Source organism: Pseudomonas sp. R25(2017) (genome assembly GCF_002112565.1).
GTDB classification, from domain to species: domain Bacteria; phylum Pseudomonadota; class Gammaproteobacteria; order Pseudomonadales; family Pseudomonadaceae; genus Aquipseudomonas; species Aquipseudomonas ekonensis.
In genome coordinates this window covers 109,503-167,173 of sequence record NZ_NEHZ01000016.1, presented here as the reverse complement: position 1 = coordinate 167,173, position 57,671 = coordinate 109,503, and the positions used below count along the sequence as shown (strand labels likewise).

Here is a 57,671-nt window from a genome sequence, read left to right as displayed (position 1 = left end):
CGGCTGGTCCAGGCCGCCCACGGTCTGGGCTTTGCCGTCGAGCCACCGGCCGATGCCGGCCTCGCGCCGTTGCTGGCGGTGCACGGCGCGCCCTATCTGGCCTTCCTGCAGGAAGCCCATGCGCGCTGGAAAGAGATCCCCGAAGACTGGGGCGACGAAGTGATGTCGAACATCTTCGTGCGTGAGCCCAACGCCTTGCGCGGCGTCCTCGCCCAAGCCGCGCGCTACCTGGCCGACGGCAGTTGCCCGGTCGGCGAACAGACGTGGCGCTCGGCCTACTGGTCGGCGCAGTGCGCGGTGGCCGGTGCCCAGGCGCTGATCGATGGCGAACCGGCGGCCTACGCCCTGTGCCGTCCGCCGGGGCACCATGCCCGTGCCGAAGCGGCGGGGGGCTTCTGCTACGTGAACAACGCGGCGGTGGCGGCGCAGGTGCTGCGCGGCGCCTTCGGCAAGGTCGCGGTGCTCGACACCGACATGCACCACGGCCAGGGCATCCAGGAAATCTTCTACGACCGCGATGACGTGCTTTACGTCTCGGTGCACGGCGACCCGACCAACTTCTACCCGGGCGTGGCCGGGTTCGCCGACGAGCGCGGCACCGGTGCGGGGGAGGGCTTCAACCTCAACCTGCCGATGGCCCACGGGGCGAGCGAGGCGGACTTCCTCGCTCAACTGGATATTGCGCTGGCGGCGGTGCGCGGGTTCGGGGCGCAGGTGCTGGTGCTGTCGCTGGGGTTCGACATCTATGAGCTCGACCCCCAGAGCAAGGTGGCGGTGACCCGTGAAGGGTTCGCCGCGCTGGGCGAGCGCATCCGCAGCCTGGGCTTGCCGTGCCTGATCGTGCAGGAGGGCGGGTATCACCTGGAGAGCCTGGAGGACAATGCGCGGGCGTTCTTTGTGAATGCCCAGGTGTGGCAGCGCTGAGTTTGTCGTTGCCTCACCGACGTCATCGCCAGCAGGCTAGCTCCCACAGTTTTTGTGTGTTGCACATCACCGGTGGGAGCCAGCCTGCTGGCGATGGCGTCAGTGAGGACGCCACAGGACAAACCACCTGCTCTCTCTGCGGACTTGGGTGAAACCCGGAGTGTTCATTCAATGCCGCAACCCAGGCGCCATAAGGCTATTGCCATCGTCCTGACGTTAACGTAAACATTGGCGTCAGGACGCTTGAAAAAGCGCAAAGCGGACCGCTCCGGAGCGCTTGATGACTCTAATAAAAAACACCGGCCCCAAGCCCCACCCCGAAGCCCGCCTGGCCCGGGAACGCCTGCACTTGGAGGGGCAAGTCCCCGACGGCGTGCTGCGTGCCGAGATCGACGCCTCGTGGCGGCGCAGCCTGAGCCACGGCGTGCACTTCAACGCCAAGCATGAGCTGGCGCTGGCCTCCGGCGCGAGCCTGGAGGTGCTGCTGGCGGGCAACCGTTTGCTGATCGACGCCGCGACGCCGGCCATCGACTACCTGGCCGAGCGCCAAGGCAAGGAAGGCCTGATCATCCTCGCCAACGCCGACGCCACCATCCTGGCGGTCGAAGGGCGCGCCGACCGGCTCAAGGGCAGCGGCCTGCAGGACATCACCCTCGGCGCCTGCTGGAGCGAAGCGGCGCGCGGCACCAATGCTCTGGGCACGGCGCTGGTGGAGGCCCGGCCGACCCTGATCGACTGCGGCGAGCATTACCTGGACCGCCTCACCGATTTCTCCTGCACCTCGGTGCCGATCCGCTGTCCTCAAGGCGACATCCTCGGCGTCCTCGACCTGACCCGCGAAGGCCCGCTCGGCCGCGTGCACGACAGCACCGCGCTGCTGAGCCTGGCGGTCAGCCAGATCGAGAGCCGGGTGTTCCGCAACAGCTTTCCCGATCAGATCGTGCTGGCGTTCCACAGCCGTCGGCAGTACCTCGAATCGCCGTGGCAAGGGTTGCTGGCGGTCAGTCTCGGCGGGCAGATCCTGGCGGTCAGCGCCCAGGCCTGCCAATTGCTGGGGGCCGAGCGCGGGGCGCTGGTGGGGCGGCGCTGCGAAGAGTTTCTCGGCGTCGATGGCGTGCAACTGCTGAGCCGCCTGCAACAGGGCGGGGTCGGCAGCGTGCAGACCGCCAAGGGCGAATTCTTCTACAGAACCCTGCGTGCCCCGGCCCGTTCGGTCAACCTCGGCGGCCCGCCGCGCAGCGTGGCGAAAGCCGCCAAGCCGCAACCGGACCTGGACGCCCTGTCCGGCGGCAACGCCCGCTACGCCCGCGCCCTGCGCATGGCCCGCCAAGGCCTGGCCAATGAATTGCCGGTGCTGTTGCTGGGCGAAACCGGCACCGGCAAGGAAGTGGTCGCCCGTGCCCTGCACATGGCCGGCAGCCGTTGCGACAAGCCGTTCGTCGCGGTCAATTGCGCGGCCATCCCCGAAGGGCTGATCGAATCGGAACTGTTCGGCTACCGCGAAGGCGCGTTCACCGGTTCGCGCCGGGGCGGCATGGTCGGGCGCCTGCAGCAGGCCCACGGCGGCACGCTGTTCCTCGACGAGATCGGCGACATGCCGCTGGCCTTGCAGGCGCGGCTGCTGAGGGTGCTGCAGGACCGCAAGGTGGCGCCGCTCGGCGCCGGAGAAGAACAGGACATCGACGTGGCGCTGATCTGCGCCACCCACCGTGACCTCAAGCGCCAGGTCGAGGACAAGCAGTTTCGCGAAGACCTGTTCTACCGGGTCAACGGCATCAGCGTGAAGCTGCCGGCCCTGCGCGAGCGCGATGATTTCAGCGCGCTGGTCGCCCGCCTGCTGGGCAAGCTCGATGCGCCGCACGCGGTGCTGCACGATGAGCTGGCCCGGCTGTTCGCCGCCTATCACTGGCCCGGCAACATCCGCCAACTGGAAATGGTGTTGCGCACCGCTTTGGCCATGCGCGAACCGGGCGAGACCGTGCTGACCCTCGATCATCTGCCCGACAGCCTGCTGGACGAACTGACGGACATCGACAAGCCCCAGGCCGGCAGCCTGCGCGAGAATGAGCTGGACCTGATCCGCCAATCCCTCGACACCCATCAGGGCAATGTCTCGGCCGCCGCCGACGCCCTGGGCATCAGCCGCGCGACCCTGTACCGCAAACTCAAGCAGTTGCGCCCGTGATGCAGCGCCTGATCGTGCGCCTGATCGACAGCCAGAACCCTGCCGCACTGCAGGCGGCGCTGCGCTGGCTGTACGGTTTCGTGCGGCCGCAGCGCTGGGCGATTGCCGGCCTGCTGGCCCTGTCGGTGTGCGCGTCGCTGCTGGTGCTGGTGCAGCCGTGGCTGGTCAAGCTGCTGATCGACGACGGCCTGCTGGCGCGCGACTTCCCGGTGCTGGTGCTGATCGCGGTGCTGATGATCGTCGCCGGGCTGCTCGGCACGGCGCTGTCGGGGATCAACCGCTACCTGCACACGCGGTTGTCCGGGCGGATCCTGTTCGCCCTGCGCGACGACCTCTACCGGCATTTGCAGACCCTGTCGCCGGGCTTCTACGGCCAGCGGCGCATCGGCGACCTGATGTCGCGGCTGGACGGCGACGTCGCGGAGATCCAGCGCTTTGCCGTGGACTCGCTGTTCTCGGCGGTGTCGAGCGTGATCGGGCTGGTGGCGGCCATTGCCATGCTGCTGACGCTGTCGTGGAAGCTCTCGCTGCTGGCGCTGGTGCTGATTCCGCTCGACGTCGTGTGGCTGCGCTGGATGCGGCGCAAGGTCGAGCGCGATGTGCGGCATTTGCGCGAGCGTTCGGCGGACATGTCGTCGTTCATGGTCGAGACCTTGCCGGTGATGAAGTTCATCCAGTCCGCCGGCCAGCAGCAACGCGAGGCGCGGCGCCTGGAAACCCTGGGGCAGGGCTACATGAACCAGCTGCTGCGCCTGCAGGTCACGGAGTTCTTCACCCAAGCGGTGCCGGGGACGCTGACCTCGCTGTCCCGGGCCTGCGCGTTCCTGATCGGCGGCTATTGGGTGGTGCAGGGCACCTGGCAATTGGGCGCGCTGATCGCGTTTTCCACCTATCTGGGCATGGCCGTCGGGCCGGTGCAGAGCCTGCTGGGGCTGTACGTGGCGATTCAGCGCATGACCGTCAGCCTCGGCCGGGTCATGGAGCTGCGCGGCGAAGCGCCGACCGTGCGTTCGCCGGACGCGCCGCAACCGCTGCCGGCCTCGGGCGAACTGCGTTTCGAGCAGGTGCACTTCAGCCACCCTGGGCGGACGGGCACTTTGCGCGGGATCGAGGCGACGATTCCTGCCGGGGTGAAGGTGGCCTTGAGCGGCGCGTCCGGTGTCGGCAAATCCACGCTGATCGATCTGTTGCAGCGCCACCACGATCCGCAGTCCGGGCGGGTGCTGCTCGGTGGGGTGGATCTGCGTGAACTGGACCTGTTCGCGTTGCGTCGGCGCATCGCCGTGGTCAGTCAGGACATTGTGCTGTTTCGCGGCAGCCTGGCGGACAACCTGGCCTACGCAGTGCCGGATGCCGGCCGCGAGGCGGTGGCCGAGGTGGCGCGGCTGGCGCAGCTCGACAGCCTGGTGGACACGTTGCCCGAAGGCCTCGACAGCCCGTTGGGCGAGCGCGGCCAGCAATTGTCCGGCGGCCAGAAACAACGGATCGCCATCGCCCGGGCACTGTTGCAGGATCCACAGATCCTGGTGCTCGACGAGGCCACCTCGGCGGTGGACGAAGCCACCGAGCGCGAGGTGATCGAGGCCATCGACCGCCTGTTTGCCGGCCGTACGCGGATCCTGATCAGCCATCGGCCTTCGACGCTGGCGGATGCCGACCTGCGCTTCGAGCTGACCGACGGCGTCCTGGTGTGCAAGACCTGCCTTGAGAACGGTGCGGCATGATGCCTGAGTTGCGGATCGGTGTGGTGGACAGCGGGCATTCGGCGCCGCAGCAGGACCGGGTGCTGGTCGGGCAGCGTTTTGTGCTGGCGGACGAGGGGCTGACGCAATCGGCGCTGCAGGGTGATCCCCTGGGCCACGGCACCGCCGTGTTCGACGCCATCAGCCGCCGCGCTCCGGAAGCGCGGATGTGCGTGGCGCAAGTGTTCGACCGGCGTGGCGTCACCAGCGCCTTGCAGATTGCCGCAGCGATCGACTGGCTGGTGGCGCAGGACGTGCGTCTGATCAACCTGAGCCTCGGCCTGCGCCAGGACCGCAGCCTGTTGCGCGAAGCCTGCGCGGCGGCAGTGGCACGTGGTGTGCTGGTGTGCGCGTCGAGCCCGGCCCAGGGCGCGGCGGTATTCCCGGCCAGCTATCCGCAGGTGCTGCGGGTGACCGGCGACGCCCGCTGCACGGACGGACAATGGTCGTGGCTCGACAGCGCGCAGGCGGATTTCGCCGCGTGCGTGCACGGCACGCATCCGGGGCAGTCCGGCGCCAGCCTCGGGTGTGCGGCGTTGAGCGGGCACATCGGCGCCTTCCTGTCGGCCCATCCCGAGGCGAGCAACGGCCAGGTGCTTGATTGGCTGCGGGCCAACGCCTGCTATCGCGGCCCTGAGCGGCGGCTCGGCCCATGACCGCACGGATCGTGATTCTCGGTGCGGGGCCGGCCGGTGCGGCGGTGGCGCTGGGGCTGCGGCGCTTGGGCCTCGCGGTGACGCTGGTCAGCGAATGGCGGCGCTTCGCGGCGCTGGAAGGCGTGTCGCAGCGGGTGCTGGAGGCCTTGCGCGGCGCGGGCCTGAATCGGGCGCTGGCGGAGGCGACGTTGCCGTCGCAACGACAGGTGATCTGGAACGGTCAGCGGCATGCACAGAACATCGAATGGCTGTTGGATCGCCCGGCCTTCGACCGGGGGTTGCGCGAAGACTTGCGCCTGGCCGGTGTCGAGGTGGTCGAAGGTCGGGTGCTGAGCGTGCAGTCTTCGGCGGATGGCCAGCGGGTCGAACTGGACGGCGGTCAGGCGCTGGCGGCGGATTTTCTGGTGGAGGCCCGCGGACGCCAGGCGCCGGCGTCCGGCAAGGGCGTGCGCGGGCCGGAGACGGTCAGCCTGCTCAATCGCTGGCAAGGGACGCCGGGCGTGACCGCCAGCGCCGTGGAAAGCCTGGAGGACGGTTGGGCCTGGATGGCGCGCCGGGCCGACGGCCAGTGTTATTGGCAGTGGACGGTGGACGTGAACAGCGCGCAATTGCCGGCCAAGGCGCAATTGCTGGAGCACTGCCGCGAGCGTCGGCGCAGGTCGCAGATGGCACGGACGTTCTTCGCTGACGACGCCGAGACCGACCTGCAGCTGCATGCCCGCAGCAGCACGGCGATCCTGGCGCCGCAGGTGTGCGGCGAGCGTTGGATCCGCGTCGGCGATGCGGCGATGGCGGTGGATCCGTTGTCCGGCAACGGGATTTTCCAGTCGCTGTCGTCGGCCTTGCAGGCACCGGCGGTGATCAACACGCTGCTGCGCAAGCCGGAACGGGCGGCGCTGGCGCAGCGCTTTCACCGGCAGCGGGTGGAGCAGTTGTTCCTGCGCTTCGCGCGCATCGGCCGGGATTTCTATGCCGATGAGCGACGCTGGGCGGACCGGCCGTTCTGGCAGGCGCGGCAGCAGTGGCCGGATGCTGAGGAGGCTCACGCGGCGGCGGACTTCACCGCGCTGCGGATCGAGCGGATGCCGGTGTTGCGCGACGGGTTTGTCGATGAGGCCGAGGTGGTGGTCACGCCGGATCAGCCGTTGGGGATCTGGCATGTGCACGGCGTCGAAGTGGCGCCGCTGATGCGACGGCTGCGCACCGAGCCGGCGCAGCAGGTGCTGGCCGACTTGACGGCGGAGCAGGGGCGGGCGGTGCGCGGCTGGCTGCTGGCCCAAGGGTTCAAGCCTTGAGCCGTGTGTCGGCAGGCCGGGCCTCTTCGCGGGCTTCTGCGGTGAACTCCGATCCTTCAGCTACCTGAGATCCCCGTGGGAGCCAGCAGGCTGGCTCCCACGGGGTTGTTACAGCTTGATCAACACCGACTTCAGCTCGGTGTAATGCTCGATCGCCGCGTAGCCCATTTCCCGCCCGACCCCGGACATCTTGTAGCCGCCGAACGGCAGCGCCGGATCCAGCGCGCTGTGGCAGTTGACCCACACCGAACCTGACTTGATCCGCGGAATCATCCGGTGCACCGCCGCCAAGTCGTTCGACCAGATGCTGGCGCCCAGGCCGTAGGGGCTGTCGTTGGCCATGCGCAGTGCGTCGGCTTCGTCATCGAACGGTATCGCCACCAGCACCGGGCCGAAGATTTCCTCCTGCACCAGCGGGTGCTTCTGATCGACGTCGACGATCACCGTCGGCTTGACGAAGAACCCCGGCCCGAACTGCTCGCCGCCGCAGGCGATGGTCGCGCCGCTGTCTCGGCCGGTTTCGATGTAGCGGTAGACCCGCTCCTGCTGGCGGGCGGAAATCAGCGGGCCCATCTCCACGCTCGGGTCGAGGCCGTTGCCCAGTTTCATGGCGTTGGCGATGTCGCTGATGTCGGCCACCACGTTGTCGAAATGCTTGCGCTGCACATACAGGCGCGACCCTGCGCAGCAGACCTGGCCCTGGTTGAAGAAGATCGCGCTGGCTGCGCCGGCGGCTGCGGTCTTGAGGTCGGCGTCGGCCATGACGATGGTCGGCGACTTGCCGCCCAGCTCCAGGGTGACGCGGGTCATCGAGTCCATGGCGATCTTGCCGATCTGCTTGCCCACGGCGGTGGAGCCGGTGAAGGTCAGCTTGTCCACCAGTGGGTTGTGGGTCAGGGCTGCGCCTGCGGTGATGCCGGTGCCGGTGACCACGTTGAACACGCCTTCCGGGTATCCGGCCTCCATCACCAGCTCCGCCAGTTTCAGGGCGGTCAGCGGGGTTTCGTCGGCGGGTTTGAGCACCACGGTGCAGCCGGTGGCCAGAGCCGGGCCGAGTTTCCAGCAGGCCAGCAGCAGCGGGAAGTTCCAGGCGACGATGGCGCCGACCACGCCCACCGCTTCGCGGCGGATGAAGCTGTGGAACTGGTCGCCGGGCATCAACGGCAGCGACACGTCGACGCTGGTGCCTTCGATCTTGGTCGCCCAACCGGCCATGTAGCGCAGGAAGTCGATGGCCAACTGCACATCCATCACCTGCGCGACCGCCGCGCTCTTGCCGTTGTTCAGGCATTCCAGCTGGGCCAGCAGTTCGGCGTCGCGCTGCATCAGGTCGGCGAGTTTCCACAACAGGTTCTGCCGCTCCCGGGGGCGGGTGCGGCTCCAGGCCGAATCGTCGAAGGCCTGCCGGGCGGCCAGCACGGCACGGTCGACGTCCTCCGGCGTGGCCCGGGGCACCACGCACAGCACCTCGCCGGTGGCTGGGTTGTGCAGGGGCATGGTCTGGCCGTCGGCGGCTTCGGTCCAGTCGCCGCCGATCAGCATGCGCGGCGGACGCTGGATGAAGGCCGAGGTGGCGGGAAGCAGATACGGCAGGGGCATGGCGAGAACCTCTTGTTGTTCGATGGGATCGGGAGGGGGGCTTTCGCAATGGCAGTCGCAATGGCCGTGCCAAGGGCTGTAAGCGGGCGTGGCTGTGCACTGGCGCGGAGCAGGACGGGCTAGAAGGAGGGGATTTGTCGCAAAACGCGACAGTCGGTGAGATGCCGGATACGGGGCGCCGCCGTTCAGGCTGGGCCGGAACCCGCTGGGCATGATCGGTCGAGGGCGCGATTGTGTGTCCGAGTGTTGAATCCGGCTGGTGGATTCAAGGGGCCGACGCTACCTTTCGTCTCCATGAACGTTTCGCAGGCGGCATGGGGGGCGGATTCCCGATTGCCGTCATGCGGTGAACCCTGCCACGGAGTTGGCGGGAGAATGTCTGGCAAGGATGTCGATGAACAACAAAACCATTCGATGGATGACCAACCTGCTGTTGTGCATCGGTACGGGATTCATGGTGACGGGGGCCGCGGCTTTGTTGATCGGCGACGTGGTCGAGGCTGAAGAGGTTCGTACGGGGGCCTCGATGGCTGTCGTCAGCTTCTTTGTGATCGTTGCGTCCTATGTGGTCGCGGTACTTGAGGAGGATTTATGACGGTTCTGATCTTGTCCTTGTGGTCGCTTGGCATTCTTTTGCTGATCGCCTTTGCGGTCTACAGGGATCTGCGTATGTCCCCACCGGCCAACCGGAGGCAGCGCCAAAGAGACAGGAAGCAGGCAAGCGGGGCGGTTCCGGCAGAGCAAGGGCTCGCCTGTCGCGAGCCGGGCGCACGGTACGAGGTGCATCCAGACAAGCCTGTTCGCTAGCGCCTGGTAAGGATCGAACGCGCCCGGAACGGGTGAAGGCCGATTCCGGGCAGGCACAACGAAGGACAATCAGGTGCCAGAGGGCTCTTGGCGGAATATTCAGCAGGCGACTTGGCGGGAGATCTCTTGGTAGGTGTCGCTGTCGGCGGCGATCAGCAGGCGGCGCCGGTCCTTGAGGGTCGCCAGGAACGTCACTTCGGTCTCGTGGCCGGCGAGCATGAACCCGGCGATGGCGCCGATGGGGCCCAGCAGCATGGCCCCGGCCACGCCGTAGCCGATGGCGTCCTTGAAGTTGCTGATCGACTCCTCGTTGGCGACTTCGAGGGTCTTGATCGATGAGAGCGGCAGGGTAAGGCCCGGCCATGGGTGCAACGTTGTCCTGAGCGTAAGGCTTCCGTCCCGGTACACGCCGTCACCTTGCAGAAAATCCCCCGCCAGGACCGTGATGTTTGCCATGACGCATCTCCCTGTCAGCACTGGGTGAACAACCATTTCGCGCCGGGACGGGGGGTACGTCAATCGCCGGGCGATGAACTGCCCTGTGACCGGTTGCCGCTGATCGGGCGCGCACGTACGGCCTGCCAGCCGGACGTCCGCGCCGTCAGCGGCGGTTATTGGGCGAAGACTTTGTGTCCGCCCTTCCAGGTTTCCCTCACGGTGATTTCACGGATCTTGCTGGCCGGGACTTTTTCGTCGAGCGGATCGTCGTCCAAGATCACGAAATCGGCGAAATGCCCGTCCTTCAGCGAGCCGGCCCACTGGTCGGCATGGCACTGCCAGGCCGCGTCGTAGGTGATGGCTTTCAGTGCCTGCTGCCGGGTCAGGCACTGGCCTTCGTTGAGCACCGGCTGGCGGGCGGCGTCTGTGACGAACTTGCCGTTCTCACGCTTGCCTTCCATTTTGCGGGTGACGGCCTGTTCCATGGAGCGCAGCGGGCCCAGCGGCGTGACGGTGCAGTCGCTGTGCAGCGAGATGCGCAGGCCCCGGTCCAGGGCGTCCTGGCACAGGTCGAGCATGCGCGTGGCCTTGTCTTCGAAAATGGCGTTCTCGAACGCGTAGCCCCAGTAGCCGACGTGGCCGATCAGGAAGCTTGGGGAAATGCCCACGCTCTGCAACTGATCCAGGGTGCGCGGGGTGAGCAGCGAGCAGTGTTCGATGCGGTGACGCTTGTCCAGGCCGCTCTTGCCCTTCAGCGCGGTCTTGTAGGCCTGCAGCGTGAACTCGATGGCCCGGTCGCCGTTGGCGTGGATCATCAGCGGCCAGCCGGTGGCCACGGCGTTGTTGAGGGTGGTCTGGTAGGCGTCGGGGAGAGCTTGCGGGGTCGTGTTGTCCGGGCCCGGGTCGCAGAAGTTGAAGTTGCCCACCGGCCGGTCGGTTTTGCAGCAGTACGGTGTGGCCTGATAACCGGTCAGCCCTTGGTTGGAGCCATCCGACACCAGTTTCACCGAGCCTTGGTAGAAGTGCCGGGCGGCTTCCTTGGTCACCGGCTTGTACGGCGGGATGTGGCTGAAGTCCACGCCGTTGCAGGAGGCCGCATAGCCGATGCGCAGGTTGCGCGGGTGGGTCAGGCCGTAGGCTTCCAGGATCAGTTTGGAGGTCGGGTCCACCATCGCGTCATACAGCAGCGTGATGCCGCGGCTGGACGCCGTATGGAAGTAGTCCTTCATGTACTTGAAGATGTTCACCACGTCCAGCGCCTGCACCAGCGGGATCGACAGCAGGGCGGGCGTGATGCCGGCCTCTTCCTGCAGGTTGCCCTTGGTCACCGACAGGAAATTCTCAAAGGTCTTGTAGGTGTCGCGCAGCGCCTGGCTGGCCTTGTCCTGATGGTGATACACCACGTCGCAGGCGGCGGTGTTGAGGTAGACGGTGTGCATGGAGGCGCTGATCAGCAGCAGCGGCCGGTCGGACACGATGCTGTCCAGGTTGCCGGTGGTGTCGGCGTCCTTGGCGAAATCGGCCTTGCAGTAGAACGCGGTGAGCGTGTTCAGCACGCCCGGCTGCCCGGATTCGGTGAACGGCATCAGCGCCGGGTCGACCATGCGTCCCAGGAACCAGCGCGATCGATCGGTGAAATCCGCTGTGCCGAGCCTGTCCTGGATCTTTGCCTTGAGCCAGGCCCAGTCATAGGGATCTTTGAGCTTCTGGGTTTTCTCCTCGATCGGCCCCAGGTCCTCCCAGCCTTCCATGACGCAGGACTGCACGATGTGCGCGTGCGGTTCGATGAGGCCCGGCAGCAGGGTCTTGCCGCCCAGCGAGCGGGTCTGGTAACGGATGCCCCGGGCTTTCATGCGGGCCTCCACCTCGGCCAGGCTGCCCGAGGCGACCACGTCGCCGCCGTGGATGCCCAGCGCTTCGACCCGTTGGGTCATGTTGCCGTCAATCAGGGGGTAGATGGTGCCGCCGGTGAAGACCAGCGATTCGCCGCCGGGCTCCGGCAGCAGCCCGGCGGCCTTGCCGGCGAAGGCCTTGAGGTCGACGGTGTGCTTGAGTGCGTTCCATACCGGGTTTTCGCAGCCGCAATGGGTGCAGCCGTGACCCTTTCCATGTGATCCCATGATCCATTCCTCAGGTTTTCGGTGGTGTGAGGCGTGACGCACTGGCTGTGCGAACAGCAAGCGTAGCAGGCACTTTGATATCGGGGTGTCAGTCGTCGGTCGCGGCGCCGCAGACGTGGCCGTTGTGCTTGTCTCACACTGCAACAGCTGTCGCGAAATGGGACGCGCGGGCCCGTCGCCGGCAGGGTACGGACGCTGCGGTGTGCACGTAACTGCTTGATCGCAAAGCCTGTCCGCAAGCTGGCACGCTCTGTGTATTGCTCAGCTCAGACGTTTCGCTTGCCTCCGTCCGCGCAGCGCCGCCGACGGCAGAAACCATAAGAACGACAAGCCACAACAATAAGAAAGCACCGTGCGAGGTTCGACGTTGATGAAGAGAAGACTCCGATCAGGCATGGGCGCCAGCCTGCTGGCCGTGGCCGCTTGCGTGGCCCTGCATTCGCCGCACAGCCTGGCAGCCCGCGACGCCCAGACCATCCTCAGGGAAACCTGCCAGGGCTGTCACACCCCTGAAGCCGGCGACAAACTGAGCCGCATCAGCCACCAGCGCAAGACTCCGGAAGGCTGGCTGATGAGCATCGCCCGCATGCAGACCATGCACGGCCTGCAGATCAGCGACGAGGACCGGCGCACGCTGGTCAAGTACCTGGCCGACACCCAGGGCCTGGCGCCCAGCGAAACCGACGGCGTGCGCTATGCACTGGAGCGGCGGCTCAACACCGTCGAGCAGTTCGACGAAAAGACCGCGCAGATGTGCGGCCGCTGCCACTCCGGCGCGCGCGTGGCCCTGCAACGGCGCCCGGCCCAGGAATGGGAGCGGCTGGTGAACTTCCACCTGGGCCAATGGCCGTCGCTGGAGTACCAGGCGCTGGCGCGTGACCGCGACTGGTTCGACATCGCCCGCAAAGAGATGGTGCCGCTGCTGGCCAAGCGTTATGCGCTGGACAATCCGGCGTGGCAGGCCTGGCTCAAGACCGCACCCAAGGCTGCGGCGCTGGCGGGGGACTGGAGCTTCAGCGGCCACCTGCCGGGCAAGGGCGAACTGGCCGGGGTGATGAGCGTCACCGCCGACGGCAGCGATACCTTCAAGGTCAGCGTCAAAGGTCAGTACGCCGACGGCAGCCCGTTCAACGGCGACGGCAGCGCCATCCTCTACAGCGGCTACGAATGGCGCGGCAACGTCACCGTCGACGGCGTGACCCTGCGCCAGGTGTTCGCCGCCCAGGGCTCGGCCATGCAAGGCCGGATGTTCGAGGCCGAGCACGATGAGCGGGGCCTGGATTTCGTTGCCGCCAAACAGGGCTCCCAGCGTCTGCTGGCGGTGCAGCCGGGGTATGTGAAGGCCGGCGGCGAGGCCGAAGTGACCCTGATCGGCAGCGGCCTGAACGGCAAGCCGGACTTCGGCAAGGGCGTGCAGGTGCTTGCGGTGCTTGAGCAGGACGCCGACCGGATCAAGGTCAAGGTCAAGGCGGCGGCCGATGCCCTGCCGGGCCTGCGAACGGTCAGCGTCGGCGGCCTGAAAGGCCCGAGCCTGGCGGTGTACGGCACGGTCGACTCGGTCAAGGTGGTGCCGGCGTTTTCGGTGGCGCGGATCGGCGAGGGCGGCGGTTCGACGCCGAAAGTCCAAGGCCGTTTCGACGCCGAAGCCTGGGGCAAGGGCGCCGACGGCAAGCCGTACCGCATCGGTGTGTTCCCGGCGCAATGGAAAGTCGAAGCCTTCGACGAGCGCGCCAAGGAGGACGAAGACGTCAAGTTCGCCGGCACCATGCAGGGCGACGCGGGCGTGTTCACACCGGGCGATGCCGGGCCGAACCCGGCGCGCAAGATGTCCACCAACAATGCCGGCAACCTCAAGGTGATCGCCGCCGTCGACGATGCGGGCAAGTCCCTGACCGGCGAAGGTCACCTGATCGTCACCGTGCAGCGCTGGAACAATCCACCCATTCCGTGAGACGGCCTGAACGCACGAGCTTCAGACACTTTTAGGAATGACCGCCGGCCCCGCCAAGCGGGGCCTGCACAGGAGGTTTGCAATGGGCGCCATCTTGAATCTGGTCGAACGCAACCTGCACGAAGTGCACGTCGACGCCGACCGCATGCTGTTCCATATCCCCAGCAGTTCGCTGTTCGCCAGCGATGAACTGACCGGCACCATCATCGATGCGTTGCGCGGTTCCGGCTGCTCCCCGGAAGACCTGGTCCGGCGCCTCGGCGCGCAGTTCGACGGCGAGGCGATCCACGAGACCCTGCGCGAGCTGATCTCGCTGGAGCTGGTCAGCGACGGCTCGCCGCTGACCCCGGACATCGCCGCCAAACGGGTCGAGCGCACGGCCATCAACACCGTGGTGCTCAACGTCAATACCGGCTGCAACCTGAGCTGCACCTACTGCTACAAGGAAGACCTCGACAAGCCGTCCGCCGGCAAGAAGATGGACGTGGAGACCGCCGTCGCCTCGGTGGAAATGCTGCTGCGCGAGTCGCCGGACGAAGAGCGGTACACCGTGGTGTTCTTCGGCGGCGAACCGCTGAGCAACCGCAAACTCATCGAGTACATGGTCGATTACTGCGAAAGGCGTTTCGGCGAGGCCGGCAAATCGGTGGAGTTCGTCATGACCACCAACGCCACGCTGCTCACCGAAGAGACTGTGGACTACCTCAACGCCCACCGCTTCGGCTTGTCGGTGAGCATCGACGGACCCAAGACCGTGCACGACCGCAACCGCATCACCGTGGGCGGGCAGGGCACCTACGACGTGGTGCGGCGCAAGGCGCAGATGCTGCTGTCGCGCTACGACAGCCGCCCGGTCGGCGCCCGGGTGACGCTGACCACCGGTGTCACCGACGTCGAGACCATCTGGGATCACCTGTTCAACGAGCTGGGCTTTGCCGAGGTCGGTTTCGCGCCGGTGACCTCGGGCGACATCAGCAGCTTCAACCTCTCCGGCGCCGAGCTGGTCGAGGTGTTCGCCAACATGAAGAAGCTGGGCCGGCGTTACCTGGAGGCGGCGCTGGAGCACCGCAACATCGGCTTCTCCAACCTGCACCAGTTGATCACCGACATCCATGAGGGCCACAAGAAAGCGCTGCCGTGCGGCGCCGGGCTGAAGATGCTGGCGGTCGACCACAAGGGCGAGTTGAACCTGTGCCACCGCTTCACCGGCTCGTCGCTGCCGACGTTCGGTAACGTCCATGGCGGCGTGAAACAGGTGGAACTGAACGACTTCCTGTCCCAGCGCCTGGACCGCACCGGCACCGGCTGCCAAGACTGCCGGATCCGCAACCTCTGCTCCGGCGGCTGCTACCACGAGAGCTACGCCCGCTACGGCGATCCGGCCCACCCGACCTATCACTACTGCGAACTGATGCGTGACTGGGTGGACTTCGGCATCGAGGTCTACACCCGGATCATGGCCGTCAACCCTGCGTTCATCAGCCGCTACATCACTCCGCGCAAGGCTCACTGACATGAAACATCTCAAGGCAATCAACAACAAAGCGCAGAAGCTCGATCAGGCCGCGGCCGAGAACCGCATCGAAGAGGTGGTGGCGATGAGTTCCGTCGCCGGCTGCGCCTCGACCACGGATCCGGGCTGGGAAATCGATGCGTTCGGCGGGGTGTCGTCGCTGTGCCAGCCGATGGAGGCGGACCTGTACGGCTGCTCCGACCCGTGCTGGTGGCCGGCCCAGGTGCCGGACATGATGAGCACCTACCCGGACTGGAACAAGGATGCCCAGGCGTCCAACGACAATTGGCGCAACCTCGGCACCGTCTTCCCCAAAGACAAATGATCGGTCAGACAAAGGATTCCAGCATGCACAGCATCAAAGCCTGCGGCCTGGCCGCGTTCGCCGTCCTGAGCGCCTGTTCGCTCAGCGCCCTGGCCGATGAGAACACGGCGTTGCAAGACGGTCACGAATACATGTTGACCACCAACTACCCCAACAACCTGCACGTCATCGACCTGGCCACCGACAGCCTGTTCAAGACCTGCAAGATGCCCGACGCCTTCGGCCCCGGCACCGTGCAGCTGTCGCCGGACCGCAAGACCGCGTACGTGCTGAACAACCATTACGCCGATGTCTACGGCGTGGCGCTGGACACCTGCAAACAGGTATTCCATGCCAGCATCACCCAGCAGCCGGGGGAAAAGGCGCGTTCGATGTTCGCCTTCACCGTCAGTCACGACGGCAAGGAACTGTACGCCATCGCCAACCCGACGCAGATGCTCAACGACCGCTACGAGGTCAAGCAGCCGCGCCTGGACGTGTACGCGACCGACGCCGGGATGAACGCCAAGCCGGTGCGCAGCTTCCCGGCGCCGCGGCAGCTGACGATCATGCAGAGCGGCGACGACGGCACGCTGTATGTGGCGGGGGCCGATGTGTACAAGGTCGACGTGAAGACCGGCAAGTTCGACGTGCTGATCCCCAGCCGCCATTGGAAACGCCCCAACTACAGTGCGCCGGACGTGCTCTATGTGTGGAACCAGCAGACCTACCGGCATGATTTCTCGCTGCTCTACACGGCGGCGAAGTTCAAGGACAAGAAGCAGGATCCGGCCACGGCCGACTACCTGTACGGCCTGTTCAGCGTCGACCTGAAGACCGGCAAGACCGAAACCACGGACTTCGGCCCGTTGACCGAGATCTACTTCAGCGGCATGCGCTCGCCCAAGGATCCGAACCTGATGTTCGGCGTGCTCAATCGCCTGGCCAAGTACGACATCAAGCAGAAGAAGCTGATCCAGGCGGCGAACCTGGATCACTCCTACTACTGCATTTCGTTCAACAAGGACGGCAGCAAGATCTACCTGGCCGGCACCTTCAACGACGTGGCGATCTTCGATGCCGAGACCCTGAAGCAGACCGGCAGCATCAAGCTGCCGGGCGGGGACATGGCGATCACCACGGCGCAGGTGTTTGTCCGGTAAGGGGCGGCGTCTTCGCTGACGCCATCGCCAGCAGGCGGGCTCCCACAGGGAATCGAGGTGTTCACGCATTCTCTGTGGGGGCCGCTGTTTCATTCGCGCCGCCGACCTTGTGCGAGCGGGCTTGCCCCGGGCGGCGATCCGACGATGAGGCCATCAGGGCCAGACGAGCATCAAGCGCCCGGCACCGGGCAGCCCAGGTCCCCTTCCTCGCATTTCAGGTACTGCTTGAGCGCCTCGGTCCGCGCCTTGGTCACCGAGGTGATGCAGTTGTTGTAGATCAACGGATAGACGCTCCCGCCCGTCACCCCGGACGCCGAGAACTTGCATTCGGCATCGCGGAAGCCGATCCACGCCCGTTGGGCGCCCACCAGCAGCTTCTTGCCGTCGGGGTTGTCCTTCAGGCGCGCGGTGATCTGCTGGTAGACCGCGTTCAGTTCCTTGTCCGCCGCTTTGTTTTCCTGCGCTGCGCACTGGTTCATGGTCGACTGGTCGCTGGCGTTGGCGCAATCGGCGGCCGCGTGGACGAGCGGGGTGAAAAGCAGCGGCGCAAGGGCCAGGAGCAGGCGTGGTGACATGGATTTTCTCGTTGTCTGCGTTAAGGGGACTGTGAAGTTTAGTCGCATCGGGTGCGACGTTTGATACAACTTCGCATTGGACATGTGGTCGAACAGGCCTAGTGTTCAAAACAGGAGGTGACGTATGAAACCAGTACCCAATAGCTTTGAACGCAAGATCACGCTCAAGTCGCCGCGCCCCCATGTCTGGCGCGCGCTGGTCGATGCCGAAGCGTTCGGCCAATGGTTCGGCGTGGCGCTGGAAGGCCGGCGATTCATCGCCGGCGAATGGACGCAAGGGCAGGTCACGTACCCAGGCTATGAGCACGTGCTGTGGAACGTGCTGGTGGAGCGGGTCGAGCCGCAGCAGCTGTTTTCGTTCCGCTGGCACCCCTATGCGGTGAACCCGAAGATCGACTACTCCCAAGAGCCAACCACGCTGGTCAAGTTCGAACTGCAGGACTACGAGAACGGCACGCTGCTGAAGGTGTCCGAGTCGGGCTTTGCGCACATCCCCGACGTGCGCCAGAAGGAGGCCTACTACATGGACAGCCGTGGCTGGGAAGAGCAGTTGAGCCGGTTGGAGCATTTCCTGACCGAGAGCGAACGGGCCCGCGAGCGTGAAGGTGGCTGAGCGCGACGTGTTCGGGCCGTGGCTGCAGCGCTGGGCGCTGGTGCCGGACGGCGAGCCGGTCATCACCCTCGGCAGCCGCCTGCTGCCGGTGCGTCAGGGCGATGCTCCGGCGATGCTCAAGGTCGCCGTGGACGCCGAAGAGAAATTCGGCAACCTGCTGATGACCTGGTGGGACGGCGAGGGCGCAGCGCGGGTGATCGCCCATCACGGCGACGGCCTGCTGCTGGAACGGGCCATGGGCCGCCGTTCGCTGATGCGCATGGCGCTCAACGGCGAGGACGACAAGGCCAGCCGGATCCTCTGTTCGGCGTTGGCGCGCCTGCATGCCCCGCGTCCGTCGCCGCCTCCGCCGCTGGTGGAGCTGGCGCCGTGGTTCGCCTCCCTGCGCCAGGCGGCCGAGCGCCACGGCGGGCCTTACGTGAAGAGCCTGCGCACCGCCGAAGCCCTGCTTGCCGAGCCGCAGGACGTGGTGGTGCTGCACGGCGACATGCACCACGACAACGTGCTCGATTTCGGGCCGCGGGGCTGGCTGGCCATCGATCCCAAGCGGGTGCGCGGCGAGCGTGGATACGACTACGCCAACCTGATCTGCAACCCCGAACTGCCGACGGCGGGCGATCCCGGACGCTTCCGCCGGCAGGTCGAGGTGATCGCCGAAGCGGCGGGGCTGGAACGCCGGCGGCTGCTGCAATGGGTGTTGGCGTTCGCCGGCCTGTCGGCCGCGTGGTTCCTGGAGGATGACGACCGCCAAGCCGCTGCCGGGCAGCTGCAAGTCGCGCAGTTGGCGGCTTCGGCGCTCGAAGCCTGACAGGCGTAGGGGATTTCGGAAGGGGTGCTATAGCGAATGTCTTACACGCACTGGTAGCTTTTTCGACTTTTCCAGATTGGATCCGATGCGTAATCTAGCCACATCAACTGAAGCACAGGGAGTGTTTCAGGATCATGGATGATCGACCATGAGCAAGGATCGCTGCCGACAGGGAGTCGATAATGGTCTTGGGAAAAACCCGCTTCGGCGGGTTTTTTTTCGTCTGCAGGAAAGTGCCCTTGTGGCAAGGGAGCTTGCTCCGGTTGGCGCGCGCAGCGGGCCAATAAAGCAGGCCCGCTGCGCAGTCCGACGGGCATGCGCCCCTCAGGACGCGATCAACTGCCGCAGCACGTAATGCAGGATCCCGCCGGACTTGAAGTACTCCACCTCGTTCAGGGTGTCGATGCGGCACAGCACCTCGACCTTCTCCTGACGCCCGTCCTCCCGGGTGATCACCAGCGTCAGGTTCATCCGCGGCGTCAGTTCCGCGCCGCTCAGGCCCTGGATGTCCAGGGTTTCCCGACCGGTGAGGTTCAGGCTCTTGCGGTTCTGATCCAGCTTGAACTGCAACGGCAATACGCCCATGCCCACCAGGTTGGAGCGGTGGATGCGTTCGAAGCTCTCGGCGATCACGGCCTTCACGCCCAACAGATTGGTGCCCTTGGCTGCCCAGTCACGGCTGGAGCCTGTGCCGTACTCTTGGCCGGCGATCACCACCAGCGGCGTGCCCGACGCCTGATAGCGCATCGCCGCGTCGTAGATCGCCAGTTTTTCGCCGGTGGGGATGTACAGCGTGTTGCCGCCTTCCTCGCCGCCGAGCATTTCGTTGCGGATCCGGATGTTGGCGAAGGTGCCGCGCATCATCACTTCGTGGTTGCCCCGGCGAGAGCCGTAGGAGTTGAAGTCCCGCGGCTCCACGCCCAGCTCGCGCAGGTAACGCCCGGCCGGGCTGTCGGCCTTGATGTTGCCGGCAGGGGAGATGTGGTCGGTGGTCACCGAATCGCCCAGCAGCGCTAGGATCCGCGCGCCCCGGACATCGCCGATCGCCGGCAGGGGTCCTGCGACGTCGTCGAAGAACGGCGGGTGCTGGATGTAGGTCGAGTCCGCCTGCCAGACGTAGGTCGCGGCCTGCGGGACCTGGATGGCTTGCCACTGCTCGTCGCCGGCGAACACCTCGGCGTACTCCTTGTGGAACATCGCGGTGTTGACCTGGTTCACCGCGTCGGCGATCTCCTGGCTGCTGGGCCAGATGTCGCGCAGGTACACCGGACGGCCTTGCGCGTCTTCGCCCAACGGCTCGCGGCTGATGTCGGTGCGCACGCTGCCGGCCAGGGCATAGGCGACCACCAGCGGCGGCGAGGCCAGCCAGTTGGTCTTCACCAGCGGATGCACACGGCCCTCGAAGTTGCGGTTGCCGGACAGCACCGACGCCACGGTCAGGTCGGCCTGCTGGATGGCTTTCTCGATCGGCTCCGGCAGCGGTCCCGAGTTGCCGATGCACGTGGTGCAGCCATAGCCGACCAGCGAGAAGCCGAGCTGGTCGAGGTACTTCGTCAGTCCCGCCGCCCGGTAATAGTCGGTGACCACCTTGGAGCCCGGCGCCAGCGAGCTCTTGACCCACGGCTTGCGGGTCAGGCCCTTTTCCACGGCTTTTTTCGCCAGCAGGCCGGCGGCCATCATCACGCTGGGGTTGGAGGTGTTGGTGCAGGAGGTGATCGCGGCGATCACCACCGCACCGTTTTTCAGGCGATAGGTACTGCCCTCGTACTCGTAATCGGTTTCGCCGGCCATGTCGGCGTTGCCCACCGCCACACCGCCGCCGCCCTCGCTTTCGAGGCGGCCTTCGTCTTTGCTGGCGGGCTTGAACTGCAGATCGAGGAAGTCGCTGAACGCCTGGCCGACATCGGGCAGCGCCACCCGGTCCTGCGGCCGTTTGGGACCTGCGAGGCTGGCTTCGACGCTGCCCATGTCCAACGCCAGGCTGTCGGTGAACAGCGGCTCCTGGCCGGGCAGGCGCCACAGGCCCTGGGCCTTGGTGTAGGCCTCGACCAGTTTGACCACCTCGGCGGGGCGGCCGGACAGGCGCAGGTAGTCCAGCGTGACGTCATCGACCGGGAAGAATCCGCATGTGGCGCCGTATTCCGGGGCCATGTTGGCGATGGTCGCACGGTCGGCCAGCGGCAGGTCGGCGAGGCCGTCGCCGTAGAACTCGACGAATTTGCCGACCACGCCTTTCTTGCGCAGCATCTGGGTCACGGTCAGCACCAGGTCGGTGGCGGTGATGCCTTCCTTGAGCTTGCCGGTGAGCTTGAAGCCGATGACCTCCGGGATCAGCATCGACACCGGCTGGCCGAGCATCGCCGCTTCCGCCTCGATCCCGCCGACGCCCCAGCCGAGCACGCCCAGACCGTTGATCATGGTGGTGTGGGAGTCGGTGCCGACCAGCGTGTCCGGGAAGGCATACGTGCGGCCGTCCTCGTCCCGGGTCCACACCGTGCGTCCCAGGTATTCGAGATTGACCTGGTGGCAGATCCCGGTGCCCGGCGGCACCACGCTGAAGTTGTCGAAGGCGCTCTGGCCCCAGCGCAGGAACGCATAGCGTTCGCCGTTGCGCTGCATTTCGATGTCGACGTTCTGTTCGAAGGCGCTGGCGGTGGCGAACTTGTCCACCATCACCGAGTGGTCGATCACCAGGTCCACCGGCGACAGCGGATTGATCCGCTGCGGGTCGCCGCCGGCCTTGGCCACGGCGGCGCGCATCGCCGCCAGGTCGACCACGGCGGGCACGCCGGTGAAGTCCTGCATCAGCACACGGGCAGGGCGGTACTGGATCTCGCGGTCGGAGCGGCGCTCCTTGAGCCAGGCGGCGATCGCCTTGAGGTCGGCGCCGGTGACGGTCTTGCCGTCCTCCCAGCGCAGCAGGTTCTCCAGCAGCACCTTGAGCGACATCGGCAGCCTGTCGATGTCGCCCAGGCTTTTGGCGGCCTCCGGCAGGCTGAAATAGTGATAGGTCTTGGTGTCGACCGGCAGGGTCTTGAGGGTGTTCAGGCTATCGAGGGACGGCATTGCGATCACTCCTTTGAATCCGCACGGCTACGGATTGAGGGGACGAACTGAGCTTTAAACCTAGCCCCGTTTCCGGTAGCTGGCTAATCACTCGACTCTATAGACAGAACCAAGGTTCCGAACTCGGCTATCATGCGCCGGTTTTCGTGACAGGCTTTGCTACAGGGCAAGTTTGCGCATCGACCCATTGCCAGTTGCCCAGGAGATTCAATGAACACCCTATTCATGCACTGCCGGCCAGGCTTCGAAGGCGAAGTCTGCTCCGAGATTTCCGACCTCGCCGCCCGGCTGAACGTGGCCGGCTACGCCAAGGCCAAGCCGTCCAGCGCCTGCGCCGAGTTCGTGTGCAGCGAAGCCGACGGCGCCGAGCGGCTGATGCGCGGTCAGCGCTTCGCCGAATTGATCTTCCCGCGCCAATGGGCCCGCGGTGTCTTCATCGACCTGCCGGAAACCGACCGCATCAGCGTGATCCTCGCCCATATGGCCGAATTTCCGGTGTGCGGCAGCCTGTGGCTGGAAGTGCTGGACACCAACGACGGCAAGGAGCTGTCGAACTTCTGCAAGAAATTCGAGGCCCCTCTGCGCAAGGCGCTGACCGGCGCCGGCAAGCTGGTGGACGACGCCGGCAAGCCGCGTCTGCTGCTGACCTTCAAGAGCGGCCGCGAAGTGTTCCTCGGCCTGGCCGACGCCGGCAACTCGGCGATGTGGCCGATGGGCATTCCGCGCCTGAAGTTTCCCCGGGAGGCGCCGAGCCGCTCGACCCTGAAGCTGGAGGAGGCCTGGCACCACTTCATCCCGCGTGACCAATGGGAAGAGCGCCTGCACAGCGACATGACCGGCGTCGACCTGGGTGCCGCGCCGGGCGGCTGGACCTGGCAACTGGTGAACCGGGGCATGCTGGTGACGGCCATCGACAACGGCCCGATGGCGCAAAGCCTGATGGACACCGGCCTGGTGCAGCACCTGATGGCCGACGGCTTCACCTTCAAGCCCAAGCAGCCGGTGGACTGGATGGTCTGCGACATCGTCGAAAAACCGGCCCGCAACGCAGCGATGCTCGAGGAATGGGTCGGCGAGGGCCACTGCCGGGAAGCGGTGGTCAACCTCAAGCTGCCGATGAAGCAGCGCTACGCCGAAGTCAAACGCCTGCTCGAACGCATCGCCGACGGTTTCAAGGCCCGGGGCGTCAAGGTCGACATCGGCTGCAAGCAGCTGTACCACGACCGCGAGGAAGTTACCTGCCACTTGCGCCGGCACGACACGAAAAAGTCCAAATCCCGCGGATGACGGAAATGAACACGGTGGCGAGGGCCTTTGCCGCCCGGCGGGGGGGCGCTCGCTCGCCACGCGCCCGGCAATGCGCGACAATGCCGGCCTGCTTCAGGAGTGAACCATGAGTGAAATGATCGATACCCCGGTGGACGGCACCCTCGACGCCACCGGCCTCAATTGCCCGGAACCGGTGATGATGCTGCACCAGCACATCCGCGACCTGGTGCCCGGCGGCCTGCTCAAGGTGATCGCCACGGATCCCTCGACCCGCCGCGACATCCCCAAGTTCTGCACGTTCCTCGACCACGAACTGGTGGCCCAGCACGAAGAGGCCGGCACCTACCTGTACTGGATCCGCAAGAAGCAAGGCTGAACCCGGTAGGGGCTCAAAACCCACTGTGGGAGCCAGCCTGCTGGCGATGAGGCAGTCGGTTCAACATCAAGTTGACTGACTTGCCGCCATCGCCGGCAGGCGGGCTCCCACAGTTTTTTGTTTCGGCTGAACGGGCCTCAGCCCGCCGGATGGCCGGTGCGAATGCGCTTGCGGGCGCTGCGGATCAGCCGCACCGACAGCATCAGCGCCGCGCAGCTCAGGCCGACGATCAGGCCCTGCCACAGGCCGCTCGGGCCACGGGGCTCGCCGAGCCAGTCGGTCAGGCCCAGGGCGTAACCCACCGGCAGGCCGATGCCCCAGTAGGCGAACAGGGTCAGGATCATCGTCACCCGGGTGTCCTGGTAGCCGCGCAGCGCCCCGGCGGCGGTGACCTGGATCGCGTCGGAGAACTGGAACAGCGCCGAATACACGATCAGCATCGCCGCGATGTGGATCACCGTCGGGTCGGCGGTGTAGATCGCCGCGATCGGCTCGCGCAGCAACAGCATCATGCTCGCCGAGAGGCACGCGTAGGCCAGCGCGCTGCCCATGCCGACCCCGGCGGCGAAGCGCGCCTCACGCGGCTCCCCGCGCCCCAGGGCCTGACCGACCCGCACGGTCACGGCCATCCCCAGCGAATACGGGATCATGAACACCAGCGAGCTGACGTTGAGCGCGATCTGGTGCCCGGCCACCACCGTGGCACCCAGGCTGCCGATCAGCAGGGCGATCACGGCGAAGATGCTCGACTCGGCGAACACGGCGATGCCGATCGGCAGGCCGATGGCCAGCAGGCGCTTGATTACGGCCCATTGCGGCCAGTCGAAACGGCTGAACAGTTCGCTGGATTTGTAGGCGGGCGCCCAGCGCTCGTAACCGGCCAGGCCCAGCGCCATCACCCACATCACGATCGCCGTGGCCCAACCGCAGCCGACGCCGCCCATGGCCGGCATGCCGAAATGGCCGTAGATGAACACGTAGTTCAGCGGAATGTTCAGCGCCAGGCCGCACAGGCCCAGCACCATCGCCGGGCGGGTGCGGCCCAGGCCGTCGCTGAAGCAGCGCAGCACATGGTAGAGCGCCACCGCCGGCAGGCCGCTGGCGATGCCGTGCAGGTATTGCATGCAGGGGCCGATCAGCTCCGGATCGACCTTCATCAGGTGCAGGATCGGCTCGGCGCAGACCAGCATCGCGGTCGCCATCAGCCCCACCGCCAGCGCCAGCCACAGCGCCTGGCGCACCAGCGGACCGATTTCGCCGTGGGTGCCGGCGCCGAAGCGCTGGGCGACTTTCGGGGTGGTCGCCAGCAAGGTGCCGGTCATCAGCAGGAACACCGGCACCCAGATCGAGTTGCCCAGGGCCACGGCCGCCAGGTCCCGGGGCCCGACGCGGCCGGCCATCACCGCATCGACGAAGCCCATGGCGGTGGTCGCCAGTTGCGCGATGATGATCGGCAGGGCCAGGCCGAGCAGGCTCTTGAGCTCCAGACGGATCCGGGCGGGGCGGTCGGGGGAAACGGCGGCGGGGCGTTGGGTCACGGAGTTCACAGGCAAAGCGTCCAAGGGTTGATGCGCAGGGCGGCGCATTCTACGCCGCTGACGCATCGGTCAGGAAAAATCCCGTGTTGGGGATTTGTAATCGCGGCATGGGGCGGGAGGGCTCAGGGCGCGCAATGTCCGCTGGCTCATCGCAGTGTCAGCGCCTACACTGCCGATCCGCCCAAGGAGCCCCTGCCATGCTGATTGTCGCCGACGAAAACATCCCGCTGCTCGATGCGTTCTTTGCCGGTTTCGGCGAGATCCGCCGGGTGCCGGGCCGGGCCATCGACCGCGCCACGGTCGAACAGGCCGATGTCCTGCTGGTGCGTTCGGTGACGAACGTCGACCGGGCCCTGCTCGAAGGCAGCCACGTGCGCTTTGTCGGCACGTGCACCATCGGCACCGATCATCTGGATCTCGACTACTTCGCCGAAGCCGGCATCGCCTGGTCCAGCGCCCCCGGCTGCAACGCCCGGGGCGTGGTCGACTACGTGCTCGGCAGCCTGCTGACCCTCGCCGACATCGAAGGCGCGGACCTGAGCCGGCGCACCTATGGCGTGGTGGGCGCCGGCCAAGTCGGCGGGCGTTTGGTCAAGGTGCTCAAAGGCCTGGGCTGGAGCGTGAAGGTCTGCGACCCGCCGCGCCAGGCCGCCGAAGGCGGCGATTACGTGAGCCTTGAGCAGATCATCGAGCAGTGCGACGTGATCAGCCTGCACACCCCGTTGACCCGCACCGGCGACGACGCGACCTGGCACCTGTTCGACCGCGGGCGTCTGCAGCGGCTCAAGCCCGGCGCCTGGCTGATCAACGCAGCCCGCGGCCCGGTGATCGACAACGCCGCACTGCGCGAGGTGCTGCTGGCCCGCGAAGACGTTCAAGCGGTGCTCGACGTCTGGGAGGCCGAGCCCGAGGTGGACTTGGCGCTGGCCGACCTCTGCGTGCTGGCGACGCCGCACATCGCCGGCTACAGCCTCGACGGCAAGCAGCGCGGCACCGCGCAGATCTACCAGGCCTACTGCGACGTCATCGGTCATCCGGCCAGCATCCGTCTCGAAGACTTGCTGCCGGCGCCGTGGCTGGCCCAGATGACCCTGCATGCCGACACCGACCCGGCCTGGGCCTTGGCGGCGCTGTGCCGCGGCGTGTACGACCCGCGCCGGGACGATGCAGACTTCCGGCGCAGCCTGGTGGACGATGTCGGCGCGCAGCGGGCGGCGTTCGATGCGTTGCGCAAGGGGTATCCGGTGCGGCGCGAGATCGAAGGGCTCAAGGTCAGGATCGAGGGGGAGTCCCCGGCCCTGCGGCAGATCGTGGCGGCGTTGGGGGCTGTGGCGGTCTGATGAACCGGGGCGGCTTCATCGCCAGCAGGCTGGCTCCCACCGTGTCGGTCTGCGCCGCAACCGATGTGGGGGCCAGGCCGCTGGCGATGGCGTCAGTGAGTGCGTCGCGGCCCTTGGCCGGCAGGCATAAAAAACCCGGCCATCAGGGCCGGGTCAGGAAGACGGTGGCAACATCACTTTTGTTCGGCAGGCTTGACCAATCGCTGATCCAGTTCGCGGCAGGCCTTCTGGATCATCTCTTCGGTGATCGGCACTTCGCGGCCGTCCTCATCGATGATCGAGCAACCCAGAGCTTGACCGGGCTTGGTGCGGATCACTTGAATCTTGTCGTCGCTGCTGTTTTGCAAGGACATGGCCTGTCTCCTCATCAGGTTGTGTGCCTAGGGTAAAACCGTCAGGTGACCAGGCTGTGACAACTCCCTGCGGTCTGTCCGGGACGGCATCTCCACTCAAACAGAAATGGCGGTGTGTCTCAACCGTGAGATTAGACCAATAGCGTCTAGCCTCTAGTCGTGACGGTCATAATTAACCTGACTCGTTGTGATTCGCACAGTTCCACCCCATTTCAGCGTGTAGGCTGATCCCATTCACCTGCACAAGACGTGAACCCGAATGATCCCGATGCTTTCCCCGCGACACCGCCGGGCCCTGCGCCTGGCCAACCGGTTCCTGGCGCCGTACCGCTGGCAGGCGTTCGGCGCCCTGCTGGCGCTGATCGTCACCGCCGGCATCACCCTGTCGATGGGGCAGGGCATCCGCCTGCTGGTCGATCAAGGGTTCATGACCCAGTCGCCGCACCTGCTCAACCAGTCCATCGGCCTGTTCATGCTGCTGGTGCTCGGGCTGGCCGTGGGCACGTTCGCCCGGTTCTACCTAGTGTCGTGGATCGGCGAGCGCTGCGTGGCCGACATCCGCCGGCAGGTGTTCAACCATCTGGTCTACCTGCACCCGGGCTTCTACGAAAACAACCGCAGCTCGGAGATCCAGTCCCGGCTGACCGCCGACACCACGCTGCTGCAATCGGTGATCGGCTCGTCGCTGTCGCTGTTCCTGCGCAATCTGCTGATGGTGCTGGGCGGGATCGTGCTGTTGTTCATCACCAACCCCAAGCTCACCAGCATCGTGGTGATCGCCTTGCCGCTGGTGATTGCGCCGATCCTGATCTTCGGCCGACGGGTGCGCAACCTGTCGCGCCTGAGCCAGGACCGGATCGCCGACATCGGCAGCTACGTGTCCGAGACCCTGGGCCAGATCAAGACCGTGCAGGCCTACAACCACCAGGTGCAGGACGAACAGCGCTTCGCCGCCACCGTCGAGCAGGCGTTCGACACGGCGCGCAAGCGGATCTTCCAGCGGGCGTGGCTGATCACCCTGGTGATCGTGCTGGTGCTGGGGGCCGTGGCGGTGATGCTGTGGGTGGGCGGCATGGACGTGATCGCCGGGCGCATCTCCGCCGGCGAGCTGGCGGCGTTCGTGTTCTACAGCCTGATCGTCGGCAGCGCCTTCGGCACATTGAGCGAGGTGATCGGTGAGTTGCAGCGGGCGGCCGGTGCCGCCGAACGCATCGCCGAGCTGCTGCGCTCGGAGAACATCATCCAGCCGCCGGTCCACGGCCTGGTGACGTTGCCGGAACGGGTCAAGGGTGAACTGGCCTTGCAGGATGTGCGGTTTTCCTACCCCTCGCGTCCCGACAGCTTCGCCGTCGACGGCTTGAGCCTGACGGTCAGGGCGGGGGAGACCTTGGCGCTAGTGGGGCCGTCAGGCGCCGGCAAGTCCACGGTGTATGACCTGCTGCTGCGTTTCTACGACCCTGACGCTGGCCGGATCCTGATCGATGGCGTGCCGCTCACAAGTCTGGATCCCTTGGACCTGCGCCGCTGCTTCGCGCTGGTGTCGCAGAGCCCGGCGCTGTTCTTCGGCAGCGTCGAGGACAACATCCGCTACGGCTGTCCCGACGCGACACCGGAGCAAGTCAGGGAGGCCGCCCGGATCGCCCACGCCCACGACTTCATCGAGCGGATGCCCGAGGGCTACCGCACGCACCTGGGCGACGGCGGGCTGGGCCTGTCCGGTGGCCAGCGCCAACGGCTGGCCATCGCCCGTGCATTGCTGGTGGATGCGCCGATCCTGCTGCTGGATGAAGCTACCAGCGCCCTCGACGCCCAGAGCGAACACCTGATCCAGCAGGCGCTGCCGAGCCTGATGCGCAACCGCACCACACTGGTGATCGCCCACCGGCTGGCCACAGTGAAAAACGCCGACCGGATCGCCGTGCTGGATCAGGGCAAATTGGTCGCGATCGGCACGCACCAGGAACTGATCGCCGGCAATCCGCTGTATGCGCGGTTGGCGGCGCTGCAGTTCAGCGATGGTGTTCTTGATTCGACTGCCCCGGTAACCGACTGACCCAACGGCTCGGTAGGACGCCATGAAAAATGCCCGCATCGGATGCGGGCATTTTCATTTCACAGGATTGCAGCTTCGGCTCACAGATCGTCGAAGTAGCGCTCGTGCCAATCCACCAACGGTTGTGGAGAATTGAGCTTCTGGCCGTAGATCACCGAATAAGACAGCACGTTCTGCACATACTGACGGGTTTCGTCGAATGGGATGCTTTCGACCCAGACATCGAAGCTCAGGTGGTCGGCACCGCGCAGCCACTGGCGCACGCGGCCGGGGCCGGCGTTGTAGGCGGCGGAGGCGAGCACGCGGTTGCCATTGAACTGGCTGTGCACCTGGCTGAGGTAGGCGGCGCCGAGCTGGATGTTCTTGTCCGGGTCGAGCACCTGCTGCGGCGAAGCCAGCGGGATGCTGAACTTGCGTGCGGTTTCCTTGGCGGTGCCGGGCATCAGTTGCATCAGGCCGCTGGCGCCGACGCTCGAGCGGGCGTCGTCCATGAAGGCGCTTTCCTGGCGGGTGATGGCGAACACCCAGCTCGAATGCAGGCCGCGCACCTTGGCTTCGCGCACCAGCGTGTTGCGGTGGGCCATCGGGAAACGGATGTCCAGGTCGTCCCAGTATTGGGCCTGGCTGATGGTGCGGATCGCCGGGAAGTACCATTTCAGGTCGTAGGCCAGCTTGGCCTGGGCGACCATTTCGTCGCGGCTGAAATGGCGGCTGACGTGATACCACTCGCGCCGTCCGTCGACGATCTGCCCGCGGGCGTGGAATTCCAGTGCCCGGCGCACGCCCGGGGTATTGCGCACCTTGTTGATGGTCGCCTGGCTGAGCACCAGCGGCTTGTTGACTAGCGAGTAGGGCGACTGGGAACGGTCGGCGGCGAGGAAACCGTAGAAGTCCCGCTCGCGGGCCAGGTTCTTGTACAGGGTCTGGGCTTCCGGGTTCTGCGGTTGCGCCAGTTCCAGGCTACGGGCCTGCCAGTAGCGCCAGCGGTTGGTGGTGGCCAGATCCTGCGGCAGGCGGCGGGTCAGCTGGTAGGCGTCGTTCCAGCGGGCCAGGCGCAGCAGCAGGCGCAGGCGCCACTCCGACACGGTGTTGTCGCGCAGTTCCGGATCGTACTGGGTCATCACGTCCAGGGCGCGGCTGTCGAAGCGGCGGGCGAGGGTCAGGCCGATTTCCCGGGCGATCGCGACCTTTTCGTCGCGGGAGAAATGCATGCTGCTGGCGTAGCCGTCGAGCAGGGCCATGGCCTTGTCCGGATCCTGGCGGGCGAGGCGGCGCAGGCCGAGGCTGACCACGTCGGACATCGGCTCATCGGCAGGAATGAAGCGCGAAGGCTGGTTGAGCAATTCGGGCTTCTGCGCCACGTCCACCAGCAGGCGGCCGCGCGGGGCGAGGGTGGTCAGGCCGTTGACCAGGCTGTTGGCCAGCGGGTAATTGCGGTGCTGGGCGGCGAGTTTCGCCCGTTCCCAGCGCTTCTGCTCGGTCAACTGGCCTTCGGCGGCCCACATGCCGAACAGCGCGTCGCAGGCGGCGGGCTGGGACTTGCCGGTCAGCCACAGTTTCTCGGCGTTGGCATAGCCCTCGGCCTTCTTGTTGTGGCTGATCTGGTACTGCGCGTTCAGGCAGTCCAGTTCGGTGAAATTGAGTTTCGGGTCGTAGTACTTGACGAAGGTCGCCCAGTCATCGCGTTCGGCCAGCCAGCGCAACCAGCGCAGCTTCATCCAGTTGGCCTGGGGCAGGTCGCCGTGCTCGGCGAGGAATTTCTCGATCTCGGCATTGCTCGCGGTCTTCAGCCGGGCGGTGAGTTCGTCGTAGGCCAGGTAGGGTTCCAGCGGATAATCGGCCAGGGCCTGGCTGTAGCGGAAGTACGGGCCGGTATCGCCCTTGGCCAAGGCGCGCTTGGCCTCATCGTAGTACTGGCGTTGGGTGGACAGGTCCACCGCCTGGGCGGACTGGGCGGCAGCGGCGGAAAGCAGCAAGCAGGACAAGACACTGAAAAGGCGACTGCGCATGAGACATCCGGGCACATGAAAACAGGACAAGCGCCGGCAAGGACCGGCGCTGAATTGTCTGTAGCTTAGCCTTTTGCCAGCAGGCGGCGAAAGCTTTGCCGGGCTTGAGCCGCAAGATCGCAACAAATGTTATGCAGAGTGCTTCGACGGTGAAATTGCCGGCCTGCTGGAGCCCCGATTCAGGTAGAATGCGCGCCCGGTTTTTGGAGAAGCTCATGACCCTGCTCAAATTCAGCGATGTGTCCCTTGCGTTCGGCGCCATGCCGTTGTTGGACAAGGTGTCCTGGCAGATCGCCCGTGGTGAGCGGGTCTGCATCATCGGCCGCAACGGCACCGGCAAGTCCAGCATGATGAAACTGGTCAAGGGCGACCAGAAGCCTGACGACGGCGCGGTATGGCGTGCACCCGGTCTGAAGATCGGCGAATTGCCGCAGGAATTGCCGGTGGCCGACGAACGGACAGTGTTCGACGTGGTGGCCGAAGGCCTCGACGGCGTCGGCGCGTTACTGGCCGAGTACCACCACCTGAGCCAGAACATCGTCACCGACGCCGATCTGGAAAAGCTTATGCACGTCCAGCACGACCTCGAAGCCCGTGACGGCTGGCGCCTGCAGACCCTGGTCGACAGCACCCTGAGCCGTCTGCAGCTGCCGGCTGACAAGACCCTCGCCGAGCTGTCCGGCGGCTGGCGTCGCCGTGTGCTGCTGGCGCAGGCGCTGGTGTCCGAGCCGGATCTGCTGCTGCTCGACGAACCGACCAACCACCTGGACATCGGCGCGATCGCCTGGCTCGAAGAGGCGCTGAAGGACTTCCAGGGCGCGGTGCTGTTCATCACCCACGACCGTTCCTTCCTGCAGAACCTCGCCACCCGCATCCTTGAGCTGGACCGCGGCGGGCTGATCGACTGGAACGGCGACTACGCCAGCTTCCTCGTCCACAAGGAAGCCGTGCTGGCGGCGGAAGAGACCGCCAACGCCTTGTTCGACAAGCGCCTGGCCCAGGAAGAAGTCTGGATCCGCCAAGGCATCAAGGCCCGCCGCACCCGCAACGAAGGCCGCGTACGTGCCCTGAAGGCCTTGCGGGTGGAGCGCAGCGAGCGCCGCGAACGCACCGGCAAGGCCAACATCCAGCTGGAGACCGCCGAGAAGTCCGGCAAGCAGGTGATGGTGCTGGAGAACGTCAGCTTCGCCCACCCGGGCGGCCCGTTCCTGGTCCGTGACTTCTCGATGGTGCTGCAGCGCGGCGACCGCATCGGCCTGCTGGGCGCCAACGGCACCGGCAAGACCACCTTGCTCAAACTGATGCTCGGCGGCCTGCAACCGAGCAGCGGCACGGTCGAGGAAGGCACCAAGATCGATGTGGCCTATTTCGACCAGTTGCGCCATCAGCTGGATCTGGAAAAGACCGTGATCGACAACGTCGCCGAAGGCCGCGACTTCATCGAGATCGACGGCCAGAGCCGCCATGTGCTGAGCTACCTCGGCGACTTCCTGTTCAGCCCTCAGCGTGCGCGCACTCCGGTCAAGGCCTTGTCCGGCGGCGAACGGGCGCGCCTGCTGCTGGCCAAGCTGTTCAGCAAGCCGGCCAACCTGCTGGTGCTCGACGAACCGACCAACGACCTCGACGTGGAAACCCTTGAACTGCTCGAAGAGGTGCTGCTGACCTTCAGCGGCACCGTGCTGATGGTCAGCCACGACCGGGCGTTCCTCGACAACGTCGTCACCAGCACCCTGGTGTTCGAAGGTGAGGGCAAGGTGCGCGAGTACGTCGGCGGTTACCAGGACTGGATTCGCCAGGGCGGCTCGCCGCGCCTGCTGGGCGTGACCGAGAGCAAGTCGGGCAAGGCCGACCTGAACTCGGCGGTGGTCAAGGCCGAGCCTGCGCCGGTGGCGGCCCCGGTGGCCGAGGCACCGGCCGCGAAGAAGAAACTGAGCTACAAGCTGCAGCGCGAGCTGGAAGCGCTGCCGGGCGACATCGACGCCAAGGAGCAGCAGATCGCCGCCGTGGAGGCCGAAATGGCCGAAGCCGGCTTCTACCAGCGTCCGCCGGCGGAGACAGCTGAAGTGCTGGCGTCGCTGGAGCGCCTGCAGGCGGAGCTGGACGCCCTGGTGGAGCGTTGGGCCGAACTGGAGGCCTGACCGCCCCGCAGACGGAAAAGCCCGGCGTCCAGTGATGGGCGCCGGGCTTTTCGCATCCGGGTTGGACGCTGGAGAGAAACTCAGCGCTTGATCAGGTGCACCGCCAGCACATCGCACGGCGCGCCGTGCAGCACATCGTTGGCGGTCGAACCCAACAGCAGCGCCAGGCCGTGCCGGCCATGGCTGCCGACCACGATCAGGTCGCATTCCTGCTCTTTGGCGAAATGGTGGATTTCCTGGCGCGGCTGGCCGTAGGTCAGGTGGCAGTTGGCGCTTTCCAGCTCGCTGTACTTGTGCTTGAGGCGCTCCAGGCGCTCCTTGGCCTGGTCGAACTGCTGCTGTTGCAGTTGTGACAGATCCATCGGCACGTCACCGCCGAAGGCCATAGCCATCGGCTCGACGATATGCACCAGCGACAGCTTGGCGCCGTTGCTCACCGACAGCTCGCGGGCGCGGTGGATCACGGGGTCGCATTCTTCGGTCAGGTCGACGGCGACCAGGATGTGGTGGTAGGGCATGGTGGCGCCTCCAGAGGATTCGATAGTGTTAAGTATGGCTGGTTTCAAGCGCATTGGTTCCGAACTGAAGCAATGGGCTCATCCAAAAACGGGAGTAGAGATATGACGGTCTGGCTGGTGGTGTCAATCCTGCTGGTGGTGTTGAGTCCGCTGGCATGGTTGCGCCCGTCACGTGTGCAGAGCGGCCGCATCGCCCTGCGCATGGAGGCGCGGCGCCTGGGCCTGGCCATGCAATTGGCGCCCCAGGAATGGCCGCACTGGCTGTCGCAGGAGCCGCCGAGCCCGTGCGCGCAGTACCACCGGCCGCGGCGCGGCAGCCGGCCTGCGTGCTGGGCCTACTGGCAGAAGTCTGCCGGGGTCTGGGTCAATCAGTGGCAGGAGGCCTGCGAAGACCCGGCGCTGCTCGATCATTTCCTGAAGTTGCCGGCCAATGTCTTCAAGGTCGAGGCAGATAAGCAGATGATCGCCCTGTATTGGGGCGAGAAAGGCGAGGCCAGCGTCTTGCAGGACATAGACGCCACGCTGAAAGCGCTGGCGTGATCCAGGGACGTTTCGTGCCGCAACGGTGCGAAACGTCCGGCAGACGCGCAATAAAAAGCCCGACATGATTCATCGGGCGGGGTGGCCAGGCAGGCCGGAAAATCTTCTGGGGCGTAGCGCGATCCTGTTCGTTCGCCTGGATGCGGCTGTTTTCCTGCGTCCTCCCGAGAGCGTAGCCCGTTGTGCGGGGCTCGCCGGGAATTAGGGCGACTTTTCTAATGATTGATCTTATGAATGTACTCACATGCAACCGTGAGCGGTGGCCTGTGTCCTACGGAAATGACCGTAAGGTCGCGTTTGAACCGGTATTTCGGGCGATTGACAATTGTCGGAAATTCCGTGAATGTGGCGTACCCAAATCAAACGGGCGTATGAATTGAGCGTTTGTATTGCAGACTGCTCCTACAGATTCCCGACTATCGCGTTGGCGGGTGTGCCGGGTGGATTGGCGTCAGCATCGACGAAAAAAACGTCCTGCGAGCCGGTTGCCTGCGTCCGACGTGTACTGTTCAGCTTCCATATCGTGGAGATCAGTTGATGATTTACGAAGGTAAAGCCATCACGGTTAAAGCTCTTGAAAGTGGCATCGTCGAATTGAATTTCGACCTCAAGGGTGAGTCCGTCAACAAGTTCAACCGTCTTACCCTGAACGAACTGCGTCAGGCCGTGGACACCATCAAGGCAGATGCTTCGATCAAGGGCGTGATCGTCAGCAGTGGCAAGGACGTCTTCATCGTCGGCGCCGACATCACCGAATTTGTCGACAACTTCAAGCTGCCGGATGCCGAGCTGGTTGCTGGCAATCTCGAAGCCAACAAGATCTTCAGCGATTTCGAAGACCTCAACGTGCCGACCGTGGCCGCGATCAACGGCATCGCCTTGGGAGGCGGTCTGGAAATGTGCCTGGCGGCCGATTACCGCGTCATGTCCACCAAGGCCAAGATCGGTCTGCCGGAAGTCAAGCTGGGCATCTACCCGGGCTTCGGCGGCACCGTGCGCCTGCCGCGCCTGATCGGTGCCGACAACGCCATCGAGTGGATCGCCGCCGGCAAGGAAAACCGTCCTGAAGACGCGCTGAAGGTCGGCGCCGTCGACGCGGTGGTCGCTCCCGAGAAGCTGCACGACGCCGCTGTGCAACTGATCAAGCGCGCCATCTCCGGCGAGTTCGACTTCAAGGCCAAGCGTCAGCCGAAGCTGGACAAGCTCAAGCTCAACGCCATCGAGCAGATGATGGCTTTCGAAACCGCCAAGGGTTTCGTGGCCGGTCAGGCCGGTCCGAACTACCCGGCCCCGGTCGAAGCGATCAAGACCATCCAGAAAGCCGCGAACTTCGGTCGCGACAAGGCCCTGGAAGTCGAAGCCGCCGGCTTCGTCAAACTGGCCAAGACCTCCGCTGCGCAGAGCCTGATCGGCCTGTTCCTGAACGATCAGGAACTGAAGAAAAAGGCCAAGGCCTACGATGAGATCGCCCAGGACGTGAAGCAGGCCGCCGTATTGGGCGCCGGCATCATGGGTGGCGGCATCGCCTATCAGTCGGCCTCCAAAGGCACGCCGATCCTGATGAAGGACATCAACGAGCACGGCATCGAGCAAGGCCTGGCCGAAGCGGCCAAGCTGCTGGTGAGCCGCGTCGACAAGGGTCGCATGACCGCAGCGAAGATGGCTGAAGTGCTCAACGGCATCCGTCCTACGCTGTCCTACGGCGATTTCGGCCACGTCGATCTGGTGGTCGAAGCGGTCGTCGAGAACCCGAAAGTCAAGCAAGCCGTGCTGGCCGAAGTGGAAGACCAGGTCAAGGAGGACACCATCCTGGCGTCCAATACCTCGACCATTTCCATCAGCCTGCTGGCCAAGGCCCTCAAGCGTCCGGAAAACTTCGTCGGCATGCACTTCTTCAACCCGGTGCACATGATGCCGCTGGTGGAAGTGATCCGTGGCGAGAAGTCCAGCGAGCTGGCCGTCGCCACCACCGTTGCCTACGCCAAGAAAATGGGCAAGAACCCGATCGTCGTCAACGACTGCCCGGGCTTCCTGGTCAACCGCGTGCTGTTCCCGTACTTCGGCGGTTTCGCCAAGCTGGTCAGCGCCGGTGTGGACTTCGTGCGCATCGACAAGGTCATGGAAAAGTTCGGCTGGCCGATGGGCCCGGCCTACCTGATGGACGTGGTCGGCATCGACACCGGCCACCACGGCCGTGACGTGATGGCTGACGGCTTCCCTGACCGCATGAAGGACGACCGTCGTTCGGCTGTGGACGTGCTGTACGAAGCCAAGCGCCTGGGCCAGAAGAACGGCAAGGGCTTCTACGCCTACGAGGCCGACAAGAAAGGCAAGCAGAAGAAGGTCGCCGACCCGTCGGTGCTCGAAGTGCTCAAGCCGATCGTCTACGAGCAGCGCGAAGTCACCGACGAAGACATCATCAACTGGATGATGATCCCGCTGTGCCTGGAAACCGTTCGTTGCCTGGAAGACGGCATCGTCGAAACCGCCGCCGAAGCCGATATGGGCCTGGTCTACGGCATCGGTTTCCCTCCATTCCGTGGCGGTGCGCTGCGCTACATCGATTCGATCGGTGTTGCCGAGTTCGTTGCCCTGGCCGACCAGTACGCTGACTTGGGCGCGCTGTACCACCCGACCGCGAAGCTGCGCGAAATGGCCAAGAACGGCCAGAGCTTCTTCGGTTAAGCGCCCCCAAACTAGAGTGAGAGTGAACGTATGAGCTTGAATCCTAGAGACGTCGTGATCGTCGACTTCGGTCGTACTCCGATGGGCCGCTCCAAGGGCGGCATGCACCGCAACACCCGCGCCGAAGACATGTCGGCGCACCTGATCAGCAAACTGCTGGAACGCAACACCAAGGTCGACCCGGCGGAAGTCGAGGACGTGATCTGGGGCTGCGTGAACCAGACCCTGGAGCAAGGCTGGAACATCGCGCGCATGGCGTCGCTGATGACCCAGATCCCGCACACCTCGGCCGGCCAGACCGTCAGCCGCCTGTGCGGTTCGTCGATGAGCGCCCTGCACACCGCAGCGCAAGCGATCATGACCGGCAACGGTGACGTGTTCGTGGTGGGCGGCGTCGAGCATATGGGTCACGTGAGCATGATGCACGGCGTCGATCCGAACCCGCATATGTCGCTGTACGCGGCCAAGGCGTCGGGCATGATGGGCCTGACGGCCGAAATGCTCGGCAAGATGCACGGCATCACCCGTGAACAGCAGGACGCCTTCGGCCTGCGCTCCCACCAGCTCGCCCACAAGGCGACCGTTGAGGGCAAGTTCAAGGATGAGATCATCCCGATGCAGGGCTACGACGAGAACGGTTTCCTGAAAACCTTCGACTACGACGAAACCATTCGTCCGGAAACCACCCTGGAAAGCCTGGCGACCCTGAAGCCGGCCTTCAACCCGAAGGGCGGCACCGTGACGGCGGGCACTTCGTCGCAGATCACCGACGGTGCCTCGTGCATGATCGTGATGTCGGCGCAGCGCGCACAGGACCTGGGCATCCAGCCGATGGCGGTGATCCGTTCGATGGCGGTGGCGGGCGTGGACCCGGCGATCATGGGCTACGGCCCGGTGCCGGCCACGCAGAAAGCCCTGAAGCGTGCGGGCCTGGGCATCAATGACATCGACTTCTTCGAGCTCAACGAAGCGTTCGCGGCACAGGCCCTGCCAGTGCTCAAAGACCTGAAAGTGCTCGACAAGATGAACGAGAAGGTTAACCTGCACGGCGGCGCGATCGCCCTGGGTCACCCGTTCGGTTGCTCCGGTGCACGGATTTCCGGCACCTTGCTCAACGTGATGAAGCAGAATGGCGGCACCTTCGGGGTGGCCACCATGTGCATTGGTCTTGGCCAAGGCATCTCCACCGTCTTCGAACGCGTTTAAGCGACTTGTCGACGGAAGCCGGGGCCCAGTGCCCCGGTTTTTGTTTTTGCGGTTTTTTTGTTTTTATTTTGAAAAGATTTGAGTGAGGGCCGAAGCATGCCGATACAACCTGGGCTGTACCAGCATTACAAAGGTCCGCAGTACCGCGTATTCAGTGTCGCGCGGCATTCCGAGACCGAAGAGGAAGTGGTCTTTTACCAAGCCCTGTATGGCGATTACGGCTTCTGGGTACGTCCCTTGAGCATGTTTCTGGAGTCCGTCGAGGTTGACGGCGAGCAGGTGCCACGCTTTGCTTTGGTGCAGGCCGAACCGAGCATTTTTACCGGGCCGTGAGGCGAGTGCGCGCAGAACCCTGCGCTTGACCTCACCTTGTAGCCACTATATATAGCGGTGCCGCGTCAGGCGCCAACCGCCTTTCACTTCTAGAATTCAGGAATTTTCCGATCCATGGGCAAATCGCTGGTCATTGTGGAATCCCCGGCTAAGGCCAAGACCATCAACAAGTATCTGGGCAACCAATACGTGGTGAAGTCGAGTATCGGCCATATCCGAGACCTGCCCACCAGCGGTTCGGCTAGCGCCACCAAGGAGCCTGCCGCCAAGCGCGGCAAGGCCGCCGCCGGCGAGGCCCCCGCGCTGTCGCCGAAGGAAAAGGCGCGCAAGCAGCTGGTTTCGCGCATGGGTGTGGATCCCGACCACGGCTGGAAAGCCAAGTACGAGATCCTTCCGGGCAAGGAAAAGGTCATCGAAGAGCTGCGCCGCCTCGCCAAGGACGCCGACACCATCTATCTGGCGACGGACTTGGACCGCGAAGGGGAAGCCATTGCCTGGCACCTGCGCGAAGCCATCGGCGGTGACGACAGCCGCTACAAGCGCGTGGTGTTCAACGAAATCACCAAGAAGGCGATCCAGGACGCCTTCTCGGAGCCGGGCGAGCTCGACATCGACCGCGTCAATGCCCAGCAGGCCCGCCGTTTCCTCGACCGCGTCGTCGGCTACATGGTTTCGCCGCTGCTGTGGGCCAAGATCGCCCGTGGCCTGTCCGCCGGCCGCGTGCAGTCGGTGGCGGTGAAGCTGGTGGTCGAGCGCGAGCGTGAGATCCGTGCCTTCAACCCGGAAGAGTACTGGGAGGTGCACGCTGACCTCGGCACCGCCAAGGGCTCCACCGTGCGCTTCGAAGTGGCCCGCGAAAAGGGTGAAGCCTTCAAGCCGCTGAACGAGGCCCAGACCCTAGCCGCGCTGGAGAAGCTCAAGGCGTCCAGCTACAGCATCGTCAAGCGCGAAGACAAGCCGACCAGCAGCAAGCCGTCGGCGCCGTTCATCACCTCCACCCTGCAGCAGGCCGCGAGCAACCGCCTGGGCTTCGGCGTGAAGAAGACCATGATGATGGCTCAGCGCTTGTATGAGGCCGGCTACATCACCTATATGCGTACCGACTCCACCAACCTGTCGGCCGATGCCGTGGCGATGGCGCGCACCTACATCGAAAGCGAGTTCGGCAAGAAGTACCTGCCGGAGTCGCCGAACGTCTACAGCAGCAAGGAAGGCGCCCAGGAGGCTCACGAAGCGATCCGTCCGTCCGATGCCAACACCGTACCGAGCAAGCTGTCGGGCATGGAGCGCGACGCCGAGCGCCTCTACGAGCTGATCTGGCGCCAGTTCCTGGCCTGCCAGATGCTTCCGGCGCAGTACCTGTCGACCACCGTCAGCGTGGCGGCCGGCGACTTCGAGCTGCGCGCCAAGGGCCGCATCCTCAAGTTCGACGGCTACACCCGGGTCCTGCCGCAGATCGCCAAGCCCGGCGATGACGACGTGCTGCCGGACATGGCTCAAGGCGACGCGATGAAGCTGATCAAGCTCGATCCGTCCCAGCACTTCACCAAGCCGCCGGCCCGCTATTCGGAAGCCAGCCTGGTCAAGGAAATGGAAAAGCGCGGCATCGGCCGTCCGTCGACTTATGCGGCGATCATTTCGACCATTCAGGATCGCGGTTACGTGACCCTGCATAACCGTCGTTTCTATTCGGAAAAGATGGGCGACATCGTCACCGAACGTCTCTCGGAGAGCTTCTCGAACCTCATGGACTACGGTTTCACCGCCGGCATGGAAGAGAACCTCGACGACGTGGCCGAAGGTGAGCGCGACTGGAAGAACGTGCTGGACGAGTTCTACGGCGACTTCAAGAAGAAGCTTGAGGTGGCAGAGAACCCGGACAGCGGCATGCGCGCCAACCAGCCCGTGATGACCGACATTCCGTGCCAGACCTGCGGCCGTCCGATGCAGATCCGTACTGCGTCCACGGGTGTGTTCCTCGGCTGCTCGGGCTACAGCCTGCCGCCGAAGGAACGCTGCAAGGCCACCGTCAACCTGGTGCCGGGCGACGAAATCGCGGCGGACGACGAGGGCGAATCGGAGTCCCTGGTGCTGCGCGGCAAGCATCGCTGCCCGATCTGCAGCACGGCGATGGACGCCTACCTGCTCGACGAGAAGCGCAAGCTGCACATCTGCGGCAACAACCCGGATTGCGCCGGCTACGAGATCGAAGAGGGCAGCTATCGTATCAAGGGTTATGAAGGCCCGAGCCTGGAATGCGACAAGTGCGGCAGCGAGATGCAGCTCAAGACCGGTCGTTTCGGCAAGTTCTTCGGTTGCACCAATGCGACCTGCAAGAACACCCGCAAGCTGCTCAAGAGCGGTGACGCGGCGCCGCCGAAGATGGACCCGGTGAAGATGCCTGAGCTCAAGTGCGAAAAGGTCGATGATACCTACATCCTGCGCGACGGTGCTTCCGGTCTGTTCCTGGCCGCCAGCCAGTTCCCGAAGAACCGCGAGACGCGCGCGCCGCTGGTGCTTGAGATCCTGCCGCACAAGGACGAGATCGATCCGAAGTACCACTTCCTGTGCGAAGCGCCGCAGAAAGACCCTGACGGCCTGCCGACGGTGATCCGTTACAGCCGCAAGACCAAGGAGCAGTACGTGCAGTCCGAAGTGGACAGCAAGCCGACCGGCTGGAAGGCGTACTACGACGGCGGCAAGTGGACGGTCGAAGACAAGCGCCCGGCGAAAGCCAAGGCTTGATCGGGCAATAGCCCGGCATTGTCGGCGATCTGAACGCAAAGGCCGGATGGAACCCAAGGTTTCATCCGGCCTTTCTGTTTTGTGCTTGCGGACGCATCGGATGATCCATGACACTGTCCGACCTGTGTGACGCAATCATTTCGATGTGGGGACTGCCGGCATGGCACATGAGCTCTATACCCGTACCAACCAGAAAATCTATTTTGCCGGTTTGTCGCTGGAGGCCTTGGCCAGGGCCGAAGAAGGGCGGGCCATGAACGCGTTGGCGTTGATCCAGGCCGGGCGCGAGTCGGCGCTGTTTCACCTGTACGGTGCGTTGCTGGGGCTCTGCCATGAGATCGCCGGTTTCTACCGGCTGCCGCAGGCAGGTGCGTCACGGGCGGAAGCGTTGCTGAACCGCGATGTGCTGGAGTCGATCGCGATTCCGGAACTGGCCGAGATGATCGAGCTGGCGGGCAATCCGGAGACCTGGCTGGCGAAGCTGCTGGCTGCGCATTCGGCCATGTTCCAGCCGCCTCGGGTGCCGCACAAGCCCAAGGGGGATGTGACGCAGCCGTTGATTCAGGCGGTTAACCTGGATGAGGAAGAGGCGCCTGCAGAGCTGGGCCGGGAAGAGTTGGAAGCCTGGCGGCAGAATCTCAAGGAATTGGCGATTCGCTTCCGCGAAGGACTGAACGAGTGCTGACGGGCTGCGGGGCACGGGTGGCAGCCAACATGCTGCTGGTCAAGATCCCGAGCGAAGCCTTGACGATCTCTATATAATCGCTGCCTTTCGTGGAGAACAGACCCATATGCCAACGTCCTTTCTAGAGATTGTCGAGTTACCAGACGGCCGAATCGAACTGCGCAGGGCCGAAGATGAAGGCTCCCTGGTGACTCTGGATTTCTCCGAGGATGCCAAGGCGTTCCTTCAGGGTCAGCACGTGGAAATCGCCAAGGCGATGCTCAGCGTCGGTGTCCAGATGGCAGGTCGCATGGTCGAAGGCGAGTTCGACAAAGAGGAAGGGCCACGGGTTCTGCATTGATCCCGTCGGTCGGGCTTCTCTGTCCCTGGAGAGGCCCGGAGCTTGAAACAGAGCGTTCCTCGCTCAGTCAACCCAATCGAATGTTCAGGCTTTGAGCGTCCCCGGCACGGGCGGCGCCGATAAGCTGTTGTCGTGAGCCAGGGCTGAGAGGGTTGAGCCAGGTGACCACGGTGTGGCTGCGCCCCAGGCGCAATGCCTCACAGGCCAGTTGCTGAGCGCTTTGGGCGCCGCGTGGTTGCAGCAGCAGGATCCGTTCGCGGTTCAGGCCGGCATCCCGCAGCCAGGCCTGGGTCAGGCTTGCGGGTGGCGCGATCAAGGTCAGCCAGCGGGCGTCCTGCTCTTCGCTCAGGTCACGAAGAATGGGGGCCAGCAGGTTCAGGCAGTTCCCGGCAGCGCCTCGCAGTGACAGTTCGCTGAAGACTTCGGGGGCGGCATTCCAGGGACGCTCGACGATGTCCTTCAGGACTGGCGCCATCGGTTGCGCCAAAAAAGCTTCGAACAATGGCAGTTGGGTTTGCTGAGGTGTGTGAGGGAACTGCATACAGCCTCCTTTAGCGGCGGATCACGCCGACACTCAAACCTTCGATGACCAGTTCCTGGTCCTGGAGGTTGACTTCGATAGGGGCGAACTCAGGGTTTTCGGCGATCAGCCAGACCTTGCTGCCGTCGCGCTTGAAACGCTTGACGGTCACTTCGTCACCGATCCGGGCCACGACGATCTGGCCGTTGCGGGCCTCCCGGGTGGTGTGAACCGCCAGCAGGTCACCGTCGAAAATGCCGATGTCCTTCATGCTCATGCCGTGCACGCGCAGCAGATAGTCGGCGCGCGGATGGAAGAAGGCAGGATTGATGTTGCAGGACTCTTCGATATGTTGCTGGGCCAGGATGGGGGCGCCGGCAGCCACGCGGCCGATGATCGGCAGTGTGGATTCGTCGACCTTGGCTTCGAAATCGGGAATGCGGATGCCGCGGGAAGCGCCGGGCGTCATCTCGATCGCGCCCTTGCGGGCCAGGGCCTTGAGGTGTTCCTCGGCGGCGTTGGGGGACTTGAAGCCCAGTTCCTGAGCGATTTCCGCGCGGGTCGGCGGGTAGCCGTTGTCTTCGAGGCAGCGTTTGATAAAGGCCAGAATCTCGGCTTGGCGTGGCGTCAGCTTAAGCATATTGATCGCTCTGTCTTTTTATACAGTGACTGGGATTATATACAGTGTGAGAGGCTTGGCAATGCTCGTTTTTCGGCAGCCCGCCGGACGGTCGGCGACGGCGCCCGTCAAAGGCGCGGCCTTGTGTGGTTAAATACCTGACCGACCGTTCTCAAAACGAACCGGCAGGCTTGACAAGGCATGGGCTGAAACGTATGTTTCAAACAAGTGTTTGTCAGGCGGAGTAGCCATGGCCCAGTCGGAAACCGTTGAACGCATTCTCGATGCTGCCGAGCAATTGTTCGCGGAGAAAGGTTTCGCCGAAACCTCGTTGCGTTTGATCACCAGCAAGGCCGGGGTCAACCTGGCGGCGGTGAATTACCATTTCGGTTCCAAGAAGGCGCTCATCCAGGCGGTCTTCTCTCGGTTCCTCGGGCCGTTCTGCATCAGCCTCGACAAGGAGCTGGAGCGCCGCCAGGCCAAGCCGGAGCACAAGGCATCCCTTGAGGAGCTGCTGGAGATCCTGGTCGAGCAGGCCTTGGTGGTCCAGCCCCGCAGCGGCAACGACCTGTCGATCTTCATGCGCTTGCTGGGCCTGGCCTTCAGCCAGAGCCAGGGGCACCTGCGCCGTTACCTCGAAGACATGTACGGCAAGGTGTTCCGCCGCTACATGCTGCTGGTCAACGAGGCCGCTCCGCGCATTCCGCCCATCGAGCTGTTCTGGCGCGTGCATTTCATGCTCGGTGCCGCCGCGTTCAGCATGTCCGGGATCAAGGCGTTGCGCGCCATCGCCGAAACCGATTTCGGCATCAACACGTCCATCGAGCAGGTGATGCGCCTGATGGTGCCGTTCCTCGCCGCCGGCATGCGCGCCGAAAGCGGCGTCACCGATGACGCCATGGCCGCCGCGCAACTGCGCCCCCGCAGCAAAACCGCCCCGGTGGCCGCCAAGGCCTGACCAAACGGGTGGGCGCGGCGGCGGACATCCGCTAAGCTAGCCGCCCATGCCGACTCTCGTTCTGAACCCGTTCCCCGATGAAATCGCCGACCCGCCGGGCAATGCCCCGGGCGGCGGTTGTCCGTGGAGCGGGTTTTTCGTTATCAAGGAATTCCTATGACTGCTGGCCTGCAAGGCTCGTTGATGGTGGACGTCGCCGGTACCTGGCTGACGGCCGAAGATCGCCAACTGTTGCGTCAGCCCGAAGTGGGCGGCCTGATCATTTTCGCCCGCAACATCGAACACCCGCGTCAGGTGCGGGAGCTGAGCGCGGCGATCCGCGCGGTGCGTCCCGACCTGTTGCTGGCGGTGGACCAGGAGGGCGGCCGGGTGCAGCGTCTGCGTCAGGGCTTCGTGCGGCTGCCGGCCATGCGGGCGATCGCCGACAACCCGAACGCCGAATACCTGGCCGAACAGTGCGGCTGGATCATGGCCACCGAAGTGCTGGCGGTGGGGCTCGACCTGAGCTTCGCGCCGGTGCTCGACCTGGATCACCAGCGTAGCGCCGTGGTGGGCACCCGTTCCTTCGAAGGGGATCCCGAGCGTGCCGCGCTGCTGGCCGGTGCCTTCATCCGCGGCATGAACAGCGCCGGGATGGCGGCCACCGGCAAGCACTTTCCCGGCCATGGCTGGGCTGAGGCGGACTCCCACGTGGCGATTCCGAACGATGAGCGCAGCCTCGACGAGATCCGCGCCAAGGATCTGGTGCCTTTCGCCAAGCTGAGCAAACAGTTGGCCGCCGTAATGCCGGCCCACGTCATTTACCCACAGGTCGACGCGCAGCCGGCCGGGTTCTCCCGTCGCTGGCTGCAGGACATCCTGCGCGGCGAGCTGCAGTTCGACGGCGTGATCTTCAGCGACGACCTGTCAATGGCCGGCGCCCATGTGGTGGGCGATGCCGCCAGCCGAATCGAGGCGGCGCTCAGCGCGGGTTGCGACATGGGCCTGGTGTGCAACGACCGCGCCGCCGCCGAGCTCGCCCTGAGCGCGGCGCAGCGCCTGAAGGTCAAGCCGTCCGCACGCATTGCCAGGATGCGCGGGCAGGCGTTCGCCAGCACCGACTACCGTCAGGATCCGCGCTGGCTCACCGCCCTCGGCGCGCTCAAAGACGCTCAACTGATTGATTAAGGATTCTTCGCTATGACGGTTTACGCGATTATCGGCGGCACCGGGCTGACCCAGCTGGAAGGCTTGAGCATCCGCCGCTCGCTGGCGCTGGACACGCCCTATGGAGCGCCCTCGGCCGAGGTGCAGATCGGTGAGTACGCCGGCAAGGAAGTGCTGTTCCTGGCCCGCCACGGCCACCCGCACCGTTTCCCGCCGCACAAGGTCAACTACCGCGCCAACCTGTGGGCGCTGAAGCAGGCCGGCGCCGAAGCGATCATCGCGGTCAACGCCGTGGGCGGGATCCATCCGGCAATGGGCACTGGGCATTTCTGCGTGCCGCACCAGATCGTGGATTACACCAGCGGCCGGGAGCACACCTTCTTCGCCGATGACCTGGAGCATGTCACCCACATCGACTTCAGCTTTCCCTACAGCGAGCCGCTGCGCCAGCAGTTGATTGCCGCGCTGGCGGCCGAGGGCTGCGAATACAGCGACCAAGGCGTCTATGCCTGCACGCAGGGCCCGCGCCTGGAAACCGTGGCGGAAATCGTGCGCCTGGAGCGTGACGGCTGCGACATCGTCGGCATGACCGGCATGCCGGAAGCCGCGCTGGCCCGTGAGCTGGAACTGGACTACGCCTGTCTGTCGCTGGTGGTGAACCCGGCGGCGGGCAAGACCACGGCGGTCATCACCATGGCCGAGATCGAGCAGGCGCTGCACGACGGCATGGGCAAGGTGAAATCGACGCTGGCGCGGGTGCTCAAGGGCTGAATCCGGCCCTGCGCCGCGTTGCAGTTCATGGATCCCGTGGGCAGCCGAAATCCCTGTGGGAGCCAGCCTGCTGGCGATGGCGTCAGTGAGGACACCGCCGGTGCCGGCCTCATCGCTTGCAGGCAAACGCCCACAGGGGTTGCCCGCAAGCGTTCAAGGCCCTAGCGCTTGTCGAACTTGTCCGGCAACGGCGCAAACAACGCTTCGATGTCATCGTTCTGCAGCTTCCAGTCTCCGGCCTTGCGCCCATCCAGCACGCCGGCCGCCAGGTCGGACTTTTCTTTCTGCAGGTGCTGAATCTTCTCTTCGACGGTGCCCCGGGCAATCATCTTGTAGACGAACACCGGCTTTTCCTGGCCGATCCGGTAGGCGCGGTCGGTGGCCTGGTTTTCCGTTGCCGGGTTCCACCACGGGTCGTAGTGAATCACCGTGTCCGCTTCGGTCAGGTTCAACCCGACACCCCCAGCCTTCAGGCTAATCAGAAAGATCTGACGCTTGCCGCTCTGGAATTCCTTCACCGGCGTGCGCCGGTCCCGGGTCTGGCCGGTCAGCAGCGCGTAATCCACCTTGCGTTTCTTCAGTTCGTCTTCGATCAGCGACAGCATCGAGGTGAACTGCGAGAACAGCAGGATCCGCCGGCCCTCGTCGAGCAGTTCCTCCAGCATCTCCATCAGGCTGTCCAGCTTGCCCGACGTGCTGCCGCGGGCGGGCGGGGCGGCGTCGCTGACCAGGCGCAGGTCGCAGCAGACCTGACGCAGCTTGAGCAGGGCTTCGAGGATAATGATCTGGCTGCGCGCCACGCCTTTGCGGGTGATCTCGTCGCGGACTTTCTTGTCCATGGCCAGGCGCATGGTTTCGTACACGTCGCGCTGGGCTTCGTTGAGTTCGACCCAGTGGATGATCTCGGTCTTGGGCGGCAGCTCGGTCGCCACCTGTTCTTTGGTGCGGCGCAGCAGGAACGGCTTTATCCGACCGTTGAGGTGCGAAAGCCTGACTTCGCTGGCGCGCTTTTCGATCGGCACCCGGTAATCGGCATTGAAGCTTTTGACGTCGCCGAGCCAGCCGGGCAGCAGGAAGTGGAACAGCGACCACAGTTCGCCCAGATGGTTTTCCAGCGGCGTGCCGCTCAGGCACAGGCGCTGGCGGGCGTTCAGCTCACGGGCGGCCTGGGCAGCCTTGCTGCCGGGGTTCTTGATGTATTGCGCCTCGTCCAGCACCAGCACATGCAGCGGTTGCCGGACGAGGTGCTCGATGTCCTTGGGCAGCAGCGCGTAGGTGGTGAGGATCAGATCGTAATCCTCCAGGTGCCCGAAGTGCTTTTTGCGGCCGGCGCCGTACAGCGCGAGCACCTTGAGCTGCGGGGTGAAGTGCGCCGCCTCGTCGAGCCAGTTCGGGATCAGGCTGGTGGGCATCACCACCATGCTCGGGCGATCCAGGCGTCCGGCGTTCTTTTCGCAGAGGATGTGCGCCAGTGTCTGCAGGGTCTTGCCCAGGCCCATGTCGTCCGCGAGGATCCCGCCGACCTCCAACTGGCGCAGCGACTGCATCCAGCTCAGGCCTTCGAGCTGATAGGGACGCAGCGTCGCGTTCAGGCCTTTGGGCGCCTTGGCGGAGTAGTCGCGGATGTCGCGCAGGCGCTGGGCGAAACTGCGGATCTGCTCGCCGCCTTCCCACAGCAGCGGCAGGCCTTCCAGCGAATTGAGCCGGGTGGCGTCGGCCTTGCTCAGGCGCAGGGCGGTTTCGCCCGGTTCCTGCAGATAGAACTCGCCGAGCGTCGCCAGCACCGGTTTCAGTCGGCCCAGGGGCAGGGCCACTTGCAGGGGGCCATGCTCGCTGTTGCGCTGGGGGATGTTCACCAGGATCAATTCGTCGTCGCGCCGGCGGGCGAGACGTTCCGGGTTGAGAATCTCCGTGTGCGAGCGCATCAGGTTGAGCAGGATCGGCAGCAGGCTCAGGCGTTCGCCGTTGACGATGATCCCCAGTTCCAGGTCGAACCAGTCGCGCTCGGGCGTCTGTTCGACGGTGGCGTACCAATCGTCGACGGCGGTGAGGTCGAAGCCGAATTCGTCGTCGATCTGCAGCTCCCAGCCTTGGGTGCGCAGTTTCGGCAAGTCGTTGAGGGTGAAGGTCAGCCAGGCGCTGTCGTTGACCATCTCGTAGAGTTCGCCGGCGCTTTCGGGCAGGGCCTTGCTCTGCCGGGTGGCGATGCGGAACCCGAGGATGCGCAGTTGCTCGCGGTAGGTCTGCTCGATGTCCGGGTGGCGTTTGATCCGCAGCGTCTGCGCTTCCTGGCGGATCAGGATGTCGCTGTTCTTCTGCCCGCTGACGTACTCGTCCAGATAGCTGAACGACAGCGCCGCGCGGTGCTGAATGTAGCGCTGCATCTTGCCGTTGCGCGGCTCGAACGCGCTGAACTCGACGCTGGCCAGCCACAGGCGCGGCACCGGCTGGACATTGTCCACCAGCACTTGGGGCGGTGCCTTGGGGCTGCGGCTTTCGAGGACGGCCTGGAGTTTTTCCAGCAGTTCGGCGTCCTTCGCCGCCGCCGGGTACTCAAGGGTTTCCTGCACCTGCAAAAGGACCGCCGCGCAGTGTTTGCAGTTGCTGTGGACCGGGCAGGTGCACGTGGCGTCGACCATCAGCAGCGTGCCCTTTGCCGACTCGCGCAGGCGAATGATCTGACGGTAGACGTTGCCGCCGGAGCCTTCGCAGCTGGCGGTGATGGTGGCGTCGCCGGCCTCGACGATCCGCACCCGGTTTTCCAGCGCGTAGCGGCGGCCGCGTTCCAGGCTCTGTTCCTTGAACCGGCCGACCCAGGAGGGTGCCAGCGGTTTGCTCAGGGGCGATGGCATGACGACGTCGATCAGTCCGGCACGACTTCAGGCGCTTCGCGAGGCGCAGGCGCCGTCAGTGAAGTGATCTTGATCAGCAGGGCCAGGTGGCCGTTGTCGAGGTAGTTGAGCTGGCCGTTCTTGGTGTGGCTGTCCTGCTTCAGCCGTTCGCTGGCCGTGACCATGCCGTTGCCGTCGATCTGGTTGACCCAGAAATCGGCATTCACGTCGGTGAAGCGCCCCAGTTTCATTTCCAGCGTCCCTTCGATGGGGAACTGGCCGAACTGCTCCTGGCCTTCGCTGACCGCCACTTTCGCCGGCGCTTCGCCCAGGGTCTGCTGCCAGGCCTTGTGCATCAGCACGCTGTACTCGCCGCTGGCGGTGAGCTTGGCGGCGACGTCGCCCAGGGCCGGGGTGCGCCGGCTGTCGTCGCCCAGGCGCTGGGCGCCGGCGGCCCAGTCTTCCGGTGCGGCGCGGCTGACGATCGCCGGCACGGCGTTCTGGCGCACCAGGATCATTTCGACCTGATACAGGTCATCGGCAAACGCGGTGGGGGCGACCAGGGTCATCAACAAGGTCAGTGAGCGGAACAGGCGCATGCGGCGTCCTTCAAGCAGTTGTCGGGATGAGGCGCTCGAACAGCGCCTCCACAGTATTGAAGCGCTCTTCCGGGCGCTCCATCGGCACCATGAACTTGAACATCGTGGCGCCTTCGAATTTGTAGCGTTTGGGCTGGCCCTGGATCAGTTTGATCAGGGTCAGCGGGTCGACCGGCGTCTGGGCGGCGAACTCGATGCGCCCGCCCTGCGGGCCGCCGTCGACTTTCTTGATGCCCAGCTGTTCGGCCTTAAGCTTCAGCGCGGTGAGGCGCATCAGGTTCTTGGTCGGCTCCGGCAGCAGGCCGAAGCGGTCGATCATCTCCACCTGCAGGTCCTTCAGGCCTTCCTCGTCGGTGGCCGACGCGATGCGCTTGTACAGGATCAGGCGGGCGTGGACGTCCGGCAGATAGTCCTCGGGAATCAGCGCAGGCACCCGCAGGTTCACTTCCGGGCCGCCGCCGAGCGGCTGCTCCAGGTTCGGTTGCTCGCCCTTGCGGATCGATTTCACCGCGCGTTCGAGCATCTCCATGTACAGGGTGAAGCCCACGGCCTGGATCTGCCCGCTCTGGCCGTCGCCGAGCAATTCGCCGGCGCCGCGGATCTCCAGGTCGTTGGTGGCCAGCACGAAACCGGCGCCCAGGTCCTGGGTGTTGGCGATCGCCTCCAGGCGCTTCTCCGCGTCGGCGGTGATCTGCTGGCGCGGCGGCGTCAGCAGGTAGGCGTAGGCCTGGTGGTGGCTGCGTCCGACTCGGCCGCGCAGTTGGTGCAGTTGGGCCAGGCCGAACTTGTCGGCGCGCTCGATGATGATCGTGTTGGCGCTCGGCACGTCGATGCCGGTCTCGATGATGGTCGAGGCGATCAGCACGTTGAAGCGCTTGTGGTAGAAGTCGCTCATCACCTGTTCGAGCTCGCGCTCGCGCATCTGTCCGTGGCCGATGCCGATCCGCGCTTCCGGCACCAGTTCGGCCAGGTCGGCGGCGCACTTCTCGATGGTTTTCACGTCGTTGTGCAGGTAATAGACTTGGCCGCCGCGCAGTAGCTCACGCAGCAGCGCCTCTTTGACCGTGCTCTTGTTCTGCTCCATGACGAAGGTGCGCACCGACAGGCGCCGGGCCGGCGGCGTGGCGATGATCGACAGGTCGCGCATGCCCGACACCGCCATGTTCAGCGTGCGCGGGATCGGCGTGGCGGTCAGGGTCAGGATGTCGACTTCGCTGCGCAGGGCCTTGAGCTGTTCCTTTTGGCGGACGCCGAAGCGGTGCTCTTCGTCGATGATCACCAGCCCCAGGTTCTTGATCTTGACGTCGTCCTGCAGCAGCTTGTGGGTGCCGATGACGATGTCGATCTTGCCTTCGGCCAGGTCGGCCACGGCGGCGTTGACTTCCTTGGCCGACTTGAAGCGGCTCATCACTTCCACGGTCACCGGCCAGTCGGCGAAGCGGTCGCGGAAACTGTTGTAGTGCTGCTGGGCGAGCAGGGTGGTCGGCACCAGGATCGCCACCTGCCGGCCGCCGTGCACCGCGATGAACGCGGCGCGCATCGCCACTTCGGTCTTGCCGAAGCCGACGTCGCCGCAGACCAGACGATCCATCGGCTTGGGCGCGAGCATGTCCTCGCGCACGGCTTCGATGGTGGCCTGTTGGTCCGGGGTTTCCTCGAACGGGAAGCCGGCGCTGAACGTGGCGTAGTCGGCCTTCGGGTCGGCGAAGGCATAACCTTCGCGGGCGGCGCGGCGGGCGTAGATGTCGAGCAGTTCGGCGGCGACGTCGCGCACCTGTTCGGCGGCCTTGCGCTTGGCTTTCTGCCAGGTCTCGGAGCCGAGGCGGTGCAGCGGCGCGAGTTCGTCGTCGCTGCCGGTGTAGCGGGCGATCAGGTGCAGGTTCGCCACCGGCACGTACAGCTTGGCGCCCTCGGCGTATTCCAGGGTGAGGAACTCGGCGGCCTGGTTGTCGATCTCCAGGATCGACAGGCCCAGGTAACGGCCGACGCCGTGGTCGATGTGCACCACCGGCGCGCCTTCGCGCAGTTCCGTGAGGTTCTTGATCACCGCGTCGTTGTTGGCGTCGGCGCGTTTTTCGCGGCGCCGGCGCTGCATCACCCGTTGACCGAACAGCGGGCTTTCGGCGATCAGCGCCAGCGACGGCTCGTCCAGCATCAGGCCTTCGTCGAGCGGGGCGATGGTGATCGCCAGGCGCTCCTTGCCGGCGACGAAGTCCGGCCAGCTGTCGACGGTCTTGGGGCGCAGCTTCAGGCGTTCGAGCAGTTCCAGCAGTACTTCGCGGCGGCCTGCGGATTCGGCGGTGAACAGCACGCGCCCGGGGAACGCGTCGAGGAAGGCGGAGAGGGCCGCCAGCGGCTGGCTGGCCTTGGCTTCGATGGCCAGGTTCGGCAATGCCTGAGCGGGGAAGCGCTCGCGGCCGACGCCGGTGTCCGTATCCTGTTGGCTGGCGGTGACGCGGGGCCAGCTCTTGAGCCTTGCGAAGCAGTCTTCCACCGGCAGGAACAGTTCGGCCGGCGGCAACAGAGGACGCGACGGATCGACGCGGCGTTCCTCATAGCGGTTGCGCACGTCGTTCCAGAAGTTTTCCGCCGCCTGCTCGATGCCCGGCAACGAGAACACCTGGGTGTCCTGGGGCAGGTAGTCGAACAGGGTCGAGGTCTCTTCGAAGAACAGAGGCAGGTAGTACTCGATGCCGGCCGGGGTGATGCCGCTGCTCAGGTCCTGGAAGATCGGGCAGCGACGGAAATCGACATCGAAACGTTCACGGAAGCGCGCCTTGAAGCGGGTGACCGCTTCCTTCTGCAGCGGGAATTCCTTGGCCGGCAGCAGCTTGACCGAGTCGACCTTGTCGATGGAGCGCTGGTTCTCCGGGTCGAAGGTGCGCAGGGTCTCGATTTCGTCGTCGAACAGGTCGATGCGGTAGGGCAGTTTGCTGCCCATCGGGAACAGGTCGATCAGCGCGCCGCGCACGGTGAATTCGCCATGCTCGTAGACCGTGTCCACATAACGGTAGCCGCTGGCTTCGAGCCGGGTGCGCATGAGTTCGACGTCGAGCGTCTGGCCGACGTCCAGCACCAGGCTGCTGCCGAGCAGGAACTGGGTCGGCGCCAGGCGGTGCAGGGCGGTGGTGATCGGCACCACCAGCACGCCGTGCGCCAGTTCCGGCAGGCGGTACAGGCTGGCGATGCGCTGGGAAATGATGTCCTGGTGCGGCGAGAACAGGTCGTAAGGCAGGGTTTCCCAGTCCGGGAAATGCAGCACGGGCAGATCCGGGGCGAAGAAGCTCAGCTCCTGCTCCAGCCGCTCGGCGCTTTGGCTGTCGGCGGTCAGCAGCAGCGTAAAGCGCTTGGCTGCGCTGGCAGCCTCGGCGATCACCAGGCTCAGGGCGGCACCGGGCAGGTTGCCCCAATGCTGTTTACCTGCCGCGGCAGGGAGTGGCGGTAGACGCAGAACGGGCACGGAAGGTCGGGCTCCAGGCGGTGCGACAAAGTCGGTAATTGTAGCGGCGTCGGGTGCCGCCTGTCAGTTGCAGACTGCGTCTATCTGCGCGGTTTGGGCAAAATGTAGTGGTAAAGACAAAAACGGGCGGTTTTTTGGTGGAAATGTAGTGCCGAAAACCAAGGGTGTTACGGAGGGTTACAGACATGGCTGTTTGGGTGTCGAAAAATTGACAGCGCTGGAAGCCCCGGTTTTGCTGGGCTGGCGAGGGGCGCAATTTTTTCGGCCGGTCATTTGTTACCGATTGCGCGACAGGCGCGCATTGCTACGCGAGGGACTCGGCGGCATAATGTAGCCCCTTTTTTCTGCCCCTACATGTGGAAGGTTCCCGTGACTCAGAAGCCCGACCAGTGTCTTGGTGAATGGATCGACCGTGAAGCACTCGCAGAAGCGATGATTCCGCTTATCGGTCAGCTCTACCGCAACAACAACGTGGTGAGCTCGATCTATGGCCGCAGCCTGATCAACCAGTCTGTCATCGCGATTCTCAAAGCCCACCGCTTTGCCCGCCATCGCGCTGCCGACGACAGCGAACTCTCCGTCCACGAAACATTCCCGCTGCTCAAGGCCATGAGCGAGCTCAAGCTCGGCGCGGCTTCGGTAGACCTGGGCAAGCTGGCGTTCAAGTTCCGCAACGAAGCCAACGGCCGCACCGCCGAGCAATTCGTGCGTGAAGAGATGGCCGAAGTGGTCGGTCAGCAGAACGCTTCGGCCCGCAAGGGCACCGACGTCGTCCTGTACGGTTTCGGCCGCATCGGCCGTCTGCTGGCGCGCATCCTGATCGAGAAGACCGGTGGCGGCGACGGCCTGCGCCTGCGGGCCATCGTGGTGCGCAAGGGCGCCGAGAACGACCTGACCAAGCGCGCCAGCCTGCTGCGCCGCGACTCGGTGCACGGTTCGTTCAACGGCACCATCACCATCGATGAAGCCAACAACACCATCACCGCCAACGGCAACCTGATCCAGGTGATCTACGCGAAGAACCCGACCGAGGTGGACTACACCCAGTACGGCATCAGAGACGCGCTGCTGGTGGACAACACCGGTGTGTGGCGCGACGCCGACGGCCTGGGTCAGCACCTGCAGTGCCCGGGCATCGACCGTGTCGTTCTGACCGCGCCTGGCAAGGGCAAGCTGAAGAACATCGTTCACGGCATCAACCACAACGAAATCACCGCTGACGACAAGATCGTCTCCGCCGCTTCCTGCACCACCAACGCCATCGTGCCGGTGTTGAAGGCTGTGAACGACAAGTTCGGCATCGTCAACGGCCACGTCGAGACCGTTCACTCGTACACCAACGACCAGAACCTGATCGACAACTTCCACAAGGGCGACCGCCGTGGCCGCAGCGCTGCGCTGAACATGGTGATCACCGAGACCGGCGCCGCCACCGCTGCCGCCAAGGCCCTGCCTGAGCTGGCCGGCAAGCTGACCGGCAACGCGATCCGCGTTCCGACGCCGAACGTGTCCATGGCCATCCTCAACCTGAACCTTGAGAAGGCCGCCACCCGCGAAGAGATGAACGAGTACCTGCGCTACATGGCGCTGCACTCGGACCTGCACAAGCAGATCGACTTCGTCAATTCGCAGGAAGTGGTTTCCACCGACTTCGTGGGCTCGCGCCACGCAGGCGTGGTGGACGCCGAGGCGACCATCACCCAGGACAACCGCGTCGTTCTGTACGTCTGGTACGACAACGAGTTCGGCTACAGCTGCCAGGTGATCCGCGTGATGGAAGACATGGCCGGCGTGAACCCGCCAGCGTTCCCGCGCTAAGCCTTAGCGGTACATGAAAACGCCCCGACCTTGGTCGGGGCGTTTTTGTTTGTGTGCCTGTCGCAATTGGGCTGGCCCCATCGCTAGCGGGGCGGGCTCCCACAGGGGCTGTGGCGATGCAAAATCCCTGTGGGAGCCAGCCCTGCTGGCGATGGCGGCCGGTCAGGCACCGCCGCCCACGGCTGCCTGCGCCGCGCGCTGTTCGTGCCGGTTGCCGCGGAACAGCACCAGCGTGGCAATCAGCCCCAGCACCGCCGCGCCGCTGAGCCAGATGCCCGGCGCCGCCTTGTTGTCCAGCACATGGATCAGGTAAGTGCACGCCGCCGGGGTGAAGCCGCCGAACGTGGCGGTCGCCAGGCTGTAGGCCAGCGAGAAGCCGGTCGTGCGCACCTCCACCGGCATGATCTCGGTCAGCGCCACTACCATGGCGCCGTTGTACGAGCCGTACAGGAACGACAGCCACAACTCGACGATCAGCAGATGGCTGAAGCTCGGGTTCGCCACCAGCCACGACAGTGCCGGGTAGGCCGTGACGATGGCCAGGATCGTCGCCGCCAGCAGCAGCGGTTTGCGTCCGATCCGGTCCGACACCGACCCCATCACCGGCAGCCAGAAAAAGTTCGACAGGCCGATGCACACCGTCACCAGCAAGGCATCGAAGTCAGACAGATGCAGCTCGGCCTTGCCGAAGGTCGGCGTGTAGGCGGTGATCAGATAGAACGACACGGTGGTCATCACCACCAGCGCCATGCCGGCGATGACGATGCCGAAGTTCTGGCTGATGGAGCGGACAATGTCCGACAGGGTAGGGCGATGCTTGCGCGCCTGGAACTCCGGGGTTTCCTCCAGCGAGCGGCGGATGATGAAGATCGCCGGGACGATCATGCAGCCGACCAGGAACGGCACGCGCCAGCCCCAGTCGCCCATTTGCTCGGGGCTCAGCCAGTGGTTGAGGCCGACGCCGAGCAGGCCGGCGAAGACCACGGCCGCCTGTTGGCTGGCGGACTGCCAACTGACGAAAAAGCCCTTGCGCCCCGGCGTGGAGATTTCCGCCAGGTACACCGAAACCCCGCCCAGCTCGACACCGGCGGAGAAGCCTTGCAGCAGGCGTCCGAGCAGCACCAGCAGCGGTGCGGCGACGCCGAGGGTCGCGTAGCCGGGCACGCAGGCGATCAGCACGGTGCCGGCGGCCATCAGGGCCAGTGTGATGATCAGGCCCTGGCGGCGGCCGTGGCGGTCGATGTAGGCGCCGAGGAAGATCGCCCCGAGAGGGCGCATCAGGAAGCCGGCGCCGAAGGTCGCCAGCGAAAGCATCAGGGAGGCGAAGGCGCTGTCGGCCGGAAAGAAGGCTTTGGCGATGGCCGTGGCATAGAAGCCGTAGACCATGAAGTCGAACATTTCGAGGAAGTTGCCGCTGACAACGCGAAAGATCGCCTTGCCTTTGCCCGGGGAGGAGGACATATCCAGATACTCGCTGTTGGATTTTGTATGAGGGCGTTGCGTACGTGCGGAGCGCGCGGGCGCTTTGATTCATAATGGCCGGCGCGGTTTTGCGGGGAGATGAAGAATTGTTAACTGGACGGTGGCTTGGGCTTGTGATCCTGGCGGGTGCGCTGTGCGCCTGTGGCGCCGGCGACACCCTGGAAACCCTGGGCGGGCCGACCATGGGCAGCACTTGGTCGGTCAAGTACGTGCGGCACCCGGGGCTGCCCGATCCTGCGCAGGTGCGCGGCGAAGTCGAGGGCATCCTGGCCGGCGTCGACCGGCAGATGTCCACCTACCGCAGCGACTCCGACATCTCGCGCTTCAACGGCTTGCCCGCCGGTGGCTGTCAGGTCATGCCGGCGCCGGTGCTTGAGTTGGTTCGGGTCGGCGAGCGTCTGTCGCAGCAGAGTGAAGGTTCCTACGACCTGACGGTGGAACCGCTGATGAACCTGTGGGGCTTCGGTCCGCAAGGCCGTGAGGAAAAGGTGCCGGATGACGCGGCGCTGGCGCAGGCCCGGCAGCGTGTCGGCCATCAGCATCTGCGCATCGAGGGCGAGCGGCTGTGCAAGGACGCCGCCGTCGAAGTCGACTTCGACAGCATCGCGGCCGGTTACGCGGTCGATGCGATCGCCGCCAGGCTCGAAGCCCTGGGCATCCACGATTACCTCGCCGAGGCCACCGGCGAACTCAAGGCCAGCGGCAAGAAGCCTGACGGGGCTGCGTGGCGCATCGCCCTGGAGGAGCCCCGTGACGACCGACAGGTGACGGAACGCGTCATCGAGGTCGACGGCTACGGCGTTTCCACCTCCGGCGACTACCGCAACTATTTCCGGCAGGACGGCCAGCGTTATTCCCACACGTTCGATGCCCGCACCGGCAGGCCCGTCCTGCACGATCTGGCGTCCGTGACGGTGATTGATCCTTCGGCGCTGATGGCCGACGGGCTCTCGACGCTGTTGCTGATCCTCGGCCCAGAGCGGGGTTGGGACTATGCCGAACGTCACGGCGTCGGTGCATTCTTCGTGATTCGTGCCGATACAGGTTTCGTCACGCGCGCAAGCCCTGCTTTCGAGCGGCTCAGTCGCGGGAAACCTGACTGAGGACAATGCGAAAACTGGCGTTGTAGTGCAGGCAGAGGTAGCCTACGACGCGACCAAGGGTTAATGTGCGCGGCGTTGACGCTTCTATAGACTGTGTCCGGGTTTTTTCACTGGCCCCCAATTGTTCCTTCGCGCCGCCATCCGGCGTGATTTAGCCGCCGGTGCCGTTGGCGCCGCGGCCTGTTCTGAGGAGTACGCATGGCTGTCTACAACTACGACGTGGTGGTGCTGGGTTCCGGCCCGGCGGGAGAAGGCGCGGCAATGAACGCCGCCAAGGCGGGGCGCAAGGTGGCGATGGTCGACAGCCGCCGTCAGGTCGGCGGCAACTGCACCCACCTGGGCACCATCCCGTCCAAGGCCTTGCGTCACTCCGTGCGGCAGATCATGCAGTTCAACACCAACCCGATGTTCCGGGCCATCGGCGAGCCGCGCTGGTTCTCCTTCCCGGACGTGCTGAAAAGCGCCGAGAAGGTCATC

General features: G+C 65.0%; 45 protein-coding genes (2 of these 45 cut by a window edge). 30 read left to right on the top strand and 15 right to left on the bottom strand.

Annotated elements, in window-relative coordinates:
* From CAG31_RS20715 to CAG31_RS20695, 5 genes are all read left to right on the top strand, one after another.
* A protein-coding gene (locus CAG31_RS20715) for a histone deacetylase family protein (RefSeq protein ID WP_085584617.1) crosses the window boundary here: on the top strand, window positions 1–924 show its 3' portion. The gene continues 102 nt to the left of window position 1, outside the view; 924 of the gene's 1,026 nt are visible here — the last part of the coding sequence; its start codon lies off the left edge, out of view; it ends in the stop codon at window positions 922–924.
* A 280-nt stretch (window positions 925–1,204) separates the two neighbouring features.
* A complete protein-coding gene (locus CAG31_RS20710) occupies window positions 1,205–3,109 on the top strand; it encodes a sigma-54-dependent Fis family transcriptional regulator (protein ID WP_085584615.1) in 1,905 nt (634 codons plus the stop codon).
* Window positions 3,109–4,833 (top strand): ABC transporter ATP-binding protein, encoded by a 1,725-nt coding sequence (locus CAG31_RS20705; protein WP_085584613.1) that lies wholly within the window; start codon window positions 3,109–3,111, stop codon window positions 4,831–4,833. Before CAG31_RS20710 ends, CAG31_RS20705 begins: the two co-directional genes overlap by 1 nt.
* Window positions 4,830–5,507 (top strand): S8 family serine peptidase, encoded by a 678-nt coding sequence (locus tag CAG31_RS20700; protein ID WP_085584611.1) that lies wholly within the window; start codon window positions 4,830–4,832, stop codon window positions 5,505–5,507. Before CAG31_RS20705 ends, CAG31_RS20700 begins: the two co-directional genes overlap by 4 nt.
* Window positions 5,504–6,802, top strand: a complete 1,299-nt coding sequence (locus CAG31_RS20695) for an NAD(P)/FAD-dependent oxidoreductase (protein ID WP_085584609.1) — start codon at window positions 5,504–5,506, stop codon at window positions 6,800–6,802. The genes CAG31_RS20700 and CAG31_RS20695 overlap by 4 nt, the downstream gene beginning before the upstream one ends.
* A gap of 108 nt (window positions 6,803–6,910) precedes the next feature.
* On the opposite strand, the gene CAG31_RS20690 is transcribed toward CAG31_RS20695, so the two are convergent.
* Window positions 6,911–8,401 carry an aldehyde dehydrogenase gene (locus tag CAG31_RS20690; protein WP_085584607.1) on the bottom strand — a complete coding sequence of 497 codons (1,491 nt, stop codon included), beginning with the start codon at window positions 8,399–8,401 and terminating at the stop codon, window positions 6,911–6,913.
* Window positions 8,402–8,795: 394 nt separating this feature from the next.
* Here CAG31_RS20690 and CAG31_RS20685 point away from each other — a divergent pair, with 394 nt between their 5' ends.
* Entirely contained in the window at window positions 8,796–8,996 is a 201-nt protein-coding gene (locus CAG31_RS20685; RefSeq protein WP_085584605.1) for a hypothetical protein, read from the top strand.
* Window positions 8,997–9,307: 311 nt separating this feature from the next.
* Here CAG31_RS20685 and CAG31_RS20675 read toward each other — a convergent pair whose 3' ends face one another.
* Entirely contained in the window at window positions 9,308–9,664 is a 357-nt protein-coding gene (locus CAG31_RS20675) for a hypothetical protein (protein WP_085584601.1), read from the bottom strand.
* 155 nt (window positions 9,665–9,819) lie between these two features.
* A complete protein-coding gene (locus tag CAG31_RS20670) occupies window positions 9,820–11,766 on the bottom strand; it encodes an amidohydrolase (protein WP_085584599.1) in 1,947 nt (648 codons plus the stop codon).
* A 370-nt stretch (window positions 11,767–12,136) separates the two neighbouring features.
* Here CAG31_RS20670 and peaA point away from each other — a divergent pair, with 370 nt between their 5' ends.
* The 4 genes from peaA (at window position 12,137) to peaD (ending at window position 16,697) form a co-directional block, all read left to right on the top strand.
* Window positions 12,137–13,717, top strand: coding sequence for a quinohemoprotein amine dehydrogenase subunit alpha (peaA, locus tag CAG31_RS20665; protein WP_085584597.1), 1,581 nt, complete (start codon window positions 12,137–12,139; stop codon window positions 13,715–13,717).
* 82 nt (window positions 13,718–13,799) lie between these two features.
* Window positions 13,800–15,230, top strand: coding sequence for a quinohemoprotein amine dehydrogenase maturation protein (gene peaB / locus CAG31_RS20660; RefSeq protein ID WP_085584595.1), 1,431 nt, complete (start codon window positions 13,800–13,802; stop codon window positions 15,228–15,230).
* A 1-nt stretch (window position 15,231) separates the two neighbouring features.
* Window positions 15,232–15,555, top strand: coding sequence for a quinohemoprotein amine dehydrogenase subunit gamma (qhpC, locus tag CAG31_RS20655; protein ID WP_033061173.1), 324 nt, complete (start codon window positions 15,232–15,234; stop codon window positions 15,553–15,555).
* 23 nt (window positions 15,556–15,578) lie between these two features.
* The gene (gene peaD / locus CAG31_RS20650; RefSeq protein WP_085584593.1) at window positions 15,579–16,697 is read left to right on the top strand and encodes a quinohemoprotein amine dehydrogenase subunit beta; all 1,119 of its coding nucleotides are present in this window, start codon (window positions 15,579–15,581) and stop codon (window positions 16,695–16,697) included.
* Between the two features lie 170 nt (window positions 16,698–16,867).
* On the opposite strand, the gene CAG31_RS20645 is transcribed toward peaD, so the two are convergent.
* Window positions 16,868–17,272, bottom strand: coding sequence for a lysozyme inhibitor LprI family protein (locus CAG31_RS20645; RefSeq protein ID WP_085584591.1), 405 nt, complete (start codon window positions 17,270–17,272; stop codon window positions 16,868–16,870).
* 124 nt (window positions 17,273–17,396) lie between these two features.
* On the opposite strand from CAG31_RS20645, the gene CAG31_RS20640 reads away from it, so the two are divergent.
* Window positions 17,397–17,885, top strand: a complete 489-nt coding sequence (locus tag CAG31_RS20640) for an SRPBCC family protein (protein ID WP_085584589.1) — start codon at window positions 17,397–17,399, stop codon at window positions 17,883–17,885.
* The gene (locus tag CAG31_RS20635) at window positions 17,878–18,693 is read left to right on the top strand and encodes an aminoglycoside phosphotransferase family protein (RefSeq protein ID WP_085584648.1); all 816 of its coding nucleotides are present in this window, start codon (window positions 17,878–17,880) and stop codon (window positions 18,691–18,693) included. The genes CAG31_RS20640 and CAG31_RS20635 overlap by 8 nt, the downstream gene beginning before the upstream one ends.
* A gap of 324 nt (window positions 18,694–19,017) precedes the next feature.
* On the opposite strand, the gene acnA is transcribed toward CAG31_RS20635, so the two are convergent.
* Window positions 19,018–21,759, bottom strand: a complete 2,742-nt coding sequence (gene acnA / locus CAG31_RS20630; RefSeq protein WP_085584587.1) for an aconitate hydratase AcnA — start codon at window positions 21,757–21,759, stop codon at window positions 19,018–19,020.
* A gap of 210 nt (window positions 21,760–21,969) precedes the next feature.
* Between acnA and rlmM the strand changes: the two genes are divergently transcribed.
* The gene (gene rlmM, locus CAG31_RS20625; protein WP_085584585.1) at window positions 21,970–23,046 is read left to right on the top strand and encodes a 23S rRNA (cytidine(2498)-2'-O)-methyltransferase RlmM; all 1,077 of its coding nucleotides are present in this window, start codon (window positions 21,970–21,972) and stop codon (window positions 23,044–23,046) included.
* 106 nt (window positions 23,047–23,152) lie between these two features.
* Complete coding sequence (gene tusA / locus CAG31_RS20620) at window positions 23,153–23,404, top strand: sulfurtransferase TusA (protein ID WP_085584583.1); 252 nt, start codon at window positions 23,153–23,155, stop codon at window positions 23,402–23,404.
* Window positions 23,405–23,541: 137 nt separating this feature from the next.
* Here tusA and CAG31_RS20615 read toward each other — a convergent pair whose 3' ends face one another.
* On the bottom strand, window positions 23,542–24,951 hold the full coding sequence (locus CAG31_RS20615) for an MATE family efflux transporter (protein ID WP_085584581.1): 1,410 nt from the start codon (window positions 24,949–24,951) through the stop codon (window positions 23,542–23,544).
* A gap of 188 nt (window positions 24,952–25,139) precedes the next feature.
* On the opposite strand from CAG31_RS20615, the gene pdxB reads away from it, so the two are divergent.
* Window positions 25,140–26,282 carry a 4-phosphoerythronate dehydrogenase PdxB gene (gene pdxB, locus CAG31_RS20610; RefSeq protein WP_085584579.1) on the top strand — a complete coding sequence of 381 codons (1,143 nt, stop codon included), beginning with the start codon at window positions 25,140–25,142 and terminating at the stop codon, window positions 26,280–26,282.
* Window positions 26,283–26,455: 173 nt separating this feature from the next.
* Here the strand turns inward: pdxB and CAG31_RS20605 are convergent, their stop codons facing one another.
* A complete protein-coding gene (locus tag CAG31_RS20605) occupies window positions 26,456–26,635 on the bottom strand; it encodes a PA1571 family protein (protein ID WP_085584577.1) in 180 nt (59 codons plus the stop codon).
* Between the two features lie 259 nt (window positions 26,636–26,894).
* Here CAG31_RS20605 and CAG31_RS20600 point away from each other — a divergent pair, with 259 nt between their 5' ends.
* The gene (locus CAG31_RS20600; RefSeq protein WP_176243875.1) at window positions 26,895–28,688 is read left to right on the top strand and encodes an ABC transporter transmembrane domain-containing protein; all 1,794 of its coding nucleotides are present in this window, start codon (window positions 26,895–26,897) and stop codon (window positions 28,686–28,688) included.
* 80 nt (window positions 28,689–28,768) lie between these two features.
* Here CAG31_RS20600 and CAG31_RS20595 read toward each other — a convergent pair whose 3' ends face one another.
* Window positions 28,769–30,697 (bottom strand): transglycosylase SLT domain-containing protein, encoded by a 1,929-nt coding sequence (locus CAG31_RS20595; RefSeq protein ID WP_085584575.1) that lies wholly within the window; start codon window positions 30,695–30,697, stop codon window positions 28,769–28,771.
* 215 nt (window positions 30,698–30,912) lie between these two features.
* Between CAG31_RS20595 and CAG31_RS20590 the strand changes: the two genes are divergently transcribed.
* On the top strand, window positions 30,913–32,835 hold the full coding sequence (locus CAG31_RS20590) for an ATP-binding cassette domain-containing protein (RefSeq protein ID WP_085584644.1): 1,923 nt from the start codon (window positions 30,913–30,915) through the stop codon (window positions 32,833–32,835).
* 80 nt (window positions 32,836–32,915) lie between these two features.
* Here the strand turns inward: CAG31_RS20590 and CAG31_RS20585 are convergent, their stop codons facing one another.
* Complete coding sequence (locus CAG31_RS20585; RefSeq protein WP_085584573.1) at window positions 32,916–33,353, bottom strand: universal stress protein; 438 nt, start codon at window positions 33,351–33,353, stop codon at window positions 32,916–32,918.
* Window positions 33,354–33,455: 102 nt separating this feature from the next.
* On the opposite strand from CAG31_RS20585, the gene CAG31_RS20580 reads away from it, so the two are divergent.
* The 7 genes from CAG31_RS20580 to CAG31_RS20545 all read left to right on the top strand — a co-directional run bounded on the left by CAG31_RS20580 (window position 33,456) and on the right by CAG31_RS20545 (window position 41,887).
* Window positions 33,456–33,893 (top strand): hypothetical protein, encoded by a 438-nt coding sequence (locus CAG31_RS20580; RefSeq protein ID WP_085584571.1) that lies wholly within the window; start codon window positions 33,456–33,458, stop codon window positions 33,891–33,893.
* A 537-nt stretch (window positions 33,894–34,430) separates the two neighbouring features.
* The gene (gene fadB / locus CAG31_RS20570) at window positions 34,431–36,578 is read left to right on the top strand and encodes a fatty acid oxidation complex subunit alpha FadB (RefSeq protein WP_085584569.1); all 2,148 of its coding nucleotides are present in this window, start codon (window positions 34,431–34,433) and stop codon (window positions 36,576–36,578) included.
* Window positions 36,579–36,608: 30 nt separating this feature from the next.
* Window positions 36,609–37,784, top strand: coding sequence for an acetyl-CoA C-acyltransferase FadA (fadA, locus tag CAG31_RS20565; RefSeq protein WP_085584567.1), 1,176 nt, complete (start codon window positions 36,609–36,611; stop codon window positions 37,782–37,784).
* A gap of 96 nt (window positions 37,785–37,880) precedes the next feature.
* On the top strand, window positions 37,881–38,117 hold the full coding sequence (locus tag CAG31_RS20560; protein WP_085584565.1) for a DUF1653 domain-containing protein: 237 nt from the start codon (window positions 37,881–37,883) through the stop codon (window positions 38,115–38,117).
* 114 nt (window positions 38,118–38,231) lie between these two features.
* The gene (gene topA / locus CAG31_RS20555) at window positions 38,232–40,862 is read left to right on the top strand and encodes a type I DNA topoisomerase (protein ID WP_085584563.1); all 2,631 of its coding nucleotides are present in this window, start codon (window positions 38,232–38,234) and stop codon (window positions 40,860–40,862) included.
* A gap of 160 nt (window positions 40,863–41,022) precedes the next feature.
* Window positions 41,023–41,547, top strand: a complete 525-nt coding sequence (locus tag CAG31_RS20550) for a DUF6586 family protein (protein WP_085584561.1) — start codon at window positions 41,023–41,025, stop codon at window positions 41,545–41,547.
* Between the two features lie 106 nt (window positions 41,548–41,653).
* Complete coding sequence (locus tag CAG31_RS20545) at window positions 41,654–41,887, top strand: hypothetical protein (RefSeq protein ID WP_003226592.1); 234 nt, start codon at window positions 41,654–41,656, stop codon at window positions 41,885–41,887.
* 67 nt (window positions 41,888–41,954) lie between these two features.
* Here CAG31_RS20545 and sulA read toward each other — a convergent pair whose 3' ends face one another.
* Both sulA and lexA read right to left on the bottom strand, forming a co-directional pair.
* Window positions 41,955–42,428, bottom strand: coding sequence for an SOS-induced cell division inhibitor SulA (sulA, locus tag CAG31_RS20540; protein ID WP_085584559.1), 474 nt, complete (start codon window positions 42,426–42,428; stop codon window positions 41,955–41,957).
* A gap of 10 nt (window positions 42,429–42,438) precedes the next feature.
* A complete protein-coding gene (gene lexA / locus CAG31_RS20535) occupies window positions 42,439–43,047 on the bottom strand; it encodes a transcriptional repressor LexA (RefSeq protein ID WP_085584557.1) in 609 nt (202 codons plus the stop codon).
* 229 nt (window positions 43,048–43,276) lie between these two features.
* Here lexA and CAG31_RS20530 point away from each other — a divergent pair, with 229 nt between their 5' ends.
* From CAG31_RS20530 to CAG31_RS20520, 3 genes are all read left to right on the top strand, one after another.
* Window positions 43,277–43,984, top strand: a complete 708-nt coding sequence (locus CAG31_RS20530) for a TetR/AcrR family transcriptional regulator (protein WP_085584555.1) — start codon at window positions 43,277–43,279, stop codon at window positions 43,982–43,984.
* A gap of 168 nt (window positions 43,985–44,152) precedes the next feature.
* Entirely contained in the window at window positions 44,153–45,151 is a 999-nt protein-coding gene (nagZ, locus tag CAG31_RS20525) for a beta-N-acetylhexosaminidase (protein WP_176243877.1), read from the top strand.
* A gap of 12 nt (window positions 45,152–45,163) precedes the next feature.
* Window positions 45,164–45,901 (top strand): S-methyl-5'-thioinosine phosphorylase, encoded by a 738-nt coding sequence (locus CAG31_RS20520; protein ID WP_085584551.1) that lies wholly within the window; start codon window positions 45,164–45,166, stop codon window positions 45,899–45,901.
* A gap of 161 nt (window positions 45,902–46,062) precedes the next feature.
* Here CAG31_RS20520 and CAG31_RS20515 read toward each other — a convergent pair whose 3' ends face one another.
* From CAG31_RS20515 to mfd, 3 genes are read right to left on the bottom strand one after another with little or no spacing between them, the layout of a single operon-like run.
* Window positions 46,063–48,753: a DEAD/DEAH box helicase gene (locus CAG31_RS20515; RefSeq protein ID WP_085584549.1), complete on the bottom strand. Its 2,691-nt coding sequence runs from the start codon at window positions 48,751–48,753 to the stop codon at window positions 46,063–46,065.
* Window positions 48,754–48,764: 11 nt separating this feature from the next.
* Window positions 48,765–49,331: a CsiV family protein gene (locus CAG31_RS20510; protein WP_085584547.1), complete on the bottom strand. Its 567-nt coding sequence runs from the start codon at window positions 49,329–49,331 to the stop codon at window positions 48,765–48,767.
* A 10-nt stretch (window positions 49,332–49,341) separates the two neighbouring features.
* Entirely contained in the window at window positions 49,342–52,791 is a 3,450-nt protein-coding gene (gene mfd / locus CAG31_RS20505; protein ID WP_085584545.1) for a transcription-repair coupling factor, read from the bottom strand.
* Between the two features lie 354 nt (window positions 52,792–53,145).
* Here mfd and CAG31_RS20500 point away from each other — a divergent pair, with 354 nt between their 5' ends.
* Window positions 53,146–54,609, top strand: a complete 1,464-nt coding sequence (locus CAG31_RS20500) for a glyceraldehyde-3-phosphate dehydrogenase (RefSeq protein ID WP_085584543.1) — start codon at window positions 53,146–53,148, stop codon at window positions 54,607–54,609.
* Window positions 54,610–54,771: 162 nt separating this feature from the next.
* Here the strand turns inward: CAG31_RS20500 and CAG31_RS20495 are convergent, their stop codons facing one another.
* Window positions 54,772–56,070 carry an MFS transporter gene (locus CAG31_RS20495; protein WP_085584541.1) on the bottom strand — a complete coding sequence of 433 codons (1,299 nt, stop codon included), beginning with the start codon at window positions 56,068–56,070 and terminating at the stop codon, window positions 54,772–54,774.
* Between the two features lie 74 nt (window positions 56,071–56,144).
* Here CAG31_RS20495 and CAG31_RS20490 point away from each other — a divergent pair, with 74 nt between their 5' ends.
* Window positions 56,145–57,194 carry an FAD:protein FMN transferase gene (locus tag CAG31_RS20490; RefSeq protein WP_085584539.1) on the top strand — a complete coding sequence of 350 codons (1,050 nt, stop codon included), beginning with the start codon at window positions 56,145–56,147 and terminating at the stop codon, window positions 57,192–57,194.
* A 198-nt stretch (window positions 57,195–57,392) separates the two neighbouring features.
* A protein-coding gene (gene sthA, locus CAG31_RS20485) for a Si-specific NAD(P)(+) transhydrogenase (RefSeq protein WP_085584537.1) crosses the window boundary here: on the top strand, window positions 57,393–57,671 show its start. It continues 1,116 nt past the right edge of the window; the window shows 279 of its 1,395 coding nt (coding positions 1–279); the start codon lies at window positions 57,393–57,395; the stop codon falls past the right edge of the window.

Coding starts and splice junctions, on each gene's coding strand:
- CAG31_RS20710 (WP_085584615.1), top strand. CDS start 1,205: ATGACTCTAATAAAAAACACCGGCCCCAAGCCCCACCCCGAAGCCCGC.
- CAG31_RS20705 (WP_085584613.1), top strand. CDS start 3,109: ATGCAGCGCCTGATCGTGCGCCTGATCGACAGCCAGAACCCTGCCGCA.
- CAG31_RS20700 (WP_085584611.1), top strand. CDS start 4,830: ATGATGCCTGAGTTGCGGATCGGTGTGGTGGACAGCGGGCATTCGGCG.
- CAG31_RS20695 (WP_085584609.1), top strand. CDS start 5,504: ATGACCGCACGGATCGTGATTCTCGGTGCGGGGCCGGCCGGTGCGGCG.
- CAG31_RS20690 (WP_085584607.1), bottom strand. CDS start 8,401: ATGCCCCTGCCGTATCTGCTTCCCGCCACCTCGGCCTTCATCCAGCGT.
- CAG31_RS20685 (WP_085584605.1), top strand. CDS start 8,796: ATGAACAACAAAACCATTCGATGGATGACCAACCTGCTGTTGTGCATC.
- CAG31_RS20675 (WP_085584601.1), bottom strand. CDS start 9,664: ATGGCAAACATCACGGTCCTGGCGGGGGATTTTCTGCAAGGTGACGGC.
- CAG31_RS20670 (WP_085584599.1), bottom strand. CDS start 11,766: ATGGGATCACATGGAAAGGGTCACGGCTGCACCCATTGCGGCTGCGAA.
- peaA (WP_085584597.1), top strand. CDS start 12,137: ATGAAGAGAAGACTCCGATCAGGCATGGGCGCCAGCCTGCTGGCCGTG.
- peaB (WP_085584595.1), top strand. CDS start 13,800: ATGGGCGCCATCTTGAATCTGGTCGAACGCAACCTGCACGAAGTGCAC.
- qhpC (WP_033061173.1), top strand. CDS start 15,232: ATGAAACATCTCAAGGCAATCAACAACAAAGCGCAGAAGCTCGATCAG.
- peaD (WP_085584593.1), top strand. CDS start 15,579: ATGCACAGCATCAAAGCCTGCGGCCTGGCCGCGTTCGCCGTCCTGAGC.
- CAG31_RS20645 (WP_085584591.1), bottom strand. CDS start 17,272: ATGTCACCACGCCTGCTCCTGGCCCTTGCGCCGCTGCTTTTCACCCCG.
- CAG31_RS20640 (WP_085584589.1), top strand. CDS start 17,397: ATGAAACCAGTACCCAATAGCTTTGAACGCAAGATCACGCTCAAGTCG.
- acnA (WP_085584587.1), bottom strand. CDS start 21,759: ATGCCGTCCCTCGATAGCCTGAACACCCTCAAGACCCTGCCGGTCGAC.
- rlmM (WP_085584585.1), top strand. CDS start 21,970: ATGAACACCCTATTCATGCACTGCCGGCCAGGCTTCGAAGGCGAAGTC.
- tusA (WP_085584583.1), top strand. CDS start 23,153: ATGAGTGAAATGATCGATACCCCGGTGGACGGCACCCTCGACGCCACC.
- pdxB (WP_085584579.1), top strand. CDS start 25,140: ATGCTGATTGTCGCCGACGAAAACATCCCGCTGCTCGATGCGTTCTTT.
- CAG31_RS20605 (WP_085584577.1), bottom strand. CDS start 26,635: ATGTCCTTGCAAAACAGCAGCGACGACAAGATTCAAGTGATCCGCACC.
- CAG31_RS20600 (WP_176243875.1), top strand. CDS start 26,895: ATGATCCCGATGCTTTCCCCGCGACACCGCCGGGCCCTGCGCCTGGCC.
- CAG31_RS20595 (WP_085584575.1), bottom strand. CDS start 30,697: ATGCGCAGTCGCCTTTTCAGTGTCTTGTCCTGCTTGCTGCTTTCCGCC.
- CAG31_RS20590 (WP_085584644.1), top strand. CDS start 30,913: ATGACCCTGCTCAAATTCAGCGATGTGTCCCTTGCGTTCGGCGCCATG.
- CAG31_RS20585 (WP_085584573.1), bottom strand. CDS start 33,353: ATGCCCTACCACCACATCCTGGTCGCCGTCGACCTGACCGAAGAATGC.
- CAG31_RS20580 (WP_085584571.1), top strand. CDS start 33,456: ATGACGGTCTGGCTGGTGGTGTCAATCCTGCTGGTGGTGTTGAGTCCG.
- fadB (WP_085584569.1), top strand. CDS start 34,431: ATGATTTACGAAGGTAAAGCCATCACGGTTAAAGCTCTTGAAAGTGGC.
- fadA (WP_085584567.1), top strand. CDS start 36,609: ATGAGCTTGAATCCTAGAGACGTCGTGATCGTCGACTTCGGTCGTACT.
- CAG31_RS20560 (WP_085584565.1), top strand. CDS start 37,881: ATGCCGATACAACCTGGGCTGTACCAGCATTACAAAGGTCCGCAGTAC.
- topA (WP_085584563.1), top strand. CDS start 38,232: ATGGGCAAATCGCTGGTCATTGTGGAATCCCCGGCTAAGGCCAAGACC.
- CAG31_RS20550 (WP_085584561.1), top strand. CDS start 41,023: ATGGCACATGAGCTCTATACCCGTACCAACCAGAAAATCTATTTTGCC.
- CAG31_RS20545 (WP_003226592.1), top strand. CDS start 41,654: ATGCCAACGTCCTTTCTAGAGATTGTCGAGTTACCAGACGGCCGAATC.
- sulA (WP_085584559.1), bottom strand. CDS start 42,428: ATGCAGTTCCCTCACACACCTCAGCAAACCCAACTGCCATTGTTCGAA.
- lexA (WP_085584557.1), bottom strand. CDS start 43,047: ATGCTTAAGCTGACGCCACGCCAAGCCGAGATTCTGGCCTTTATCAAA.
- CAG31_RS20530 (WP_085584555.1), top strand. CDS start 43,277: ATGGCCCAGTCGGAAACCGTTGAACGCATTCTCGATGCTGCCGAGCAA.
- CAG31_RS20520 (WP_085584551.1), top strand. CDS start 45,164: ATGACGGTTTACGCGATTATCGGCGGCACCGGGCTGACCCAGCTGGAA.
- CAG31_RS20515 (WP_085584549.1), bottom strand. CDS start 48,753: ATGCCATCGCCCCTGAGCAAACCGCTGGCACCCTCCTGGGTCGGCCGG.
- CAG31_RS20510 (WP_085584547.1), bottom strand. CDS start 49,331: ATGCGCCTGTTCCGCTCACTGACCTTGTTGATGACCCTGGTCGCCCCC.
- CAG31_RS20500 (WP_085584543.1), top strand. CDS start 53,146: ATGTGGAAGGTTCCCGTGACTCAGAAGCCCGACCAGTGTCTTGGTGAA.
- CAG31_RS20495 (WP_085584541.1), bottom strand. CDS start 56,070: ATGTCCTCCTCCCCGGGCAAAGGCAAGGCGATCTTTCGCGTTGTCAGC.
- CAG31_RS20490 (WP_085584539.1), top strand. CDS start 56,145: ATGGCCGGCGCGGTTTTGCGGGGAGATGAAGAATTGTTAACTGGACGG.